Annotated in this window: 52 protein-coding genes and 1 tRNA gene (2 of these 53 only partly in view); 22 read left to right on the plus strand and 31 right to left on the minus strand. The window is 56.2% G+C overall.

Going from position 1 to position 57671, the window contains the following annotated elements; genetic code table 11:
- Positions 1-610 carry the beginning of a methyl-accepting chemotaxis protein gene (locus tag OR573_12495; GenBank protein ID XGA79311.1) on the minus strand. Its footprint begins 1139 nt before the window's first position, so 610 of the gene's 1749 nt are visible here — the first part of the coding sequence; the start codon lies at positions 608-610; its stop codon lies off the left edge, out of view.
- Between the two features lie 289 nt (positions 611-899).
- Complete coding sequence (locus OR573_12500; GenBank protein XGA79312.1) at positions 900-1457, minus strand: DUF1415 domain-containing protein; 558 nt, start codon at positions 1455-1457, stop codon at positions 900-902.
- Positions 1458-1622: 165 nt separating this feature from the next.
- Here OR573_12500 and OR573_12505 point away from each other — a divergent pair, with 165 nt between their 5' ends.
- From OR573_12505 to ltaE, 4 genes are all read left to right on the plus strand, one after another.
- Positions 1623-3464: an ABC transporter ATP-binding protein gene (locus tag OR573_12505; GenBank protein ID XGA79313.1), complete on the plus strand. Its 1842-nt coding sequence runs from the start codon at positions 1623-1625 to the stop codon at positions 3462-3464.
- Positions 3465-3579: 115 nt separating this feature from the next.
- Positions 3580-5151, plus strand: a complete 1572-nt coding sequence (locus OR573_12510; GenBank protein ID XGA79314.1) for a Re/Si-specific NAD(P)(+) transhydrogenase subunit alpha — start codon at positions 3580-3582, stop codon at positions 5149-5151.
- Between the two features lie 16 nt (positions 5152-5167).
- Entirely contained in the window at positions 5168-6664 is a 1497-nt protein-coding gene (locus OR573_12515) for an NAD(P)(+) transhydrogenase (Re/Si-specific) subunit beta (GenBank protein ID XGA79315.1), read from the plus strand.
- 515 nt (positions 6665-7179) lie between these two features.
- Positions 7180-8205, plus strand: a complete 1026-nt coding sequence (gene ltaE, locus OR573_12520) for a low-specificity L-threonine aldolase (GenBank protein XGA79316.1) — start codon at positions 7180-7182, stop codon at positions 8203-8205.
- Here the strand turns inward: ltaE and OR573_12525 are convergent, their stop codons facing one another.
- The gene (locus OR573_12525) at positions 8206-8820 is read right to left on the minus strand and encodes a LysE/ArgO family amino acid transporter (GenBank protein XGA79317.1); all 615 of its coding nucleotides are present in this window, start codon (positions 8818-8820) and stop codon (positions 8206-8208) included.
- A 124-nt stretch (positions 8821-8944) separates the two neighbouring features.
- On the opposite strand from OR573_12525, the gene OR573_12530 reads away from it, so the two are divergent.
- The gene (locus tag OR573_12530; GenBank protein ID XGA79318.1) at positions 8945-9814 is read left to right on the plus strand and encodes a LysR family transcriptional regulator ArgP; all 870 of its coding nucleotides are present in this window, start codon (positions 8945-8947) and stop codon (positions 9812-9814) included.
- A 24-nt stretch (positions 9815-9838) separates the two neighbouring features.
- Here the strand turns inward: OR573_12530 and OR573_12535 are convergent, their stop codons facing one another.
- Positions 9839-10396 carry a cytochrome b gene (locus tag OR573_12535; GenBank protein XGA79319.1) on the minus strand — a complete coding sequence of 186 codons (558 nt, stop codon included), beginning with the start codon at positions 10394-10396 and terminating at the stop codon, positions 9839-9841.
- A 334-nt stretch (positions 10397-10730) separates the two neighbouring features.
- Here OR573_12535 and OR573_12540 point away from each other — a divergent pair, with 334 nt between their 5' ends.
- Entirely contained in the window at positions 10731-11072 is a 342-nt protein-coding gene (locus OR573_12540; GenBank protein ID XGA81741.1) for a septal ring lytic transglycosylase RlpA family protein, read from the plus strand.
- 13 nt (positions 11073-11085) lie between these two features.
- Here OR573_12540 and OR573_12545 read toward each other — a convergent pair whose 3' ends face one another.
- The gene (locus OR573_12545) at positions 11086-11562 is read right to left on the minus strand and encodes a nucleoside deaminase (GenBank protein ID XGA79320.1); all 477 of its coding nucleotides are present in this window, start codon (positions 11560-11562) and stop codon (positions 11086-11088) included.
- A gap of 272 nt (positions 11563-11834) precedes the next feature.
- The gene (locus tag OR573_12550) at positions 11835-12359 is read right to left on the minus strand and encodes a nucleotidyl transferase AbiEii/AbiGii toxin family protein (GenBank protein XGA81742.1); all 525 of its coding nucleotides are present in this window, start codon (positions 12357-12359) and stop codon (positions 11835-11837) included.
- Between the two features lie 95 nt (positions 12360-12454).
- Between OR573_12550 and OR573_12555 the strand changes: the two genes are divergently transcribed.
- Positions 12455-13498, plus strand: a complete 1044-nt coding sequence (locus OR573_12555) for an IS110 family transposase (GenBank protein ID XGA79321.1) — start codon at positions 12455-12457, stop codon at positions 13496-13498.
- 203 nt (positions 13499-13701) lie between these two features.
- Here the strand turns inward: OR573_12555 and OR573_12560 are convergent, their stop codons facing one another.
- From OR573_12560 to OR573_12570, 3 genes are all read right to left on the minus strand, one after another.
- Positions 13702-14199, minus strand: coding sequence for a nucleotidyl transferase AbiEii/AbiGii toxin family protein (locus tag OR573_12560; GenBank protein XGA79322.1), 498 nt, complete (start codon positions 14197-14199; stop codon positions 13702-13704).
- Positions 14189-14965, minus strand: a complete 777-nt coding sequence (locus OR573_12565) for a type IV toxin-antitoxin system AbiEi family antitoxin domain-containing protein (GenBank protein XGA79323.1) — start codon at positions 14963-14965, stop codon at positions 14189-14191. The genes OR573_12560 and OR573_12565 overlap by 11 nt, the downstream gene beginning before the upstream one ends.
- A 371-nt stretch (positions 14966-15336) precedes the next feature.
- A tRNA-Ile gene (locus OR573_12570) sits at positions 15337-15413 on the minus strand.
- A 116-nt stretch (positions 15414-15529) separates the two neighbouring features.
- Between OR573_12570 and OR573_12575 the strand changes: the two genes are divergently transcribed.
- Entirely contained in the window at positions 15530-16105 is a 576-nt protein-coding gene (locus tag OR573_12575) for a hypothetical protein (GenBank protein ID XGA79324.1), read from the plus strand.
- Here OR573_12575 and OR573_12580 read toward each other — a convergent pair.
- Positions 16102-17940, minus strand: a complete 1839-nt coding sequence (locus OR573_12580; protein ID XGA79325.1) for an ABC transporter ATP-binding protein — start codon at positions 17938-17940, stop codon at positions 16102-16104. The genes OR573_12575 and OR573_12580 overlap by 4 nt on opposite strands.
- A 207-nt stretch (positions 17941-18147) precedes the next feature.
- On the opposite strand from OR573_12580, the gene OR573_12585 reads away from it, so the two are divergent.
- From OR573_12585 to OR573_12610, 6 genes are all read left to right on the plus strand, one after another.
- Positions 18148-20274, plus strand: a complete 2127-nt coding sequence (locus tag OR573_12585) for a TonB-dependent receptor (GenBank protein ID XGA79326.1) — start codon at positions 18148-18150, stop codon at positions 20272-20274.
- A gap of 101 nt (positions 20275-20375) precedes the next feature.
- The gene (locus OR573_12590) at positions 20376-21251 is read left to right on the plus strand and encodes an AEC family transporter (GenBank protein XGA79327.1); all 876 of its coding nucleotides are present in this window, start codon (positions 20376-20378) and stop codon (positions 21249-21251) included.
- Positions 21252-21398: 147 nt separating this feature from the next.
- Positions 21399-22541: a PQQ-dependent sugar dehydrogenase gene (locus OR573_12595; protein ID XGA81743.1), complete on the plus strand. Its 1143-nt coding sequence runs from the start codon at positions 21399-21401 to the stop codon at positions 22539-22541.
- Between the two features lie 341 nt (positions 22542-22882).
- The gene (locus OR573_12600) at positions 22883-23308 is read left to right on the plus strand and encodes a universal stress protein (GenBank protein ID XGA79328.1); all 426 of its coding nucleotides are present in this window, start codon (positions 22883-22885) and stop codon (positions 23306-23308) included.
- A gap of 70 nt (positions 23309-23378) precedes the next feature.
- Complete coding sequence (locus OR573_12605; protein ID XGA79329.1) at positions 23379-25034, plus strand: BCCT family transporter; 1656 nt, start codon at positions 23379-23381, stop codon at positions 25032-25034.
- A gap of 159 nt (positions 25035-25193) precedes the next feature.
- Positions 25194-26840: a BCCT family transporter gene (locus OR573_12610; GenBank protein XGA79330.1), complete on the plus strand. Its 1647-nt coding sequence runs from the start codon at positions 25194-25196 to the stop codon at positions 26838-26840.
- Positions 26841-26949: 109 nt separating this feature from the next.
- Here the strand turns inward: OR573_12610 and OR573_12615 are convergent, their stop codons facing one another.
- From OR573_12615 to OR573_12625, 3 genes are all read right to left on the minus strand, one after another.
- Positions 26950-27675: a 3'-5' exonuclease gene (locus OR573_12615; protein XGA79331.1), complete on the minus strand. Its 726-nt coding sequence runs from the start codon at positions 27673-27675 to the stop codon at positions 26950-26952.
- A complete protein-coding gene (locus OR573_12620) occupies positions 27675-29588 on the minus strand; it encodes a DUF294 nucleotidyltransferase-like domain-containing protein (GenBank protein XGA79332.1) in 1914 nt (637 codons plus the stop codon). Before OR573_12620 ends, OR573_12615 begins: the two co-directional genes overlap by 1 nt.
- A 258-nt stretch (positions 29589-29846) precedes the next feature.
- Positions 29847-30236: a DUF4168 domain-containing protein gene (locus OR573_12625; protein XGA79333.1), complete on the minus strand. Its 390-nt coding sequence runs from the start codon at positions 30234-30236 to the stop codon at positions 29847-29849.
- 237 nt (positions 30237-30473) lie between these two features.
- On the opposite strand from OR573_12625, the gene OR573_12630 reads away from it, so the two are divergent.
- On the plus strand, positions 30474-31349 hold the full coding sequence (locus tag OR573_12630; GenBank protein XGA81744.1) for a DMT family transporter: 876 nt from the start codon (positions 30474-30476) through the stop codon (positions 31347-31349).
- A gap of 29 nt (positions 31350-31378) precedes the next feature.
- On the opposite strand, the gene mtgA is transcribed toward OR573_12630, so the two are convergent.
- The 6 genes from mtgA to rpsU all read right to left on the minus strand — a co-directional run bounded on the left by mtgA (position 31379) and on the right by rpsU (position 38715).
- Entirely contained in the window at positions 31379-32110 is a 732-nt protein-coding gene (mtgA, locus tag OR573_12635; protein XGA79334.1) for a monofunctional biosynthetic peptidoglycan transglycosylase, read from the minus strand.
- A 9-nt stretch (positions 32111-32119) separates the two neighbouring features.
- Positions 32120-32974, minus strand: coding sequence for an S-formylglutathione hydrolase (fghA, locus tag OR573_12640; protein XGA79335.1), 855 nt, complete (start codon positions 32972-32974; stop codon positions 32120-32122).
- A gap of 111 nt (positions 32975-33085) precedes the next feature.
- Positions 33086-34195, minus strand: coding sequence for an S-(hydroxymethyl)glutathione dehydrogenase/class III alcohol dehydrogenase (locus OR573_12645; protein XGA79336.1), 1110 nt, complete (start codon positions 34193-34195; stop codon positions 33086-33088).
- 195 nt (positions 34196-34390) lie between these two features.
- Positions 34391-36241 (minus strand): RNA polymerase sigma factor RpoD, encoded by a 1851-nt coding sequence (rpoD, locus tag OR573_12650; GenBank protein ID XGA79337.1) that lies wholly within the window; start codon positions 36239-36241, stop codon positions 34391-34393.
- 218 nt (positions 36242-36459) lie between these two features.
- Positions 36460-38292: a DNA primase gene (dnaG, locus tag OR573_12655; protein XGA79338.1), complete on the minus strand. Its 1833-nt coding sequence runs from the start codon at positions 38290-38292 to the stop codon at positions 36460-36462.
- 207 nt (positions 38293-38499) lie between these two features.
- Complete coding sequence (gene rpsU / locus OR573_12660) at positions 38500-38715, minus strand: 30S ribosomal protein S21 (GenBank protein XGA79339.1); 216 nt, start codon at positions 38713-38715, stop codon at positions 38500-38502.
- 298 nt (positions 38716-39013) lie between these two features.
- Here rpsU and tsaD point away from each other — a divergent pair, with 298 nt between their 5' ends.
- From tsaD to folK, 3 genes are all read left to right on the plus strand, one after another.
- Positions 39014-40069, plus strand: coding sequence for a tRNA (adenosine(37)-N6)-threonylcarbamoyltransferase complex transferase subunit TsaD (gene tsaD / locus OR573_12665; protein ID XGA79340.1), 1056 nt, complete (start codon positions 39014-39016; stop codon positions 40067-40069).
- 91 nt (positions 40070-40160) lie between these two features.
- Positions 40161-40514, plus strand: coding sequence for a dihydroneopterin aldolase (gene folB, locus OR573_12670; protein ID XGA79341.1), 354 nt, complete (start codon positions 40161-40163; stop codon positions 40512-40514).
- Positions 40515-40516: 2 nt separating this feature from the next.
- Positions 40517-41062 carry a 2-amino-4-hydroxy-6-hydroxymethyldihydropteridine diphosphokinase gene (folK, locus tag OR573_12675; GenBank protein ID XGA79342.1) on the plus strand — a complete coding sequence of 182 codons (546 nt, stop codon included), beginning with the start codon at positions 40517-40519 and terminating at the stop codon, positions 41060-41062.
- A gap of 17 nt (positions 41063-41079) precedes the next feature.
- Here folK and OR573_12680 read toward each other — a convergent pair whose 3' ends face one another.
- Genes OR573_12680 through OR573_12710 form a run of 7 tightly spaced genes read right to left on the minus strand, consistent with a single transcriptional unit; the run spans position 41080 to position 48977 of the window.
- Positions 41080-42243 (minus strand): polynucleotide adenylyltransferase, encoded by a 1164-nt coding sequence (locus OR573_12680; GenBank protein ID XGA79343.1) that lies wholly within the window; start codon positions 42241-42243, stop codon positions 41080-41082.
- Positions 42240-43058 (minus strand): symmetrical bis(5'-nucleosyl)-tetraphosphatase, encoded by an 819-nt coding sequence (locus tag OR573_12685; GenBank protein XGA79344.1) that lies wholly within the window; start codon positions 43056-43058, stop codon positions 42240-42242. The genes OR573_12680 and OR573_12685 overlap by 4 nt, the downstream gene beginning before the upstream one ends.
- Positions 43059-43118: 60 nt before the next feature.
- On the minus strand, positions 43119-43496 hold the full coding sequence (apaG, locus tag OR573_12690; GenBank protein XGA79345.1) for a Co2+/Mg2+ efflux protein ApaG: 378 nt from the start codon (positions 43494-43496) through the stop codon (positions 43119-43121).
- A complete protein-coding gene (gene rsmA, locus OR573_12695; protein ID XGA79346.1) occupies positions 43493-44311 on the minus strand; it encodes a 16S rRNA (adenine(1518)-N(6)/adenine(1519)-N(6))-dimethyltransferase RsmA in 819 nt (272 codons plus the stop codon). The genes apaG and rsmA overlap by 4 nt, the downstream gene beginning before the upstream one ends.
- Positions 44312-44366: 55 nt before the next feature.
- Entirely contained in the window at positions 44367-45446 is a 1080-nt protein-coding gene (gene pdxA / locus OR573_12700) for a 4-hydroxythreonine-4-phosphate dehydrogenase PdxA (GenBank protein XGA79347.1), read from the minus strand.
- Positions 45446-46504 carry a peptidylprolyl isomerase gene (locus tag OR573_12705; GenBank protein ID XGA79348.1) on the minus strand — a complete coding sequence of 353 codons (1059 nt, stop codon included), beginning with the start codon at positions 46502-46504 and terminating at the stop codon, positions 45446-45448. Before OR573_12705 ends, pdxA begins: the two co-directional genes overlap by 1 nt.
- A 31-nt stretch (positions 46505-46535) precedes the next feature.
- Positions 46536-48977, minus strand: a complete 2442-nt coding sequence (locus OR573_12710; protein XGA79349.1) for an LPS-assembly protein LptD — start codon at positions 48975-48977, stop codon at positions 46536-46538.
- Positions 48978-49047: 70 nt separating this feature from the next.
- Here OR573_12710 and OR573_12715 point away from each other — a divergent pair, with 70 nt between their 5' ends.
- The 4 genes from OR573_12715 (at position 49048) to speD (ending at position 52194) form a co-directional block, all read left to right on the plus strand.
- Positions 49048-50070: a phosphotransferase gene (locus tag OR573_12715; protein XGA79350.1), complete on the plus strand. Its 1023-nt coding sequence runs from the start codon at positions 49048-49050 to the stop codon at positions 50068-50070.
- Positions 50067-50729, plus strand: coding sequence for a nucleotidyltransferase family protein (locus tag OR573_12720; protein ID XGA79351.1), 663 nt, complete (start codon positions 50067-50069; stop codon positions 50727-50729). Before OR573_12715 ends, OR573_12720 begins: the two co-directional genes overlap by 4 nt.
- 89 nt (positions 50730-50818) lie before the next feature.
- On the plus strand, positions 50819-51238 hold the full coding sequence (locus tag OR573_12725) for an OsmC family protein (protein XGA79352.1): 420 nt from the start codon (positions 50819-50821) through the stop codon (positions 51236-51238).
- A gap of 161 nt (positions 51239-51399) precedes the next feature.
- Positions 51400-52194 (plus strand): adenosylmethionine decarboxylase, encoded by a 795-nt coding sequence (speD, locus tag OR573_12730; GenBank protein ID XGA79353.1) that lies wholly within the window; start codon positions 51400-51402, stop codon positions 52192-52194.
- A 130-nt stretch (positions 52195-52324) separates the two neighbouring features.
- On the opposite strand, the gene lpxL is transcribed toward speD, so the two are convergent.
- The 5 genes from lpxL to OR573_12755 form a co-directional block, all read right to left on the minus strand.
- Positions 52325-53239 carry an LpxL/LpxP family Kdo(2)-lipid IV(A) lauroyl/palmitoleoyl acyltransferase gene (gene lpxL / locus OR573_12735; GenBank protein ID XGA79354.1) on the minus strand — a complete coding sequence of 305 codons (915 nt, stop codon included), beginning with the start codon at positions 53237-53239 and terminating at the stop codon, positions 52325-52327.
- Between the two features lie 6 nt (positions 53240-53245).
- Complete coding sequence (gene alr, locus OR573_12740; GenBank protein XGA79355.1) at positions 53246-54364, minus strand: alanine racemase; 1119 nt, start codon at positions 54362-54364, stop codon at positions 53246-53248.
- Positions 54365-54543: 179 nt separating this feature from the next.
- Positions 54544-55521 carry an RNA polymerase sigma factor RpoS gene (gene rpoS / locus OR573_12745; GenBank protein XGA79356.1) on the minus strand — a complete coding sequence of 326 codons (978 nt, stop codon included), beginning with the start codon at positions 55519-55521 and terminating at the stop codon, positions 54544-54546.
- A gap of 194 nt (positions 55522-55715) precedes the next feature.
- Positions 55716-56720 (minus strand): peptidoglycan DD-metalloendopeptidase family protein, encoded by a 1005-nt coding sequence (locus OR573_12750; protein XGA79357.1) that lies wholly within the window; start codon positions 56718-56720, stop codon positions 55716-55718.
- Between the two features lie 8 nt (positions 56721-56728).
- Positions 56729-57671, minus strand: the 3' portion of a protein-coding gene (locus tag OR573_12755) for a DUF368 domain-containing protein (GenBank protein ID XGA79358.1). It continues 26 nt past the right edge of the window; 943 of the gene's 969 nt are visible here — the last part of the coding sequence; its start codon lies beyond the right edge, outside the window; it ends in the stop codon at positions 56729-56731.

Genomic DNA, 57671 nt, shown 5'->3' on the forward strand with positions numbered 1-57671 from the left:
CTTCCACTTTCGCCAATCCGGCATCAATATCACTCAGGTAAATACCTGTGCCAATCATCCAGTCCCATTCTGGAACCGCCACTGCCATGGAATGCTTGGCCTCGGTTTCGCCCGTGGCAGGATTGATCCATTGATAATCATAGAACTGCTGATTGCCGCTACGCGCCCGTTCAATCAGGTCATCCACAAAAGCATTGCCCTCGCTGTCGGTCATACCCGACATGCTCGTTCCGACCCGGTCAGGCGCTGCCGCCAAGGCGATGGCCGTCCCATCAAACTCAAAGGCAAAAACATAGTTTTCATCGCCAAAGCGAAAGTTCTGCAAAATCTGCTGGGCACGCTGCTTGGCGACCCGTTCGCTCAAGCGGGTATCTTTTACCAGCGGCAAGATGGCATTGCGCGCCGATTCGATCAGGTAACGTACCGTTTGCTCACGCTCCTTGACGAGCAGTTCACGCTGCTCATCCAGTGTTTCCTGAATACGCCCAGCAGAGTTTCTGGCTTCCAGCACTGACAGCACACAGGCTAATACCAGCATGGGAAACAACACCAGAAAAACGATTTTGGTCTGCAGGCTGAACGCAAACCGAGAGTTATTTTGAACCGACATCCTATTGACTCCACCCCTTGGAAACTGGCGTTATTCAGCGTGTTACCTGCTTGAGGTTCGCTGTTTATCATTGGCCGCCCGACACGCCCGTACGGCGACAGGCCTATTAAGCACGCCACACTTTATGAACAAATGTTTCAAAAAACAATCGGATATCGTTTTATACGCTAAGACATAGGTAATAAGCGAAAGTAAATTGACAAGGAGAAAAGTACAGCTGGCCCAGCAGAAGTGGGCCAGGCAAGAGGCTGCAAGCAACATCTAGGGGCGGTTTGAACTGATGATCTAATTACGGCAGATTGTCAAAGCAGGCAGCCAGGCGGCGCTGGGCTTCGGCGACGCCAATCTCATTCATTTTGGCAATATTATTTTCTGGAATCTGCTGGGTATCGCCATAGTGCTCAATTGCCTGAGTCAGGCTTGCCTCACGCAGCAAATGCACCATCGGGTAAGGAGAGCGATTGGTATAGTTAGAAGCATCATCCGGGTCGGCATCCGCAAAGCAGTAATCCGGGTGAAAGCTGGCAAGCTGGTAGGTGCCTTCATAGCCCTGATCCACCAACAGGCTGTCCGCCAACTCGACAAAATCCAGATAGAGCTCAAAATCCTTGAACAGAGTCGGAAACACCAACAGGGTGGTTTCCGTTGCCGGATGCTCATCCAGCCACTGAACTTCCTTCATCAATTCTTCAAGCGCCAGTGCCAGCTTTTTAACCCGGGACACTGCTACCCTGATGCTGTCTCGGGCAAGTTCCCGCCTGGCAAACGGGCAAATATTCATGGCCACAATGACATCACTGACCCAATGACCGGTGTGGCGAATCACATCTTCATCGCTGCTTTGCATAACTACCTCTTTCTGGGAAAACGCTGACTGAATATCCCTGATCGCTATATTCCTGGACGCTATATTCCCAAACAACAGGCCGTGATTTGGCTGTCGTCGCTGGTACTCATGGCGTATCTCACGCATCATACTGTTTTAACGCTTCAATAGGCAGCTTCCCTCGCCATGTCACCCAACCTGATACCTGCTCCCCCGCGCCCCTTCCAAGGGTTTTTCGGCGTTTTCCGCTACAGCAGCAGAGCGCTCTCTCTGGTATGGCAAACCTCGCCGAAAATGATGATTGGCCTTGCCGTGTGCACGCTGGTGGCGGGGGTGCTGCCTGCTGTCGCCACCTGGATCGGGCAGCTGATTGTGGATGGCGTGGTCGCTGCCATGGACACCTATCAGGCCAGCAGTTCATTGATGGAGGTGATAACGCCGGTGCTCTGGCTGGTAGCTTTGGAGGGCGCCATCATTGCGCTGATCACCCTCGCCCAACGCGGGCTTAGTGCCCAGCAGTCGCTGCTGCGGGCAATGCTGGGCCAGAAAGTCAACGTCATGATCCTTGAAAAAGCCGGTACGCTGTCGCTCAGCCAGTTTGAGGATTCCGAGCTTTACGATAAGCTTACCCGCGCCCGTCGCGAAGCGTCGACCCGCCCTTTGGGGCTGGTCAATAAAACCTTCAGCCTGCTGCAGAATGCCATTTCGCTGGTCAGCTTCGGGGTGTTGCTGGTGCAGTTTTCTCCCTGGGCGCTATTGATCCTGATAGCGGGCGCCCTGCCGGTTTTTCTCTCTGAGGCCAAGTTTTCCGGCGATGCCTTTCGTCTGTTTCGCTGGCGTTCGCCCCAGTCACGCATGCAGATGTACCTGGAGACGGTGCTGGCCCGGGAAGACAGCATCAAAGAGGTCAAACTGTTTGGCCTGGAATCGCTTTTTCTGCAGCGCTATCGCGACATTTTCACTCGCCTGTTCAAAGAGGAAAGGCTGCTTACCCTGCGCCGCGAAGCCTGGGGGTTCGGGCTAGGCCTGATCGGCACCCTGGCCTTTTATATGGCTTATGGCTGGGTAGTGCTTGAAACAGTGATGGGCGCCTTGACCCTCGGGCAGATGACCATGTACCTGATGGTGTTCAAACAAGGGCAAAGCGCGCTGTCAGCCTGCCTGACCTCGATCAGCGGCATGTACGAGGACAACCTCTACCTGTCCAACCTGTATGAATATCTTGAGCAGCCCACCGAGCAGGAGAACGGCGAGGTCACCGTCGGCGCCATCCCCGGCGATGGCCTGCGCTTTGAGCAGGTCAGCTTTGCCTATCCGGGCGGCGGCGAAGTCCTGCACGATATTTCCCTGCACTTGAAACCCGGCGAAAGCCTTGCTCTGGTGGGTGAAAACGGCTCCGGCAAGACCACCCTGATCAAATTGTTGACCCGCCTTTATCACCCAACTCAAGGGCGCGTCCTGCTGGATGGCAGCGACTTGCGCGACTGGGAAACCGGCGCACTGCGACGGCGCATCGGGGTAATCTTTCAGGATTTCGAGCGCTACCAGCTACAGGTAGGTGAAAACCTGGGTGTCGGCGATACCCAGGCGTTCAGCGATGAACAGCGCTGGGCGCGTGCGGCGCATCACGGCTTGGCCGATGACTTTATCAACCGCATGGACAACGGCTATCATACCCAGCTTGGCCGCTGGTTCAAAAACGGCCAGGAGCTCTCCGGTGGCCAATGGCAGAAAGTCGCGCTCTCCAGAGCCTACATGCGCGAGAATGCCGACATCCTGGTCCTTGATGAGCCGACAGCCGCGATGGATGCCGCTGCAGAGGCCGCCGTCTTTGCGCGCTTTCGGGAGCATAGCCGCGACAAAATGACTATCCTGATTTCACATCGCTTTTCGACAGTAAGAAGCGCCGAACAGATTATCGTGATTGACCAGGGCCGCATCATTGAGCGCGGTACGCATCAAGCACTTCTGGCCAGCAATGGCCGCTATGCGTCACTGTTCCGTCTGCAGGCAAAAGGCTACCAATAAACAGGGAGCCAGCAGGCAGATTGTTGCACTGGCCAGTTGTGCCGAATCCCAATGTCAGGTATAGCTATTAACTACATTTGTAACTCACCAATAACAGCCATTAGGGAGATCCAACGTGAAGATTGGTGCACCCAAGGAGATTGCTCCCGGTGAAGCGCGCGTTGCGCTGACGCCGGATAGCGCTCTGCAACTCCAAAAGCTTGGACACGACTGCTTCATCGAAGCCGGTGCCGGCAAAGCCGCCGGCTTCGATGATGCGGCCTATCGCGACGCCGGCGTTAACGTCATTGATGGCGCTAAAGCGCTCTGGGATGCGGTTGACACCGTCATCAAGGTGCGTGAGCCTTCTGAAGAGGAAGCTCATTACCTGCGCGAAGGGCAAACCCTGATCAGCTTTTTCTGGCCCGCCCAGAATGAAGCGATGCTGGAAACCTGCAAAGGCCAGGGCGCCAGCGTTATCGCCATGGATATGGTGCCGCGGATTTCCCGCGCCCAGAAGATGGATGCCCTGTCATCCATGGCCAATATCGCCGGTTATCGCGCGGTGATCGAAGCGGGTAATAACTTTGGGCGCTTCTTTACCGGTCAGGTAACGGCGGCCGGTAAGGTTCCACCCGCCAAGGTGCTGGTTATTGGTGCTGGCGTTGCGGGGCTTGCGGCCATCGGTACTGCAACTAGTCTGGGCGCCGTGGTGCGCGCCTTTGATGTGCGCCCGGAAGTCTCCGAGCAGATCGAATCCATGGGCGCCGAGTTTCTGTTCCTCGACTTCGACGAAAGCCAGGACGGTTCCGAAACCGGTGGCTATGCAGCGCCTTCAAGCCCTGAGTTCCGTGAGAAGCAGCTGGAATGTTTCCGCGCCCAGGCGCCGGATGTCGATATCGTGATCACTACGGCACTGATCCCCGGCCGCCCCGCTCCCAAGCTGTGGCTTGAGGATATGGTTCAGGCCATGAAGCCGGGCTCCGTCATCATCGACCTGGCCGCAGAGAAAGGCGGTAACTGTGATCTGACCAAACCCGATGAGCGGGTTGTCTCCGACAACGGCGTTATCGTGGTCGGCTATACTGACTTCCCGTCGCGCATGGCCACCCAGTCATCACTGCTGTATGCCACTAACATCCGTCACATGGTGGCAGATCTGACGCCGGAGAAAGACGGCGTAGTGGTTCACAACATGGAAGACGATGTTATCCGTGGCGCCACGGTGACGCATCAGGGCGAAGTGACGTTCCCACCGCCGCCACCCAAGGTCAAGGCGATTGCCGCCGCCAAGCCCAAGCCCAAGGAGAAAGAGCCCACGCCGGAAGAGAAAAAAGCGGCTGAACTTGCTGCCTTCAAGGCCCAGACCAAGCAGCAGGTCACCCTTATTGCCGTGGCAGCGGCCCTGTTGCTGGCCGTCGGCCTGGTGGCGCCTGCCAGCTTCATGCAGCATTTCATCGTCTTCGTACTGTCGGTCTTCATTGGCTTCCAGGTGATCTGGAAAGTCGCACATTCGCTGCATACGCCGCTTATGTCCGTGACCAACGCCATTTCGTCCATCGTTATCCTGGGTGCGCTGATCCAGATTGGTTCATCCAGCATGCTGATTACCGTTCTGGCGGCGGCTGGCATCTTTATGGCGTCGATCAATATTTTCGGCGGTTTCCTCGTGACACGGCGCATGCTCGCCATGTTCCAGAAATCGTAAAGCGGGGGATAACAGTATGATATACGGATTCACGATTGCGACCTATGTGGTCGCGGCAGTTCTTTTTATCCTCTCGCTGGGTGGTCTGTCCGGGCAGGAAAGCGCTAAGCGCGCGGTCTGGTACGGCGCCGCTGGCATGGCAATCGCCGTCATCGGCACGCTGATCGGACCGGGTCAAGGGCTTTGGCCAGCGTCCCTCGTGCTGATCGCCTTGGGCGCAGCCGTCGGCTATCAACTGGCCAATAGGGTGCAGATGACCCAAATGCCCGAACTGGTGGCGATCATGCACAGCCTGGTCGGGTTGGCGGCGATTATTGTCGGCTTCAATGCCGATATCATGATCAACACCATTGCGGATATCTACACAGCCAATAACCTGGTCTTTGGCGCGGTTGGTGCGGATGGGTACACTGCCATCGGTCTGCCGCAGGGAATTAGCGATGGCCTGTCATCTTTCGGTCAGCTTATCGCCAAGAAATCCTCGGTCGAAATTACCATTCTACGGGTCGAACTGGTGCTGGGCATCTGGATCGGTGCTGTCACCTTTACTGGGTCGATCATTGCCTATGGCAAGCTCGCAGGCAAAGTAGATACCGCTGCCAAGAAGTTGCCGGGCGGGCATATGCTGAACGCAGCGGCGGCCATCGGTTCTCTAGTACTGATGTTTGCTTATCTGGGCGGCGCTGGCAGTTGGACCCTGGTCTTGCTGACGCTGCTGGCGCTGTTCATTGGCTACCACCTGATCATGGGTATCGGCGGTGCCGACATGCCGGTTGTGGTGTCCATGCTGAACAGCTATTCCGGTTGGGCAGCAGCGGCCATCGGCTTCAGCCTTGGCAATGACCTACTGATTGTGGTGGGCGCGCTGGTGGGCAGCTCTGGTGCAATCCTGAGCTACATTATGTGCAAGGCTATGAACCGCAGTTTCATCAGCGTCATCCTTGGTGGTTTTGGTGGCCCCAGCGGCCCGGCGGCGGAAATCGAAGGCGAGCAGATTGCTATCGATGCCAATGGAGTGGCGGCGGCCCTTAACGATGCTGACAGCGTGGTTATCGTGCCAGGTTACGGGATGGCGGTGGCTCAGGCCCAGAATGCAGTGAATGAACTGACCCGCAAGCTGCGCGCAGCTGGCAAGGAAGTACGCTTTGGCATTCACCCCGTCGCAGGGCGTCTGCCGGGGCATATGAACGTACTGCTGGCAGAAGCCAAGGTGCCTTACGATATCGTGCTGGAAATGGACGAAATCAATGATGACCTCTCCTCTACCGATGTGGTGATCGTGATTGGCTCTAACGATATCGTTAACCCTGCCGCCCAGGACGACCCGAACAGCCCGATTGCGGGTATGCCGGTTCTCGAAGTCTGGAACGCCAAGCAGGTGTTTGTGTGCAAGCGCGGCCAGGGCACCGGCTACTCGGGCATCGAGAATCCGCTGTTCTTCAAGGAGAACACACGCATGTTCTATGGCGATGCCAAGTCCACCATTGAATCACTGCTACCGCAGATTGATTAATAGCGAGCTGATCAGCAGGACATTCAAAGCCTTGTGCGATCAACGTTAGTAACAGGAACGCCCCTTCGGGGGCGTTTTTTTATGGGCGTTTGTCACAATAATTTTCTATTACGGCAAAATATTAGATAGCTGACATGCTGCATTGCAACAAATAAGGTCTATACTGGTCAGGACACCCTTAAAGGAGTTACCTCATGACAACCCTGATCAGCTGCCCAACGTTCGATACCGAAGTTTTACGCGCCTGGTTACGTCAGGCTGAATGTCAGACAGCGCTGACCAATGCCTGGATACGCCATTTCGACGCATAATGACGTTTCTTTCCAGATAATGCCCACGCCGGACACCTGTCCGGCGTTTCAGTTGTGTAATGGCAGGTTTTTACTGACCGGGTGATTCTCAAGCAGGCATTTCTCAAGTACATTTTCCAATCAGTTTTCGCATGGCTGCCCATCGTCTATTGTCAGTCGTGTTTTCAATATGAACCATGTACGCCATGACGTTCAGGAGCCAGGATGATTGACCTGCGTAGTGACACCGTTACCCGACCCACCCCCGCCATGTATGCTGCCATGCAAAATGCGCCGGTGGGCGACGATGTATGGGGTGATGATCCAACCGTTAACGCCTTTCAGCAGCGTCTTGCGCAAGAGACAGGCAAGGAGGCGGCGCTGCTGTTCCCTACCGGCACCCAAAGCAATCTGGTAGCCCTGATGGCTCACTGCGAGCGCGGTGACGAATATATTGTCGGTCAATCGGCTCACACCTACCGCTACGAAGCCGGCGGCGCAGCGGTACTAGGCAGTATCCAGCCACAGCCCATTGATAATGCCGCCGATGGCAGCCTGCCGCTGGAGAAGATCAGCGCAGCGGTAAAAGCAGATGATTTTCATTTTGCCCGCACGCGCTTGCTGGCACTTGAGAACACCATCAGCGGCAAGATCCTGCCCGCTGATTACGTCCACAAGGCCACCGATCTGGCTCGCCAGCATGGCCTCTCGACACATCTCGACGGTGCTCGCCTGTTCAATGCCGCCGTGGCCAGCCAGACGCCCATCCAACAGCTTTGCCAGCCATTTGATAGCGTTTCGCTGTGTTTTTCCAAGGGGCTGGGGGCACCTATCGGTTCAGCGCTGGTAGGCTCTGAATCCTTGATTGATCGCGCCCGTCGCTGGCGTAAGATGGTTGGCGGCGGCATGCGCCAGTCTGGGGTGGTGGCCGCCGCCTGCCTGCATGCGCTTGAGCATCATGTTGACTCACTATCTGAGGACCATCGTCGGGCCACGGCGCTGGCCGATGCATTGGGTGAACTACCTGAGGTCAGCATAGCGTCACAGGCCACCAATATGCTGTTTGTGCGCTTCCCTGCTGATCATCTGGTTGCCCTGACCGCATGGTTCAAACAACACGCTATTCTGATCGAACCCCTTTACAGCAAGGATACGACCCGACTGGTTACTCATCGGGATATCAGCGACGAAGATATCAACACCGTCGTCGCGGTTACCAAGGCTTACTTCGAACGCGTCCCAACGCCTTGATCAGTTCAGAAAGGCACTGCCCAGCGCCAGCTGAATGGCGACAGCCGCCATCATGGCGCCTATCAGACCATCGATAATGCGCCACACTCTGGGGCGTGACAGCCAGGGCGACAGCCTGGCGCCTCCCCAGGCCAACAGGCTGAACCAGCCCACCGAAGCGGTTGCAGCCCCTGCCACAAAGGTGGAGGCACTGCTTTGCTGAGCGCCAATGGCAGGGATCAGCAGCAGGGTATCCAGATAAACCTGAGGGTTAAGCACCGTGACCGCCAGTGTCGCCAACAACACCTGAGCCAGGCTGCGACTTTTTTCCGCTTCGGCATTCAAGCCCTGGCGCCCCGTGGCCGTACGTATAAAGGCCATGGCCGCCAGATAGCTCAAGAACACCACGCCGACCCAGCGCAGGGCTTCCATGGCACTGGGCATGGTCAGTAAGACCGCGCTGACACCGAACATACCCGCCGTCAGCAGCACGATATCCGCGCTGATACACATGCCTGCTGACCACCAATGATGTTCACGGCGAATGGCTAACCCCAACACATAGGCATTCTGGGCACCAATCGCCATAATGATGCCACCGCAAACGAACAGCCCTGTCAGATAACTTTCCCACATGGTACGCCTCGCTCCTGTGCTATTGATTCAAGTTGACAGCAGCATAGCGGCTGGCCTTCATATTAAAAAATCATCATGCTAATGCTGCATTAATTTTTCTAATAACAGCCTTGCGAGGCACATCATGCTGGATTACAAGCTACTCCAAGCACTGGCAAGCGTGGTTGAGTGCGGTGGTTTTGAACGGGCTGGAGACTTGATTGGCCTGTCTCAGTCGGCCATTTCCCAGCGCATCAAGGCGCTTGAAGTGCGTATTGGCCAGCCAGTATTGGTGCGGCATCCGCATCTCGCACCCACGCCCGCTGGCCAACGCCTGCTGACGCATTATCAGCAGGTGCAGCTACTCGAGCGCGACCTGCGCGGCGCCTTGCCCACCCTGGATGATGCAGCACCGCGTCTGCGCATTGCCATCAACGCCGACAGTCTGGCTACCTGGTGGGCGAAAGCAATAGCCGCCAGCTGTCAGCAGCACGGTGTGCTGGTTGACCTTGTCGTCGAAGATCAGGATGTGGGGTTAAAGCGTTTGCGCGATGGGGATGTTGCCGCCTGCCTGTGCGCCACGCCAACCCCCATTGCTGGGGCTCGCTGCCAGCCGTTAGGTAACATGCACTACCACCCGCTGGCCACGCCCGGCTACCAGCAGCGTTACTTTCCAGAAGGGGTAACGCCTGACGCACTGGCTCAGGCACCTGCCATTGTCTATGGTCCGAATGATCAGTTACAGCACCGCTTCATGGCACAGTGCGGCTATCAGGGTTATTTTCCTCACCACCTGTGCCCTTCTTCAGAGGGCTTTGTTCAGCTTGCTGCAGCGGGTATGGGGTACGGTATGATCCCATTCATGCAGGCAAGACCACTGATCGAAAACGGGGAATTGGCCAGCATTACCCCCTCGCAAACGCTCAAGGTGCCCCTTTACTGGCACTACTGGCGCCACAGTGGTGAACTTATCCAGCACCTCTCTCAGGCGCTTGGAAATGTCACTCTGCAATAAACCTGCTGGCATCGCGCCTTGTCGTTACTCAAAAAGGCTCATACGCTTCATCACGTTATCGCGCTTGATTCGCCAGTGATAAAGTGCCCCCGTGATGTGCAATACCGTCAAGGCCAGAATGGCCCAGCCCAGGCGCCCGTGCCAGATAAACAGGGTTTCCGAAAGAGCCTTGTCTTCAGCAAAGATGGGCGGCAGCGTCCATTGGAAAAACTGTACCGGAAAACCACCCGTCGCCGTTGCCCACCAGCCCAACAGCGGCATGGCAACCAGCGCCAGATACAGCAGATGGTGCACACTGGTACTGACCACACGCTCAAACGCATTCAGCGGTGGCTCATGGTCTGGCACAACAAAGGCCAGGCGCGTGATAATCCGCAGGGTCATCAATAACAAAAGCCCCACACCCAGGGTTTTATGCGCCGTGTAGAGTGCGTTGGTAACCTCCTGCCCCGCAAGTGCCACTGCACGTTCAAAGCCCAGCGTTCCCAATGTGGCGCCGCTGGCCAGCGACAGCACGATGACAGCGGCTACCAGCCAGTGAAGTACCCGATGTGGATAAATATAGTGGTCAAGTTCGTGCATTGGCAATTCTCCAGGAGTTTTAATTGGCAAAATCATTAGCTTCCCGCCATTTTGTAATCAGTTTCAGCGGCTGATCGTCCAGAAAATCCGCTAGAAACTGTAAGCAAATCAACCACTGTTAGCTTGAGAAGCAACTACAAGCATTACACCAAGTTCACAGTTCGGCCAGAAAAAGCGCATAAAATCGGTTAAACTTGCCTAAAACCAGCACAAAAGATATTATCAGGAAAATTTAATATTCATTTGATACATTTCTAGCTAACCGTAAAATCCAATGCCACGAGGTCATTTTATGCCAACTATCAAGCGTGTAGTGCCGCTCCTATGTTTTATCATGGTGTTGTTGGGCACATCCAGCACCTTGCAGGCCAGCACGGATAACAGCGTTATTCAAAAAGGCTTTGCCTCTTATTACAGCGATTACTTTCAAGGTAAAACCACAGCCAGTGGAGAAAGCTTCGACCAGCAGGAACTGACCGCGGCACATAAAAGTCTGCCTTTTGGTACTCGGGTTAAAGTTGTGCGTACCGATACAGGCCAGGCGGTCGAAGTGGTTATCAATGACAGAGGGCCCTTCATCAAAGGTCGCGTTATTGATCTCTCCAAACGCGCCGCTCAGAAGCTTGACATGCTGGATCGCGGCGTTGCCCCGGTGTTGATTACCCAGGCAGACTGAACATCAACCGCTTTCAGGCATGATGACAGCGCCAATGTAGTGTCTGCATTGTGCTTTCCATTTCAAGCCAGGGGCCATCGACCTGCAACCCCGGCACCACTTGCTGGATAGGCAAGGTAGCTACCGGTGGTGGCGCCACGCCCCACTCGCTGAGCCAATTGCCTAACTGTGCTGAAGAGCTGACATACACAATGCGCCCCAAGCCGACCCAGCCATGGGCGGCTGCACACATCGGGCAATGCTCACCTGAGGTGTAAACACAGGCTACCTGACGCTCTTCTGGCGTCAGATGATTAGCGGCCCAACGAGCCAAGGCAAACTCAGGGTGACGGGTCGAGTCACCCCCCGCAATCCGGTTGCGGTCTTCCGCCAGCACTTCTCCATTCGCCCCCACCAGCACGCTACCAAAGGGCTCATCACCAGCAGCCAGGGCTTCTTCAGCCAGCTCAATACAGCGTTGTAGGTGAATCTTGTCTGTGGCGCTAATCATAGCAGGCTCCGTAATGAGGGGTTTGATCTCACCATAGCGCCTGAATATGAGCGCGCACAAGGTGCGCATTCAACAAGCGGAATCAAAGTAAAGCCCTACCAGCCTTCCGGCTATGGGCGGTCATGGTTCCGATGATATCCCACTGAAACTGAGCTTCCCTGCTGTTCGCCATGTTATACCCTGCGCCTGGCGTAATTATGCGTAACAGCTTAGCTCTTAAAAGATATAAGGAGAAGTCGACTTAGGCCATTACGCCGCTAGGGCACGCAGCATCATTGGCGAAGCTTGTCCAAGGCCTGCTCCAACAGCTCCAGTGATTGACGATGCTTGTCTGGGTGCATCTTATGAATGTTGGCGAGCTTCCAGCGCACGGCTGGCAGCCGATCCACGCCCTGCAGCGGAAGTAGCGCCCAGTAAGGCGCCCCCTGCTTGAAAGAGAGAAGAAAGCGAACATCCTCGTCCGTCATCAGCTGCCCCAGCCGCGACAGTAGCTCATCGCGGGCGCCCTCCAGCTCCTGCAGTGGAAGGTCAATCCTGGCCATCCCGACAAACTCCTGTCGGTAGACGTCACCCAACGGTTTCAATTGCGGGTTGATCACTTCGTTTAAGGGCCTTGGATGCCCCAGCAGATAGACCAGGAAGCCTTCGAATACGCTTCGATCCAGGCCGCCCTGATTTAGAAGCAGCTTCACATCGAAGAGGTCCCGGGGGTGCTGGCGATCCAGCGCGGCGCAGATCTTGCCGCCATACAGGTCCGGCAGTGACACCACCTGCACCGCCGCGAAGCCGTAACCAATGGGATGGACTCCTCCTCACCTAACCGGCATCTACGTGCCAAAATGAAAATGGTAGGTGAAACCATCAATCATCATGAAGATGAGGAGAAGCCCAGATGAACATTATCCGCGTCGGTGTTGATATTGCAAAGTCGGTTTTTCATGTCCACGGCGTAGATCGTCATGACCAGGTTCAGTGGCGTGGTAAATATGCTCGGAGCAAGTGGTTGGACGCCATCGTCAAGCGTGTACCCACCGGTGCAACGATTGGCATGGAAGCTTGTGCTTCATCTCATCATTGGGCACGGGAGCTTCAGAAACGGGGTTACAACGTCCGGTTGATTGCCGCTCAGTTCGTCAAACCGTATGTGAAAAGCAATAAGAATGATCGGGTGGATGCAGAGGCCATCTGCGAAGCGATGAGCCGCCCCAATATGCGCTTTGTTGCTCCCAAGACTGTTGCCCAGCAAGATGTTCAGGCAGCACATCGCATCCGTGAAGAGTTGGTAGGGCAACGCACCGCTAAAGCCAACCAGATTCGGGGACTGGTAGGTGAATATGGGATTATCGCGCCTGTTGGCATTCAGCAACTGCGCCGAGCATTACCTCGATGGCTGGAAGATGCAGAGAACGGCCTAACTGATAGCTTTCGCATTTTGCTTAACGGTTTGGCTGACGACCTTCGGCACTTGGATGACCGCATCACAGCACTCGACGAGAGCATTGTTGAAAGCGTGAAACAAGATCCCGTCGCACGGCGTTTAATGACATTGCGAGGGGTTGGGCCACTCACGGCCAGTGCGCTATCCGGTGCGCTGGGAGACGGCCAGGCATTCAAGAAAGGGCGTGATTTTGCCGCCTCTCTAGGATTGACACCTCGACAACACAGCACGGGCGGACGAGACCGTCTTTTAGGCATCAGCAAACGCGGTGACAGCTATCTACGCAAACTGCTCGTCCACGGAGCACGCGCCGTGTTGCGACAGGTAGATCGCAGGGACGACGGCCTGAGTCATTGGCTTAAAGGTCTGACGTCTCGAAAACATATTAATGTCGCAACGGTAGCCCTGGCCAATAAAACGGCTCGGATTGCCTGGGCGCTGGTACGTAATGAAACAGCTTATGACGAAAATCTTGCTGCGGCGAGTGTCGGCGTTTAAGTGAGTTAGTTGAAGATAGACACGTCTTCGAAATAGTCGGTATCGAAAATTTTGTTGGAGATCTTCCACACCGCGATTGCATGGCATTTTGATTGATGGCGAACAGGTCGAACCGGCACGGGGAAACCCCTAAAGGACATGGAGCCACGAGCTCGTGTAAACGATTGGGAACCAGTGCGCGGATAGCCCATTAGGGTCTGATGCTAAAAAACGGCATCATTAGAGAGACCGAATACACGTAGGCAGTCGTACCTTAGTCGCGACCAAACAAAGTGCTTGCAATAGAGGAGGAGTCCATACACGTCCTCCACGGCTTCAACGACATCGCGCTCGTGAGGCGGGTGCAGGGTGCCACGCAGTACCGGCGATACCTCCACCTTTACCTGACTACGCCCCCGGCGCACCAGAATCCTCAGCTCATCTCGGCGATTATCCTGAAGCTCGGCACGCACGCCTGGCAGTCTGACACTGAAAGTCTCTGCCAGTCGCTGCAGCGCCTTGCGACAGCGTCGCAGTGCCTCGTCACGGGGCTCCAGCGGCAGATAGGCAAGGTCGATATCGACCGATAGGCGAGGTAATTGCTGCATGAAGAGATTGATGGCAGTGCCACCCTTGAGAGCGAAGCACGGCTCGTCATTGAGGAATGGCAGCAACGAGACCAGCAGACTGACCTGTTCGTGGTAGCGAGCTTCAAACGGCATGCAGGAACGCCTCCGGCACCGTCACGTGATATTCTCTATCCAGCTTGCCGCCCTGACAGAGCTGCCGCTTGCCTTTGCCGAGATCCAGTCGACGTGGTTCCAGGCGACCGTACCAGGCATGCCCGGCGTGGCGAGCCAGCACCAAGAAGGCACGCTTGGTTCTCACCGAACGGCACCCTTCCAGCAATGCCTGCAGCCGGCGCGGGCGCAGCGTGTTAAGCCCGCCGAAAGTGTCCACCAGCTCACTACTGAACAGCAGCTCATTCGGCGTCACAGCGATCCACTCTAGGACTGCTCGCTCGGGTGTCGATACCTGGAAGCTGAAGGCCCTGCCATCCGGCGCGTACTCCGTGAAGCTGCCGGGAAGTTGCACCGGCAGGCCCTTTTCGGAGTGGAGCACCATCCGCCCTACCCACTCGGCATCACTCAACCACCGGGGCAGCCGAACGGCTTCCCTACCATAGAGGTGCGTCGTGCTTTCCCCCATGGGCAGATAGTGAACAAAACCATGCAGTGCCAGAGCCGTCTGGCCACCCGGCCAAAGCGGTGGCAACCCCGTGTCGTCGCTCGCCTGCAAAGCGAAAACAGCGCTCTCCCAGGTAAGAGGCTCCCGCGCTTGGCAGTAGGCGCCGTGCCCCACGCGTTGCAGCCAGCCACTGCTGGCCAGCTTACGCGCCTGATCCGAGGTAACGCCGTGTGATGCCAACCAAGAGGTCGTAACGACGGCGCCATACGGGATTTTGTGCAGCAGCTGGTTTATTTTCACGTTAAAAAGCGGCCTTAAATTCCGTCTTCAGAGTGAAGAATAAACCACATTGGTTTATTATCAAGCATAGAATCGCCATTTTAGGCCGCTTTTAACGCAGCCTTTAAACCGACAGCTGCATCCCTACTTCTGCTTGAGCCAAAGAGTAGCCCCACCACAACGGTTGCAAGATCAGCTCAGTCGTTAGGAGCGCCTATAATAATGATCGCAAGAACGAAAGAATCAATCTCACGGCTCAAGGAGAAGTGACAATTGAGGCGCAACAAAATGCCAAACACGTCGTGCGCTTAAACATGCGTGGACGCTTTGTTGACACTTTCGGAGAAAAATACAGCGAGGAGGAAAGAAAACGCGGATAAATAATTGAAAAATGGTGGGCCCAGTAGGACTTGAACCTACGACCAAGGGATTATGAGTCCCCTGCTCTAACCAACTGAGCTATAGGCCCGTAAAGCGCGCATATCATAGCGAAAGTTGTTCGCTGGGGCTAGCCCTTTCCATTCGGCACGGGGCACTTTTATGCTTGCTTCGAGTCTATGGGGGTAACGCATTTGGAGATGACTTATGAAAGGCTTGTTTGCCGTGGTGTTTTTACCTCTGGCGCTGGCAGTGCAGGCGGATTGGCAACTCGACCCCCAGCATTCGAAGCTGACCGCTTCACTTACCCAGAACGAGGGTGAGGCAGCCAGAACCGAGCAGTATGAAGTGCGCCAGCTACGCGGTGATATCAGCCCGGAAGGTATGCTGCGTTTACCGCTAAGCCTTGATCAGACAGATGTTTTTACTCGCCTTGGCAATCTGCCTGCCTGGGTCAGCCTGCTGGCCAGCCAGCCTCTGGTGACGCTTGAAGCGCAGATGGCACCTGAGCGACTGGACCAACTGGATCTTGGTGAATCAATGATTGAAACGCTGACATTTCGTATACAGACGGATCTGATCAATCAGGAAGAGGCCATTCCGCTGCGCTTTACCCGTGAAGGGCTGAATGACATCCGTGTCACTCCTGCCGCGCCGATGGCACTGGATGGCAATGCGCTGATGGCCAACCCGACAGTACGCACTCTGCTGGCGCTGTTAGGCTATCAGCAGCTTGATCCCCATGTGCCAGTGAATCTGTCCGCCCGGCTGATCAATCGCTAGTCGGCCAGGGTATCCCTATCGCCTGCCCGGGCAGCCCCGGTCTGTACCCGCCATTGGGCGGCATAATGGCCGTTGGCTGCCAGTAGGCTTGAGTGGTTACCTCGCTCAGCGACCTGCCCTTTTTCGATCACCACAATTTCATCAGCATCAACTATGGTGGACAGCCGGTGTGCAATCATGATGACGGTACGCCCGCGGGCAATGCGTTCAAGGGAGCGCTGAATCGCCGCCTCGGTTTCGTTATCAACCGCGCTGGTAGCTTCATCCAGCACCAATATTGGCGGGTCTTTAAGTAGCGCTCTGGCCAGGGAGAGTCGCTGACGCTGCCCACCCGACAGCCGCACACCCCGTTCGCCCACCGGGGTTTCCAGGCCCTGGGGCAATGTTTCAATAAAGCTCCAGGCTTCGGCGGTTTTCGCTGCGTCAATAATTTCGGCTTCTGGAGCATCGGGTTTGCCATATGCAATGTTGTCACGGATGCTGCCTTCAAACAGGTAGACATCCTGGCTGACCAAGCCAATCGCCTGGCGTAACGAGTGCATGCTGACCGCGTTGATCGGCTGGCCATCCACCAGCACTCGGCCGCTGGTGGGGTCATAGAAACGCAGCAGCAGCTTGATCAGGGTGGATTTACCTGAGCCAGTCGCCCCGACCAGCGCCAGTGTCGTCCCGGCTGGCACGTGCAGGTCGATGCCCGTCACCCCGACTTGGCTTGATGCATACTGGAAACTCACGACATCAAAGCGCACCTCACCCTTGACGGGGTCCGCCAGGGGCGTGGCGCTGTCGTCTTTAACGGTAATCGGCACTTCCAGCAGGTCGAGAATCCGTTTGGTGCTGGCCATGGCACGCTCGAACAGGTCAATCACCTGAGCAAGCCCCGTCAGCGGCCAGAGCAGGCGCTGGGTAAGGAAAACCAGCACACCGTAGGCACCAACGTTAAGATTACCGTTAAGCGCCATCATGCCACCCACTGTAAAGGTCGCCAGAAAGCCCGCCAGAATCGCCATCCGAATCACGGGAATAAACGCAGAGCTGACCTGAATTGCCCGGCGATTGGCCTCTACATAGGCTTCACTGGCCTCGCGTAGACGCTCGGCTTCACGCGCTTCACTGGTAAAGCTTTTGATGGTGGCAATGCCGCTCAGGTTATTTGACAGGCGGCTGCCCAGATCGCCGACCTTTTCCCGCACATCGCTGTACAGTGGCCCGGCTTTGCGCTGAAAGAAGAAAGCGCCCCAGATGATCAGCGGAATCGGGGTAAACGCCAACAGCGCAATCAGCGGCGAAAGTACAAAAAATACCGCGCCCACCGCGACGACCGTAACGCCGACCTGAATCAGGGCATTGGCGCCACCATCCAGAAAACGCTCCAGCTGATTGACATCGTCGTTCATGGTGGCCACTAGCTGGCCAGAGCTTCTCGACTCAAAAAACGCCATATCTAACCGCTGGGCATGTTCATAGGTGTCCTGACGCATATCAGCCTGTAATCGCTGAGCCAGATTGCGCCATAGCACCTGAAAAAGGTATTCAAACAGCGATTCGCCTGCCCAGATAAAGAAGGTCAGCACAGCCAGTATGGTGATCTGCTCCTGAGGGGATTCAAACCCCAGTCGGGCAACAAAGCTTTTCTCCTGGTTGACGACCACATCAATCGCTACACCAATCAGGATTTCCGGGGCGATATCAAACAGCTTATTGATAATCGAGCAGGCGCTGGCCGCCACTATGCGCCGCCGGTAGCCCTTGGCATAGCGCAACAGCCGGATAAGCGCTTGAAAGCTTTGGCTTGAAGATGAATGAGGTTGCGTTGAGGGCGAAGAAGTCGTCACGTCGTTTCCTTGGTTGTCGGGATTTTTCTAGCCTAAAGGACACAGCATATTAGACGCTAGGCGCTGGATTTACAGCTCTCAAGGGGAAGAAACAAAAATCAGTCGCAAATAGGAATATATTGCATTAGACTCCATGCAGCAGATGATAACAATAAACATTAAAAAATCAGTGCTATTTGTTAATTAATATCATTAAAGGAGATCATAATGCCACGCTTCCCTCGCACGGCCTTGGCCGTCACCATCAGCGTTACCACGACGATGGTTCACGCCCAGGAGTCTGAATCACTGGATAATATTGTCGTCTCGGCCAGTGGTTTTGAGCAGGCGATGGTCGATGCCCCGGCGAGTATCTCGGTCATTTCCCGACAGGAACTCCAGCGCCAGCGGGTTACCAGCGTGGCAGAGGCCCTGCGTGATGTAGAAGGCGTCGATGTAGGCGGGCAAGTGGGCAAAACCGGCGGTCGAACTATCAGCCTGCGTGGCATGCCTAGCGACTACACCCTGATCCTGATTGACGGGCGGCGCCAGAATGCGGCTGGCAGCGTCACGCCAAACGGCTTTGGCGCAACGGCTACCAGTTTTTTTCCGCCGGTTTCCAGCATTGAGCGTATCGAAGTGATCCGCGGGCCAATGTCGACCCTCTATGGCTCTGATGCCATGGGCGGTGTGATCAACATCATCACACGCCGAGTGGATCGCGAATGGGTCGGCTCGCTGGGCATTGAAAACACGATTAATCAGGATCGTGACTTTGGTGACCGCCGCGAGGTCAACCTGTACGCCAGTGGCCCCCTGATTGAGGATACCTTGGGTGTTCAGCTACGTGGGCGTTTCTATGAACGCGATGCATCAGCACTCACTTACACCGACGCCAGCGGTAACCCCGTTGAGGTCAGCCAGCGTGGCCCCAGCCCGGTGGAAGGCGACACCTATAACCTGGGTGGCAAGCTGACCTGGACACCTTCCGATAACCATGATCTGTGGCTGGATGGCGAAGTGAATCGCCAGCGCTATACCAATGACGAATGCCAATTAGGCACCCTGGATGGCCGTACCCGCAGCTGTGCACCCAGCCCGGGCGTCGCCAATGGCTATTCAGACGAATTGCGCTTCGAGCGCGAGCAGCTGGCGATCGGCCACACCGGGTACTTTGCGGCGGGGACGCTTGAGTCCAGCCTGATGCGCAACACCACACAAACCAAAGGGCGCACCATTCCAGGTGAAGAAGGGGTGGCCTATGAAGGCTTCCCAGGTATTGTGGGCGGCGCACCCCGCGAGCTTAAAACCACCAATAGCGTTCTGGATAGCAAGTTTACGCTACCGCTTGGCGAGCATATGACCACCCTCGGGCTGCAGTGGTGGGATGCCGAACTGGATGACGGCCTGGCTAATGAAACCTTCGCCCAGACGACCTGGTCGCTGTTTGCTGAAGACGAATGGCTGCTGCGCGATGATCTCGCCCTGACCCTGGGTGGCCGCTACGATCACCACGACGCCTTTGGCAGCCAGTTCAGCCCGCGTGGCTACCTGGTGTGGAATACCACTGCCCACTGGACGCTGAAAGGCGGTATCAGCCGAGGCTACAAAACGCCCACCCTGAACGCGCTTCACTCAGGCATCAACGGGGTCACCGGTCAGGGCACCATTCTGACCATCGGCAACCCGGATCTTGAGCCGGAAACCAGCACCAGCAGCGAACTGGGCGCCCATTACGATAACCAGGCAGGGTTCTCTGCCAGTGCGACGCTCTTCTACAACGAGTTCGACGATAAGATTGCCAGCGGTGACGACATCCTGGTCGAGAATGATCCTCTGGTACCGGATGGCATCTACAGCCAGCAGGTTAATATTGATGAGGCCGTGACCCAGGGGGTCGAGCTTTCAGCCCGCTATCAATTCACGCCTGCATGGCAGTTGAGCGGTAACTACACCTATACCGATAGCGAACAGAAAAGCGGCAACAACCGTGGTGAGCCGCTGACCGATACGCCTGAACACGCTCTCAATACTACCTTGCGCTGGCAAGCCACAGCGAAACTGGATACTTGGCTCTCAGCTGAATACCGCAGCGAACGTTACCGCAACCGGGAAAGCGTCAGGGGGGCACCGTCTTTTGATGACCTGGGTGACTTCAAAGCCTACTCGCTGTTCCATCTGGGGGCTAACTATGCGGTCACCGATAATCTGAACCTTAGCGCTACTCTCTACAATCTGTTGGACAAGGACTTTGTTGATTACCGCGCTTACGGCGATGGCACCCGCTTTGGCAATGTGTACGCCAACAGCGAAGAAGGTCGTCGACTGTGGTTATCAGCACGCTATGCGTTTTAACCCCGTGCCAGGTAATTAGCCATTCATTCTCGGTCATTCACCTTGCCAGTTAGCGGCCTAATTAACGACAATAAGGGCTGGATAATCATCAAGGAATGTTAATGCTTGCCGAGCTTTTTGCCGTCATGGCCCCTGTCCTTGCGGGCGCGGGCCTGGGATACACCTGGGTACGCCAGGGGCACCCCTACCCCGTCGACTTTGTGACCCGCCTGGTGTTTAACATCGGCACGCCTGCTCTGGTGCTGGCATCACTTAGCGGCGCGGATATTGATGCCACTACCTTCGGGCGCACCATGCTGGCAACCTCGCTGGTGATGATCGCCATGGCAGCCGCCACCTTTGCGGTGGCCAAACTGCTGGCCCGGGACTGGCGTGTGCTACTGGCCCCGATGATGTACCCCAATACCGGCAACATGGGGCTGCCCGTGGTGCTTTACGCCTTCGGCAGCGCGGGGTTTGCCTACGGCATTACCGTCATGGTGACGGTATCACTGTTTCAGTTTACCCTGGGTAGCCTGCTCGGTAGCCAGGGTAACCCACTGAAGACCTTGGCCAAAACTCCGACGGTCTATGCCATTGTCATCGCGATGACGCTGCTTTTGACAGATACGTCGCTGCCACTCTGGCTAGCCAACAGTGTCGATTTGATGTCTGGTTTCACCGTACCTCTGATGCTGATCACGCTGGGAGTGTCGCTGGCCAGCATTCAGGTTAAGAGTCTGCGCTCCGGTGTTCGCTTCAGCCTGATACGTATACCTCTAGCGGCGGTGATCGCCTGGGCCATCGGTTACCTGCTCCAGCTGCCCACCCTGGCACACAGCATCTTGATTCTGCAGATGAGCATGCCAGTCGCAGTGTTTAATTACCTGTTTGCCCAACGCGCCAAACGTGAGCCTGGGTACGTGGCAAGCCTGGTATTCTGCTCAACCCTGATGGCGTTACTCTACCTGCCGATTCTGCTGGCTTTATTGATGTAGTGACAACAGCCGTTGAAGCCATCCTGTCTATCCCTGCTAGGCTATAAAGACTGTTCTGGAGGGAGAATCAACGTGGCCATTTTTCATTGCTTGCCTTTGGGCAGGCGTATAACCAGCATCCTTCTTGCCCTCATAGGCGCCCTGGCCATTAATGCGGCGGCCTATGCCCAATCCTCGCTCAGCGTTACCACCCAGCATTTTACGCTGAACATTGAGCGCGTGGCCCATGGGTTGAATCACCCCTGGTCGCTCGCCTTCCTGCCGGATGGCCGCTATCTGGTCAGCCAACGCTCAGGGGAGCTTGTGCTGATTGATCAACAAGGCAACCAGCAAACCCTGACAGGCATGCCCAACGTAAGCACCCAGGGCCAGGGCGGCTTGCTGGATATTACCCTTCACTCAAGCTTTGGGCAGGCGGATGGCCAAAACGACTGGATCTACTTCACCTGGAGTAAACCTGAGGGCAACCAGAGCCGAACAGCCCTCTCTCGAGCCAAGTGGCAGGGGGATTCAATTGGGGCCGTTGAACATCTTTTTGAACAGGATCGTGCCTCTGCGCCCGGACGCCATTACGGTTCTCGCCTGGCCTGGCTTGAAGATGGCACCCTCTTGATGAGCATTGGCGATCGCGGACGTGACCCGAGCCGCGCTCAGGCCCGAGATGATCATGCTGGCTCAACCCTGCGCCTGACCGATACCGGTGGCGTACCTGACGATAATCCCTTCATTGACGACCCCAGTACGCTGGATGAAATCTATACCCTGGGCAACCGCAACATCCAAGGCTTAACGGTTCTCAGCAACGGCGACCCCTGGGCAACCGAACATGGCCCACGCACCGGTGACGAACTCAATCAATTGCTGGCAGGTGAAAATTACGGCTGGCCAAGGGTCAGCCGAGGCAACGACTACACCACCAATCAACCCATTGGTGAGGACTCACTTCCCGGTATGCGCAACCCTGTGCATGTTTTTCAGGGCCGTTTCGCGCCATCAGGGTTAACGCAAGTGACGTCTGATACTTTCTCGGAATGGCAGGGCCAGTTGCTTGCCGGGGGGCTAGCCAGCCAGCAGCTTATTCGCCTGGCACTGGCCAATGGTGAACAAAGCCATTCTGAGAACCAAGGTGACATCACTGATAACAACGCAGAAATTATCGCCCGCGAAGTCGTTTTAAACGGGGAACTGGGTCGCCTTCGTGACATTCGCCAGGCCCCCGACGGTGCACTCTATTTGTTGACAGATGCCCCGCAGGGAAGCTTGTACCGTTTAAATAGACAGCAGCCCTAAACTGTTAATCACCGTAAAAAGTACGTAGGGTTTCGGTCAGATGTTGTTGAACAACCTCTGTAATCTGACATCGACACCTCATCCATGTATAATTGCACGTGATAGAAATTACGCTTTTATCCATTTTTTAATTAATAATAGCTCTTGAGCAAGCACTATTTGCACACAGCAAGCCTTGAAAAGTATTACCTGTATTCAACATTTTTCACCGCAGGCTTGATAGCGATCACACCACATCAACACGGCAGTACGCTTTACACAGCTGATCGCCAGGCCAGTCAAGCTGATTGGCGTTGATATTTCGCCATGATATTTGTCATTGACAAAAGAAGGAGTCTCGCATGTTCAAGCACATCATGGTTCCCGTCGACCTCGCCCACATCGAGGTACTTGAACCCTCGCTGAAAGTCGTGGCCGATACGGCCAAACACTACGATGCTTCCATCACTTACGTTGGGGTCACTTCCACGGCGCCTAACAGCGTGGCAAGAACGCCAGACGAGTATCAGCAAAAGCTTGAAGCTTTCGCTCAAAAACGTCATAGCGTTCACGGTCAGCCGGTCACTGCCAAGGTGTATAGCTCCACTGACCCAGTCGCAAATGTGGATGACATTCTGGTGAAATCCATTGATGAACTCGGTATTGATCTTGTCATCATGGCAACGCACCTTCCGCGCCACCTGGATGCTGTCATGCCTTCCCACGGTGGCAAGGTGGCAACCCATACCGATGCGTCTGTTTTCCTGGTACGCCCGACTGAATCGTGAGCCCGTTTTTCAACGCCTCCTTGTGATGCGCAAAACTGGCCAGCCACAATAACCTTGACGGAGATGTCCAATGGACAATAACTCTCAGCGTCCGGATGACTATACGCCGGCACCTTCGGAGGGCATTCCCGCTCCGGAAGGTGCGGCGAATCTGATTGATACCGATTACGTGATCGGTCAGGACAACATCACCGCCTCGCCGATGGGCTTTAATATTGACCTGCACGGCAAGGTATTCACTATCTCATCTTTGTTGATAGTACTGTTCGTGGTGTTGACCCTGGCACTTCAGGAACAGATTGCCCCGATATATGATGCGGTCTTCAACTTCTTGACCGGCAACCTGGCCTGGTTCTTTATTCTAGCGGCCAATATCTTTGTTATTCTCTGCCTTTTCCTGGTTGTCTCGCCATTAGGTAAAATCCGCATTGGCGGCGCGGCTGCCAAGCCGGACTTTACCTATATGGGCTGGTTTTCCATGCTGTTTGCTGCCGGCATGGGTATCGGCCTGATGTTCTATGGGGTCAGCGAGCCATTGACGCATTTTGGTACTGCGTTCGACGGCAGTGACTGGGCACCACTCGGCGGCGCCGTGGGTGACTTTGAAGGCAACGAAGCAGGCTCAGTTGCAGTGGGCATGGCGGCCACCATCTTCCACTGGGGCTTACACCCCTGGGCAATCTATTCCGTTGTTGCGCTGTCGCTGGCGCTGTTTGCCTTCAATAAAGGTCTGCCACTTTCCATGCGTTCGGTGTTCTATCCGATTCTGGGCGAGCGCGTCTGGGGCTGGCCAGGACATATCATCGATATTCTGGCAGTGTTTGCCACCCTGTTTGGCCTGGCAACTTCACTGGGGATAGGCGCTTCACAGGCCGCAGCAGGCCTCACCTATCTGTTTGGCGCGCCAGAAAGCGATATCACCATGATATTGCTGATTATCGGGATCACCATTATCGCTATCGCCTCCATCCTTGCCGGGGTGGATAAAGGTGTACAGCTGCTCTCAAAAATCAATATCGGCTTGGCGGCTGCCCTGCTGTTCTTTGTGATTGGCGTAGGGCCTACCCTGATCATCGCCACCGGGTTCTTCGAAAACCTGATGAGCTATGTGGTGAATCTGCCAGCACTCTCTAACCCCTTCGGCCGTGAAGATGCCAACTTCAGCCAAGGCTGGACAGCCTTCTACTGGGCCTGGTGGATTTCCTGGTCTCCGTACGTTGGCATGTTTATCGCCCGGGTATCCCGTGGCCGTACCGTGCGTGAGTTCATCATCTCAGTGCTCCTGGTACCTTCCACCGTGTCGATTCTGTGGATGACCGCCTTTGGTGGCACCGCCATTGATCAGTATCTGTCTCAAGGTATTGAGGCCGTGCGCGATGCCGGTCTGGAGCTGCAACTATTTGTCATGCTGGAACAGCTGCCGCTGTCGAACATCACTTCCTTTATTGCCATTGTATTGGTAATTGTCTTCTTTGTGACCTCGTCGGATTCCGGTTCGCTGGTTATCGATTCAATCACCGCAGGCGGTAAGGTCGACGCTCCCAAACCACAGCGTGTGTTCTGGGCGATCATCGAAGGCACTATCGCCATTGCCCTACTGCTGGGTGGCGGCTTGACTGCCCTGCAGACGATGGCGGTCTCTACTGGCTTCCCGTTCACGATCATTCTTTTGGTGGCTTGTTACGCCATTATCAAAGGCTTGATGAGTGAACCCAAAGCCGTCTGATCAAGCGGACAGCACTATAAGAGTGGGAGCAGCCTCAGGGCTGCTCTTCTTTTTTGGTGCTTTCACCTAGTTTTCTATCGTTTACGGTAGAAATTCGCGAGTGCTGTATTATCCAAGTTGCAACGCTCATTCATTACCCACCTATGACGGAGACGTCCTGTGGACTCAAACTCTCAACGTCCGGACGATAAAAATTCGGAGGGTGTTCCTGCCCCCGATGGCCCTGCCAATCTCATCGATACCGATTATGTGATCGGCCAGGATAACCTGACAGCCTCGCCAATGGGGTTCAATATTGACCTGCATGGCAAGGTATTCACCATCTCATCCTTGGTGATTGTTCTTTTTGTCGTGCTTACCCTGGCATTACAGGATCAGATTTCACCCATTTATGATGTGGTTTTCAATTATCTGACCACCAATCTTGCCTGGTTCTTCATTTTTGCAGCCAACATCTTTGTTCTGCTCTGCCTGTTTCTGATTGTCTCGCCGTTCGGTAAAATCCGCATTGGTGGCGCGAACGCCAAGCCGGACTTTACCTATGCAGGCTGGTTTTCCATGCTGTTTGCTGCGGGTATGGGCATTGGCCTGATGTTTTTCGGCGTCAACGAGCCGCTTGCCCACTTTGGCACCTCCTTTGATGGCAGCAACTGGGCGCCGCTGGGTGGCGCAACGGGCGAGTTTGAAGGCGATGCGGCAGGTTCAGCGGCACTTGGCATGGCGGCCACCATCTTCCACTGGGGCCTACATCCCTGGGCGATCTACGCGGTTGTCGCCTTGTCCCTGGCCTTGTTTGCTTTCAACAAAGGCCTGCCGCTGTCCATGCGCTCGGTGTTTTACCCGATTCTGGGTGAGCGTGTTTGGGGCTGGCCGGGGCATATCATTGATATCCTTGCCGTATTTGCGACGCTCTTTGGTCTGGCAACCTCTCTTGGCCTGGGCGCCACCCAGGCAGCAGCGGGTCTGACCTACCTGTTCGACGCTCCCGAAGGTGATGTCACCATGATATTGCTGATCATCGGGATTACCATTATCGCCATTGCCTCCATCCTTGCCGGGGTAGAGAAAGGCGTTCAGCTGTTATCAAAAATCAACATCGTCATGGCAGCGGGCCTGCTGTTCTTTGTTATCGCCGTAGGGCCGACACTACTGATTGTCACAGGTTTTTTCGATAACCTGCTGAACTATGTGGTTCATCTGCCTGCCCTTTCCAACCCCTTTGGCCGTGAAGATGCCAACTTTAGCCAGGGCTGGACAGCCTTCTACTGGGCATGGTGGATTTCCTGGTCTCCGTATGTCGGCATGTTTATCGCTCGGGTATCTCGTGGACGCACCGTACGTGAATTCCTGGTTGCGGTTCTTCTAGTGCCATCGATTGTATCCGTACTGTGGATGACCACCTTTGGTGGGACAGCTATCGATCAATACCTGTCTCAAGGTATTGAGGCGGTGCGTGACGCTGGCGTCGACCTTCAGTTGTTTATCATGCTTGAACAACTGCCGCTGTCGAACATCACCTCATTTCTTGCCATCGTGCTGGTCATTGTCTTCTTCGTCACCTCGTCGGATTCCGGCTCGCTGGTGATTGACTCAATTACCGCAGGCGGTAAGGTCGATGCTCCCAAACCACAGCGTGTGTTCTGGGCCATCATTGAAGGCACCATTGCTATTGCCCTGTTGTTGGGTGGCGGTTTGACGGCTTTGCAGACCATGTCGGTCTCTACCGGCTTCCCGTTCACTATCATTCTGCTGGTGGCCTGTTATGCAATCATCAAAGGCTTGATGAGCGAACCCAAGCCAGCCTGATAGATACCCCTATCAGCATGTTAAAGGGCAGCCCTCGGGCTGCCCTTTTTATTGGAATAGCGTTACTTATTGGAATCGCGTTACCAGTGCCTTGGCCAAGATTAACCGGTCAGGTCCAGAGATCGCGCAGCGGCGTTTCCGGTTGGTAATGGTGGGCAATCTGTGCCTGTAACAGTTCCGCTGTGGCCAACGCATCCACCAGCGCATGATGCCCTTGATAGGCGGGCAGGCCGTAACGTTGGCGGCTGGCATTCAGGCGAATGGACACCGGTGGACGACCCAGCCAGCGGCGAAAGCGCGCCCACAGTGACTGACGATGCAAACGCGCTTCCAGCGACATGGTATCAATCATTGGGAAAAGCACGCTTTCTCCGCGACGTGCCTTGACGGCCGCATCCAGAAATGGTCGCTCGATATGACGAAAATGGACAACGACCAGACGGCCCGCCAGGGCATCCAAGAGGTCATTCAGCACCTCGTTGAGATCCGGTGCGTGAGCAATTTCCGAATGGGTAATATGATGAAAGGCAATCGACTCTTCTGCCAGTGGGCGCGGTGGCTTGATCACCCAGTAACGGCGCTTAGCCAGCAGAATCCTGTTCATGTCAAAGGGTACAATGCCAATACTGACAATCGCGTGTCGGCGCTCATCCAGACCGGTGGTTTCCATATCCAGTGCCACCATGGGCACCTGAGCAATCGGCGTATCGCCGCTGGGCATAGGAGTCTGAAAAAAACGCTGAATGGCAGGATCACGAACCTGCTGGCCACGCTGGTTTAGGTAGGCACTCCAATCCGACTGAACGATCTTCTTGCGTGGACGTATCATCACCATTAGCTGCGTCCCTGCCTGTGAGCTGGCATCGGGTAGCGGAATTTCAGAAACTTCTGGGCATTACTCAACACCTGAAAAGCATCTTTCAGTGTATGCCGCTCGTTACTGGCGACGTTTTCCGGCTCGATATTATTATCCGGTGTGCGCTCCTCCTGCAGATCAATCACCTGATGGCGAATACGCGACATGCATAGAAACTCCAGCGCATAGCGCAGTTTGTCGGTCACCCCATTGGCCAGCAGCTGCGTCTTGGCAATATCGTCAAGCCGCTCAAAGGAATTCTGGGCTTTTGAACCACAGGCCAGCGCATGAATCCGGATAAGGTCTACCATGGGCGCGGTGCCACGCCGCTTCAGGTTGATGGAATTATTATGCTTGCCATCTTTTTCCATCACAAAAGTACGGAAGAACCCCAGAGGCGGCGTGCGGTTGAGTGCATTTCGAGCCATGGCCGCCAAAAATAGCGGTGACTTGGCCGCCTCACTTGCCACCAGATCCTGCAAGGTCTCGATATAGACTTCTTCACCATAGGCGCTGTCAAGGTCGAAGAAAATCGAACTGTGCAGGAGCTTTTCAGGCGACGGATTATTGATCCAGTCACGGAAATACTCTTTCCAGACCCGCAGCGGTTGCCGCCACTGTGGGTTGGTCGCCATGACATCACCTTTACAGTAGGTATAGCCGCAGGCATCCAGCCCATCACTGACATACTTTGCCAGTTGATAGAAGTAGTCATCGTGCTGTACGGGATCAAAAGCATCGTCAATCACCAACGCATTATCCTGATCCGTCACTATGGTCTGTTCGTTACGCGCCATGGAACCATTGACCATAAAACTATAGGGCACGGGTGGTGGCCCAAGCTCTTCTTCCGCCATCTCCAGCAGGCGACGGGTAAAACTGCGGCCTATGGTTGACAGCGCACTGCCTACCATGTGCGAGTTGGCCTCTTCCTGAACCATACGCACAAAGGCTGCGCTGACATCCGGCGCCAAGCGGGCCAGCCCCTCAACGCTGGACTGACTGAAAATATTACTGACCAGATAAAGCCCGCTGTGGGTTTCATAGCGGATAATATCGGATAAATGCACCACTCCTACCGGGCGCTGGCGATACAGTACCGGTAAGTGATGCACATTGCTGCGCAACATGGTCAGCATGGCTTCGTAAACCGACACGTCAGACTGCACGGTAATCAGGTGGGGGCCAATCACATCGCCTACCGGCGTCTCAGGCGGCAGGCCTTGAGCGACAATGCTCTTGCGAAAATCGCTGTCGGTCAGGATGCCGCACATCTGCCAGGCAACGCCTTCGCTATCATTAAAGCTAAAGCGTGGGTTCTCTTTGCCACGCTTGAGTACCAGCAACGCAGAGGCCTGAGCATTGCTCATCTGTTGAGCCGCCGCCTGCACCGTAGTAGTGGTTTCAACCATGACCGGATAACGCGACAGCAGTTTACGTATCCGGGTGACCATCATGTCATTGGATTTTTTCTGCTCTTCCGCTACGCTTTCCAAGCGTGGCCTTTCGACTTCGATAAAATCCGCAAAGTGGTCGTCTTCATCACACAGCTGCTGGAACACAGCCCCGGGAATAAAGTAGATCAGGGTATCTTCAATCGCCTTGGCCGGATAGCGCACCCGGTGCCCGCGCAACAGGCTGAAGTGGCCGAAGATATCGCCTTCACCCAAGCGGTTATAAAGCTCGCCCTGGCGGCGATAGACCTCAACGGCCCCGCTGCGTATGTAACACAGCTCATTGACAGTTTCGTTAAGACGCAGAATCTCGCTACCTGTTTTGAAATAGCGAACCTCAACGCTTTCGGCAATACGATCAAGCAGCTCATCTGACAAACCGTCAAAGGGCGGATACTTGCCCATGTGCTGATGAATCTCCAGAAGCTCAACGTCCATGCACTTCTCCTAGTCGACGGGCTTTTTGCAGGCCCTTGATAACCAACCGTTACTGACAATATCTCGCCAGCGACTCGCCTTTTCGACATATTGCATACAGTGTGCAAGCATCAAGGCGCAAGATAAAGCAGAGAGCTATAAAAAGGCTCGGCACCATCACAGTGCCGAGCCTTATACTGATATGGTCAATATCTGATTTGACGCTGTTTAATGGGGTTTAATCAAAAAACCTAGCGCTGACCAGATGACATCGCCATATTACGACTGTGATGCCATTTCCTGTACGCGTTGCATCATTTCGGGGTTCTGCTGAATGGCCTGACCGATAGCATTAAAGGTTTCGACATTGAGACCGCTATCTTCCACGACTTCAATCATCTTGTCGTTGGCTTCAGCACGTACTTCCTGCTGGCTCTGCTCATCTTCAGCCTCTTGAAGGCGCTGGGTATAATCTTGGGAAATAACCGCGATTTCCTGAGAAGCATCAGCAAATTGTTGCAACTGTTGATCAGAAAAATCCTGCGCTGGCGCCTGCTGGGTGGCCATGGGATCTTGGGCAGGATCTTGTGTCTGCTGAGCATGAGCAGCAGTTGCTATCAGACCAGTGGCTAACAGAGCGGCAGAAAACAGTGCAGTTAAACGTTGCATAGAGAACCTCGATAACTTCTGAGGTGGATTTAAGGCGTACGTTAGTCAACGTACCCACTCTGACGCATGGCAGATAGACAGGTTCAATTTTTTGTGTAACTTACAGTAAAAAAATAAAATCAGTTAATTTCACCCATTCTCTTACCGGACAGGACAACCTATATGCCTAGCCGCTCGCTCAAAGATGTGATCTCGACCGCTCGCCACGCCACGCCGGGCGAACTGGGCCTGGCCGCCATGCCCGTCCTGTTTGTCCTGTTATGGAGTACCGGCTTTATCGGCGCCAAATTTGGCTTGCCTTACGCTGAACCCTTTACCTTTCTGTTTATCCGCATGATGCTGACGCTTTTGATCCTGATCCCGTTGGCACTTGTCATGCGCATTCCCTGGCCTTCCAAGGCCAGCCTGTGGGGGCACATAGCCGTCACCGGCTGTCTGGTTCACGGCGCTTACCTTGGGGGTGTTTTTTACGGCATCTACCACGGCATGCCCGCCGGACTCGCCGCACTTTTGGTCGGCTTACAACCACTACTGACGGCCGCCTGCGCGGGCCCTTTGCTAGGTGAAAAACTCAACCAGCGCCAATGGATCGGCTTGGTACTCGGCCTGGTGGGCATTAGCCTGGTGCTGGGTAGCAAACTCGATATTAGTGACACCTTGTTTGCTGGCTTTGGTTTACCGGCGCTTTTTAGCGTGATGGCGGCCTTGGCGGGTATCTCGATCGGCACACTTTACCAGAAGCGTTTTTGCACCAGCATGCATCTGATTTCAGGCACGGCGATTCAGTATCTGGCCGCAGGCGCCCTGTTTGGCGGTGGCGCACTCCTGTTAGAAACCCGCAGTGTAGACTGGACACCTACGTTTTTATTGACCCTTGGCTGGCTGGTACTGGTGCTGTCCATTGCCGCCATCATGCTGTTGATGGCGCTGATCAAAAAAGGCGAGGCTTCAAGAGTGGCCAGTCTTTTCTACCTGGTCCCCCCGGTAACCGCCCTGCAGGCCTGGTGGCTATTTGACGAACGCTTGCCCTGGCTGGGCCTGCTGGGGATGGCGATCACTATCCTGGGTGTTGTTATGGTGGTTAAATCATCCCAGGCGGGCACCAAGGCATAATGAAGGATGACGCCTCTGCTTATGAGGGTTCAGGTGGCGGGAGGTAACAACCGCTGAAGATAACGCGAGCCGCCCAGGTTGCGCATCTGCTGGCGAATCCACTGGCTGCGCTGTTCGACCTGGGGGCTTGGCACGGACGCACTGCGGGTCAGCGGGCTGGGTAGGATGGCGGCTAACAGGCTTGCCTGACGTTCACTCAACGCACTGGCCGATGCGCCAAAATAATGCTGAGAAGCGGCTTCCAGGCCGAAAACACCTTCATCCCATTCGGCGACGTTCAGATACACCTCAAGAATGCGCTGCTTGCCCCAGATCAGCTCAATCAAAACGGTAAACCAGGTCTCCAGCGCCTTACGCCCCCAGTTGCGCCCGCTCCACAAAAAGACATTCTTGGCGGTCTGCTGGCTAATGGTGCTGGCGCCGCGCAGGCGTCCACCGCTGATAGCAGTGGACAGCGCCTGGCGAATTTCAATCAGATCAAACCCGGAGTGAGAGGGAAAGCGCTGATCCTCGGCGGCCATCACCGCCAGCTTGGCCGCGTCCGCCATGGCTTCCCAATCCCGCCATTGATGGTCAATGGTGATCGGCTCATTGGCTAGCCAGCCCTGAACCTTACGCTCCAGCATCACCATGGAGCCCGGAGGTGGCACATAGCGAAAGAGCAGCACCAGAGCAATGGATAACAGCACAAAAACGAGCGCTACCCGCCAGAGAATTCGCCAGACAAAACCGGCCACATGCGCGAGCGCTCGTTTCAACATCAGGTATCCTTACCGCTTATATAAATGCTCAGCATGATAGCGCAGATGATCTTCAATAAAGGTGGCAATAAAGAAGTAGGAATGATCATAGCCCGGTTGGCGCCTGAGCGTCAGCGGATGGTCATGCTTCTCGCAGACGGCTTCCAGATGATCAGGCTTGAGCTGTTCTTCAAGGAATTGGTCAGCCTCACCCTGATCAATAAACAGCCGCTGGCGTGAAGCGCCGTTAGCCACCAGTTCGCAGGCATCGTACTGACGCCAGCGGGTAATATCATCGCCAAGGTAATGGCTAAAGGCATTGCGACCCCAGGGGCACTCCATAGGGTTGACCACTGGGGAAAAGGCCGATACCGAGCGAAAGCGCCCTGGATGGCGCAAGGCCAGAATCAAAGCACCATGGCCGCCCATGGAATGACCGCTGATCGATTCGCGCCCATTGACCGGAAAATGCTGACGCACCACAGAGGGCAATTCTTCAGCCACATAATCGTACATACGGTAATGCGGCTTCCACGGGGCTTCAGTGGCGTTGACATAAAAGCCCGCGCCAGAACCCAGATCATAGCGTTCATGTTCACCGGGCAGGTCGGTGCCTCTCGGACTGGTATCCGGGCAGACAATGGCCACCCCAAGCTCGGCGGCAAGCCGGTGGGCACCGGCCTTCTGCATGAAGTTTTCATCGTTGCAGGTTAAACCTGACAGCCACCAGAGCAGTGGCACCCGTTCCTCTTCCGCCTGGGGCGGCAGATAAACGGCAAAGATCATATCGCAGTCCAGCGCCCGCGAATAATGACGATAGCGCTTGTGCCAGCCGCCAAAGCTACGGTTGGCCGATACCAGCTCTAGGGTTTCACTCATGCTCATAGGCACGCTCCTGACAACAGGCTCCGGGATCCTTGCCCGGCTGCAACCACCAAGGCCGCACCGGGCATCCTACGCCCTTACGGGCACCAAGTTATGATGTCACCATCATACTCAGTAATGCAGTACGGTACGAATGCTCTTGCCCGCGTGGAGCAGGTCAAAGGCTTCGTTGATCTGCTCAAACGGCATATCATGGGTAATGAAGTCATCAATATTGATCTCACCGTTCATGTAGCGTTCGACATATCCCGGCAATTCGCTGCGGCCTTTTACTCCACCGAACGCAGAGCCTTTCCAGACCCGCCCGGTCACCAGCTGGAAAGGCCGCGTGGCAATTTCTTCCCCGGCACCGGCTACTCCGATGATGATCGACTCTCCCCAGCCTTTATGGCAGCACTCAAGTGCCGAACGCATGACATTGACATTGCCGATACACTCAAAGGAGTAATCAACGCCGCCGTCAGTCAGGTCAACAATCACCTGCTGGATCGGGTCATTGTAGTCCTTGGGGTTAACAAAATCGGTCGCTCCGAACTGCTTGGCCAACTCAAACTTGTCCGGGTTGACGTCAATGGCAATAATCCGTGCAGCCTTGGCCATCATGGCGCCCTGAATCACCGCCAGACCAATCGCCCCCAAGCCAAACACAGCCACGGTTGAACCTGGCTCTACCTTGGCAGTATTGAGCACGGCACCAATGCCGGTGGTGACGCCACAACCCAGCAGGCAGATTTTGTCCATGGGCGCTTCCTTGGAGACCACGGCCAGAGACACTTCCGGCAGCACCGTATATTCACTGAAGGTAGAGGTGCCCATGTAGTGATGGAGCATCTTGCCTTCCAGCGAAAAACGCGAGGTGCCATCCGGCATGACCCCTTTGCCCTGGGTGGCGCGCACTGAACCACACAGGTTGGTCTTGCCCGAGAGGCAGAATTTGCACTGGCCACATTCTGCCGTATACAGCGGAATGACATGGTCACCGGGTTTGACACTGGTAACTCCAGGCCCCACTTCCTGAACAACGCCCGCGCCCTCATGACCCAGCACCGCCGGGAAGTTACCTTCCGGGTCTGCCCCTGAAAGCGTATAGGCATCGGTATGACAGACACTGGTGGCGGCCATTTTGACCAGCACTTCACCGGCTTTCGGGCCTTCCACATCAATTTCTACCAGCTCAAGTGGCTTGCCTGCTTCAAGCGCCACTGCCGCACGTGATTTCATGGTCATCGTCCTTACGTTGTAGGTAGTGTTAGATAGATGTTTATGTATTCAACAATATAAACAGCAACATCAATTCCCGCTTGTCTGAATGCGCCATCATAAACAGCCAAAAGCCCTTGTAGAAGGTTATCTACAAGGGCTTTGTCTTACCAGTACGCCTGGCGGTTTCGGCAACTCAACCACCGGCACATCACTTTACTCATCAAGGAATGAGCGGAGCGGCTCCGAGCGGCTCGGGTGGCGCAGCTTGCGTAGCGCCTTGGCTTCAATCTGGCGAATCCGTTCCCGGGTCACGTCAAACTGCTTACCCACCTCTTCCAGGGTGTGGTCGGTATTCATATCAATACCGAAGCGCATACGCAGCACCTTGGCTTCTCGTGCGGTCAGCCCGCCAAGGACGTTGCGAGTAGCTTCAACCAGCCCTTCGCCGGTGGCCATATCAATCGGCAACAGCATGGAGCTGTCTTCGATGAAATCACCCAGGTGTGAGTCGTCGTCATCACCGATCGGCGTTTCCATGGAGATCGGTTCCTTGGCGATCTTGAGCACCTTGCGAACCTTGTCTTCCGGCATTTCCAGACGCTCGCCCAGCTCTTCAGGTGTCGGCTCACGGCCCATTTCCTGCAGCATCTGGCGAGACACACGATTGAGCTTGTTGATGGTCTCAATCATGTGTACCGGAATACGGATTGTACGCGCCTGGTCGGCAATCGAGCGGGTAATCGCCTGACGGATCCACCAGGTCGCATAGGTCGAGAACTTGTAGCCTCGGCGATATTCGAACTTGTCGACGGCCTTCATCAAGCCAATGTTGCCTTCCTGGATCAGATCCAGGAACTGCAGGCCGCGATTGGTATACTTCTTGGCGATGGAAATCACCAGACGCAGGTTGGCCTCGACCATCTCCTTCTTGGCACGACGCGCCTTCGCTTCACCGATAGAAAGCTTGCGATTCACCTCTTTGAGTTCGCCCACGTTGAGCTGAACCATATTTTCTTCAAAGGCAATCTTGCGCTGGGAGCGGGCGATATCGGCGCGTAGCGGCTCCAGGCGATCGGCGTACTTGGGGAAAGCTTCCTGAAAATCATCCAGCCATGCCTTGCGTGATTCATGCCCCGGGAACGACTTGATAAACGTCTTGCGCGGCACCTTGGCTTTCTTCACGCATAGCTGCATGATGGTCTTTTCCTGGGCACGCACCTGCTCGACGCTGATACGCACCTGACCGACCAAACGCTCGAAATGCTTGGGCACCAGCTTGATCGGCGAGAACAGCTCCGCCAGACGCGCCTGCTCGGCTTTCAGCTCCGGGCTGCCACTGCCATGCTTGGCAAAAGCAGCTTCAACGGCGGCGTTCTGTTCACGAATCTGTTCAAAACGCGCTCGCGCTTCTTCAGGATCCGGGCCACCTTCATTGGCGGTCGAGTCTTCTTCATCGTCGTCAGTGTCGACATCGTCATCGCCAAGCTCGGTATCAATTTCCGGCTCTTCAATCACTTCAGCCTCGGCGACACCGGGAATACCTTCATCGGGGTCGATAAAGCCGGAAAACAGGTCGGAAAGACGCCCCGGCGCTTCCTCATCCTGGGTCGCATCATAGGCATCCAGAACGGATGCCACGGCACCAGGCAGATAGGCCAGTGCCGACATGACTTCACGGGTGCCTTCCTCAATACGCTTGGCAATCTCGATCTCGCCTTCACGGGTCAGAAGCTCAACCGTCCCCATTTCGCGCATGTACATACGCACTGGGTCAGTGGTTCGGCCAACATCGCTTTCCACTGCTGCCAGGGCTGCCACTGCTTCTTCAGCAGCGGACTCATCCGTGGAGTGATCCGACATCATCAAGGTGTCTTCATCTGGCGCTTCTTCAACGACACTGATTCCCATGTCGTTGATCATGCCGATGATGTCTTCCACTTGATCCGGATCAGCGATATCCTCGGGTAGATGGTCGTTGACCTCAGCGTAGGTCAGGAAGCCTTGCTCCTTACCCCGCGCGATCAACTCCTTCAGACGTGACTGCTGCTGCGCATTTCCAGCCATAGAAACCCTATCTCGACGAAGAAGAATGAAGCACCTGAAACGCTGGACGTCTTACGTCCAACAAGCCGAACAGTATAGCGTTAGCAATGGGTATTTTTCCAGCTTGGCATATTTGCGCGGTGTTTCAGGTGTGTTAGTTTGTCCTGTTCGGCCAGTGCCTTTCGACATAACCTTTATGTGGTGATGTTCCCGGAGAATTCAACCCCGCTTACCTTTCCCTAGCGCTGGGTCAACTCCCTGATCAACTGGGCAAGGCGCTGGCGCTGCTCGCCATCCAGCTTTTTTCCTGCCCGCTCCTGATCAATCAGCGCTGCATATTCCTGCTCCGGCGAACGCTTGCGCTGTGCCTGCTGCAAGTGCTCAATAATACCTTCCACTTCCGCTTTACGCGCTTCACGGGGTATCAATAGCTCCTGCTGTGCCAGCGAGGTCAACCACTGCCCCTGGGCGCTGCCCTGAAAGTGCGCCAACACGACCTGCGGGCTACGAAAGCGGCCGGCCCGCAAGAGCACAATCAGTTCCCTGCACAGACTGCCTTCTTCATTATCCGGCAACCATTCCAGCGATTCATCGACGACATCCACCAGCGTCGGCTCATGCAGCAATAGCTGAATCACCCGTTCAATGGATGACAGGACGCCTCGCCGCCGTGCACCTGACAAGGGCGCAGCTGACGTTTTTCCTGGCTCACTTTCAGGTGTAGCACTGGAGGCTGGCTGGCTCGCCGCAGGTAAACGACGCGCTTCCTGTTGCTGAAGCAAGGCGTTCAGCTGAGCTTCTTTTAGCCCACTACGCCGCGACAACTCTTCAAACAGCAGGGAGCGCAACATGCCTTCAGGCACCTTACTCAGCGCTACCAATACCTGACTGGCAAAACGCTCGCGCCCTTCAACGGCATTCAAATCACGTCCTTGGGCGGCCTGTTCAAACAGAAACTCTGACAGCGGCATGGCGCAGGTCACGCGATCCTTGAAGGCCTGTGCACCTTCGCGACGCACCAGATCATCCGGGTCGTCGCCTTCCGGCAGAAACAGAAACCGCGCCTCACGCCCATCAATCATCTGCGGCATCACCGTTTCCAGTGCACGGCTGGCCGCCTGGCGTCCGGCTCGGTCACCGTCAAAACAGAACACCACCCGGCTAACCATGCGAAACAGCCGCCGCAGATGATCTTCCGTTGTTGCCGTTCCCAGAGTCGCCACCGCATTGCGAATACCGAACTGGGCCAGCGCCACCACGTCCATATAGCCTTCCACCAGCACCAACTGTTCCAGCTTTTCCGGCGCCTGACGGGCCTCATAAAGGCCGTATAGCTCGCGCCCCTTGTGAAAGACCGGCGTTTCCGGCGAGTTCAGATACTTGGGTTTGGCATCGCCCAACACCCGGCCGCCAAAGGCAATGGTACGACCGCGCAGATCACGGATCGGAAACATCACCCGGTCGCGAAAGCGGTCATAGGTGCGCCCTGAATCCTCGTGATGAATCAGCAGACCGTACTCAATCTGCACAGCCTCACTGACACCCCGTTCGGACAAATGCTTCTTGAGCGCATCCCACCCCGCTGGAGCGTAGCCCACGCCATAGGTTTTCACCACATCTGGCGATAAACCGCGCTGACCCAGGTAGGCCTGAGCGGCCTGACCTTCCTGCATGGCCATCCGCTCCCGATAGAAGCGCGCCGCCAGCTCCAGCAGGTTGACGCCCTGATCACGTTTTTTCTCACGCTCCCTGGCTCTGGGGTCATCAACGCCTTCCCGCGGCACCTCCAGCCCAAGCCGCCCGGCCAATTGCTCAACCGCTTCTGGAAAGGGCAGCTTGTCGTACTCCATGAGAAAGCGCAGCGCACTGCCATGAGCACCACAGCCAAAACAATGATAGAACTGTTTGTCAGCGCTAACCGTAAAAGACGGTGACTTTTCCTGATGGAAAGGGCAAAGGCCAGAATAGTTACGTCCGGACTTTTTAAGCTGCACACGTTCGCCCACCACTTCGACCACGTCGACGCGGCTCAACAAATCATCGATAAAGCGCTGAGGAATCTGGCCTGCCATAGAAACGCGGATACTCGCTGGGTCGACGCACAGCTTCCGGGAAACTGGCCTGTTCAGCTGTCTGGGTAACACCCACCGTCATTATCTGTCTATCATGAAGGCGTTAACCAGACATCTGTCAAAACGAAAACAAGCGGCCACCACAGTGGTAGCCGCTTGGCATCCTTCTAGAAGAACTTTCTGAAAAGAAAGCGCTTCCGGTACGGATCAATAGAGACGTTCGAAACGCTTACGCTCACGCTGAAGCTTCTTCGCGTGACGCTTCACGGCAGCTGCCGCTTTGCGCTTACGTTCAGCAGTCGGCTTTTCGTAGTTCTCACGACGACGGACTTCAGAGAGAACACCGGCTTTTTCGCAAGAACGCTTGAAACGACGCAAGGCGACGTCAAACGGCTCGTTATCACGTACTTTTACAGAAGGCATTAAGCACTCACCTACCTTAAGGAGTCTTGAGTTCGGATAGCCCGTACGATAGCCAGACTGGCAATGCACATTGATTACCCTACCTAGCCTATACGGACCTGTATTTACAGCGCACAATAGTTTAGTGGTGAATCCAACGCTTTGCAAACAATCCCCACCCGAAAGCCTGACCGCCCGCATACAAAAACCTGCTCAGCTGGTATTATAGCGGCCATTTCAGGGCAAGCCGCCATCGCGTTTATGTCTGGTTTTCATGCCCTTATCTCTCATTTTATCCCGATAATGTCAGGAAACTCCCATGCGTGTACTCGGCATCGAAACATCCTGTGATGAAACCGGCGTGGCCATTTACGACACCGCCTATAGCGGTGGCAAAGGCTTGTTGGCCGACGCCCTCTATAGCCAGATGGACATGCACGCCGAGTATGGCGGCGTGGTGCCGGAACTGGCCTCCCGGGATCACACCCGTAAGCTTTTACCGCTGGTGGAAGAAGTACTGGCTGAGGCCAAACTAACCCGCCGGGAGCTTGACGGCATTGCCTACACCGCAGGGCCTGGCCTGGTGGGGGCGCTGATGGTCGGCGCGGCCACGGCTCACGGCATGGCCCGCGCGCTGGATATTCCCGTGCTGGGCGTTCATCACATGGAGGGCCACCTTCTCGCCCCCATGCTGGAAGACGACGCCCCCGCGTTTCCGTTTGTTGCCCTGCTGGTCTCCGGGGGCCACACCCAGCTAGTTAGTGTGGAAGGCATTGGCCGCTACCAGCTGCTGGGGGAATCCGTGGATGACGCCGCTGGCGAAGCCTTTGACAAGGCCGCCAAGATGCTCGGCCTGCCCTACCCCGGCGGCCCCCATGTCGCCAGACTCGCCGAACAGGGCGACCCCAAACGCATGCGCTTCCCGCGCCCGATGACCGACCGGCCTGGGCTTGATTTCAGCTTTTCCGGGCTGAAAACCCACACCCTGACCGCCATCCGCGACCTGCAATCAAAAGGTGCCCTGGATGAGCAGGCCCGCGCTGATGTGGCCCGCGCCTTTGAGGAAGCCGTGGCCGATACCCTGGTCATCAAATGCCGCCGTGCGCTGGACCAGACCGGCCTGAAGCGCATCGTCATGGCTGGCGGGGTCAGCGCCAACACCCGACTGCGCGAACGCCTGGCCGTGGAATGTGAAAAACGCAACGCCAAGGCCTACTACCCCCGTGGGCGCTTTTGCACCGACAACGGCGCCATGATTGCCTACGTCGGCGCGCAACGCCTGGCCGCCGGCGAACGCGATGCCCCTGGGCAAATGCAGGCCACCCCCCGCTGGCCGCTTGATCAGCTGCGTGAGCCCAGCACTCAGACTTCCTGAAAACGACGTCTGCGCGGCGTTTTCCGACCTGGGTGGCTGTTGTTTAATCAGTGGCTCAAGTACAATTCTGGCTCACTGCAGGGGGGAGTTTATGGACTGTATTTTTATTGAAGCGCTCAAGGTCGATACCATCATTGGCGTATATGACTGGGAGCGTACCCTTCATCAGTCATTGAGCCTGGATCTGGAAATGTCCACGGATATCCGCCCGGCAGCGGCCAATGACGATGTCAGCCTGACCCTGGATTACGCGGCCATTTCCCAGCGCATCCAGCACTTTGCCGACGAGCATCAGTTCGCCCTGATTGAAACCTTTGCCGAACAGCTGCTCGACACCCTGCGCCATGAATTTCCGATCGGCCGTGTCAAACTAACGGTACGCAAGCCGGGAGCCGTGGCGGCGGCGCAAAGTGTCGGGCTGACCATCATCCGCGGTGAGGCCTGACGATGGCATTGATTACCCTGAGCCTGGGCAGCAATATCGCCCCCATCGAGCATATCCGCCTGTGCCTGGATGCGCTGCATGACACCTTCGGCGGTCTGCAGGTATCCCGAGTGTTTGAAAGTGAACCGGTAGGTTTCAAGGATACCCGCAACTTTTACAATCTGGTGGTCGCTTTAAACAGCGACTGGTCACCGGGTGAGCTTCAGGCCTGGGCCAAAGCGCTGGAAACCCGCCACGGACGACGCCCGGACACCCCCAAGTTCAGCCCCCGCGCCCTGGATATTGACCTGCTGACGGTAGGCAGCCTGCACGGAACGGTGGATGGCATTCTACTGCCCAGAGCAGAAGTGACCCATAACGCCTTTGTGCTTCAGCCTCTGGCGGAACTGCTGCCCGAACAGCGCCATCCGAACTGTGGCACGCCTTACGCCGAGCTATGGGCGCAATTTGATCTGGGTGAGCAGCGCCTGTGGGCGGTAGACTTTACCTGGCAAGGTCAGCTGATCTCTCAGGCTGACCGGCCCCTTGCCTACGCAGCAGCCCGCTAAGCTTACCCAGTCACCCGCTAGACGCCTGCATCAGCCAGACAGTCGGCAATCGCTTGCTGGCGTTGGGTTTCCAGCGCTCGACCAATCTGAGCGCCTTTAAGCCCCTGCTCTACCAGCGCTTTGGGGTTGATGGCAGCGGCGTCTTTCCAGGCCTGACGCAGCACCGTCGCCAAACGCTCCGATGCCAGCTGCATCACCAGCGCCAGCTGGCCTTCCACCTGTTCAGGCTTGCGCCAGGCATCCAGCTGGTTTAGCCAGGCCAGCACCGACTCTGCAGTGGGAGAAGATGGCTGCCAACAACCCAGGTACCTCTGGGTCAGCGCCACCTGAGCGGCTAGCCGGGCCACTGCCTTGGGCAGTTTGAGCCGTTCGGCCAAAGCGTCACGCTGCTGATCCGTCAAACCCGACACCAGCCGCGCATAGCGCCAATGGGCCAGACTAGCATTCGTATCCACCCCGTCCGTTTCTGGCACTGTTGCCATGGCAGCTAGCCCTTGTGCCAGAGGGTCACCATCAAGCTCAGGCCACCAGACAGGCAGGGCCTTGCACTGTTCAAGAGCCTCGAAATACGCCTGCGGTGACGGCTCGCCCAGCGCTTTCTCGGTTTCCACCCAGACGCGCTCCGCCGCCAGGTGAGTTAGCTCACCGCTTTCGCTAACGCTTGTCATCAGCTCAAGCGTCGGTGCGGCAATCTGAAAACCACGGCTTGCATAGCGGGCCAGAAAACGCGCGGTGCGCAGCACTCGCAATGGGTCTTCACTGAACGCTGCCGAGACATGGCGTAACTGGCGGGCTACCAGACCCTGCTGGCCATTGAAGGGGTCAAAAATCTGGCCGTCAGAGGCTTCAGCCATGGCATTGATCGTCAGGTCGCGGCGACCCAGATCCTCTTCCAGGGTCACCTTCGGGCTGGCATGTACTTCAAAACCACTATAGCCGTGGCCGGACTTGCGCTCTGTTCGCGCCAGGGCGTATTCCTCTGCCGTATCCGGATGCAGAAAGACCGGGAAATCCCGCCCGACCGGCTTGAACCCACGGCGCTGCATTTCCTCAGGCGTCGTGCCGACCACCACCCAGTCGTTGTCATACACTGGCCAGCCTAGCAGCGCATCGCGCACCGCGCCGCCCACTCGATAAACCTCCAGCCCGGCCAGGCGCTTGTCGCAACGAAACCCCTTCATGGCCGGACAACATTATGGTTGGCCACAGCGATACGTTCACCGCTTTCCAGGTTCAATGCCGTCAGGCTGCCCCCCCAGGCGCAGCCGGTGTCCAGCGCATCCACCTGGATACGTGCGCCAGGAGTACGCCCTTCCAGCGCTGCCCAGTGGCCAAACAGCAGGTGGGCGTTGTCCTCACGGGGGTACTGGAACCAGGGGGCATAGCCTTCCGGTGCGCTGTCCAGGCCCTGCTTGGCAGCAAAATCCAGATACCCCTGGGGTGAGATAAAGCGCATTCGGGTAAACACATTAACAATGCAGCGCAGGCGATCCATGCCTTCCAGATCATCCTGCCAGCGGTCAGGCTGATCGCCAAACAGCTCAGCCAGAAAGGCGCCTGAATGCTCACTGCGTAGCGCCGTTTGCACTTCCTTACCTAGCATCTCAGCCTGGGCAAGTGACCACTGCGGCAGAATACCGGCATGGGCCATCAGGGTCGCGTCTTTTCTGACGCTTAGCGATTGCTGCTGCAGCCAGTCCAGCAGTGGCTCACGGTCCGGAGCATCGAGAATTGCCTCCAGAGTATCCTTTTTGCGCAGCTTGCCGTTGCCGCGCGCTACCACCAGCAAGTGAAAATCATGATTGCCCAGCACACAGCTGACAGCACTCCCCAGTCGGCGCGCTTCACGCAGGCATTCCAGCGAACCCGGGCCGCGATTGACCAGATCCCCCACCAGCCACAGGCGGTCATGCGCCGGGTTGAAGGCAAGCTTGTCCAGCAAGGCGACAAACTCAGCATGACAGCCGTGAAGATCGCCGATCACATAAGTGCTCATCATGACTCCTTGTTGCTAGGGGTGTGAGTTGCTAGGGGTGTGAAAGGGCGCGATGGAGAATCAGTGAATCGCCAGCGGCGTTGCCAGCCGAAAGGGAGCGATTTCAACATCAAAAGAACGCTGGGTAGACGTATCCAGCAGGGTGTAGGCGCCTTCCATGGTACCGACTGGTGTCTGCAGAATCGCCCGGCTGGTGTAGCGAAAGCGCTGCCCCGGGCCAATCAGGGGCTGCTGGCCAACCACGCCCTTGCCACGTACTTCCTGATGCTCACCGCTACCCTGGGTGATCTTCCAATAGCGCGCCAGTAGCTGCACGCTGTGCGGGCTCTTATTATCCAGGGTGACACGGTAACTGAACACATAGCGCCCCTGGGCAGCATTCGATTCTTCCGCCAGGTAGTGGCTCACTACAGAGACATGGATATCAAGTACGCTCACGACTCACCGCCTTGGGCCACATCATCACACGCCACCCGGTTGGCAATCCGCACATATTCCTCGACGCTCAAGGTCTGCGGACGGCGCCCTGGGTCGATGCCAATATCCTCCAGAGTGTCGGCGCTGACCCGGCCCTTGAAGTTGTTACGCAGCGTTTTACGCCGCTGGCCAAAGGCCATCTTGACCAGCGCAAACAGCAGTTCGGTATCGTCCGCGGGATGAGGGATTTGCGCATGCGGTGTCAGGCGGACAATCGCAGAATCCACCTTGGGGCGCGGCACAAAGGCTTCCGGCGGGACGATAAACAGCTGCTCGACCTGACAGTAGTATTGCGCCATGACTGAAAGCCGCCCCCAGTCCGGGCCACCCGGCTCGGCGGCCAGGCGCTCAACCACTTCCTTTTGCAGCATGAAGTGCATATCTGCCACGGCGTTTTCCGCCTGCAGTAAATGCACAATCAGGGGCGTGGAGATGTTGTAGGGCAGGTTGCCCACCACCCGCAGCGCCGGGCCGTCGCCTTTCAGGGCAGCAAAATCAAACGCCAGGGCATCGCCTTCATGGATCTCGAACTGCGGGTAGTTGAAAAATTTCACTCGCAGGCCGGGAATCAGGTCGCGATCCAGCTCGATCACCTCAAGCTTGCCGGTCGCTTCCAGCAATGGCTCGGTAAGCGCACCCTGGCCAGGGCCGATTTCTACCAGGCGGTCCTGGTCACGCGGGCCAATTGCCCGGATGATGCGCCCGATAATACCGGGGTCGCGTAGAAAGTTCTGGCCAAAACGTTTGCGCGCGCGGTGCTGCGGGACTTGAGACATTAAACAGGGTTCCAGAGGTTGATCATGTTAAAGCGAAGCCGGGAGCATTTTAGCGTCAGGAAGGTGGCGATGCATGTCGGCTGGCTGACTGGGTATCCGCCAGCTGGCGGGCCAGACGAATGGCCACTTTCAGGCTATCCGGTGATGCTGTGCCCTGCCCAGCCAGATCAAGCGCCGTACCGTGATCCACTGAGGTACGCACCATCGGCAGGCCCAGGGTGATATTGGCCGCATTGCCAAAGCCTGCATATTTCAGCACGGCCAGACCCTGATCATGATACATGGCCAGTACCGCATCGACCTCAGCCAGGTGGCGCGGGGTAAACAGCGTATCGGCCGGAAAGGGCCCGCGCACATCCAGCCCTTCTGCCTGGAGTGCCGCCAGGGTGGGAATAATGATATCCAGCTCTTCGAGGCCTAGGTGGCCGTCCTCACCGGCATGGGGGTTCAGGCCACACACCGCGATTCTGGGCGCCGCAATACCGAACTGGCGGGTCAAGTCGGCAGCCAGAATGCGGCTGACCCGGCGGATGCGTTCGGCGCTGATGGCATCGGCCACCGCTCGCAGCGGTAAGTGAGTGGTCACCAGCGCTACCCGCAGACTGCCATCATGTTGCCAATCGCTAGCGCGGGTATGCAGGGCATCATCCGTGGCCAGCAGCATTACCACTTCTTCCACCTCACAGGCATCGCGCAACCATTCGGTGTGGCCAGTGAAGTCCGTATACCCCCCCTCAATGATCACCCCCTTATGCAGCGGTGCGGTGGTCATGGCTGCTGCATGGCCGTTACGGCAGGCGTCTACGGCCATCTGCAGGGTATCTATCACATAACCGGCATTGGCGGCGTCCAGCACCCCAGGCTGGCAAGGTGCTCTCAGGGTACAGTGCCAGACGGCCAATACGCGATCGCCTTCAGGCACTGGGTCTCCAGGCTGGCAGACTATCAGCGTGACGGCTAACCCTAGCGCGTCAGCCCGAGCGGCGAGTAAATCGCGATCACCAATCACCACGCAGTTACTCGGCAGCTGGTTATAGGCCGCCAGCATCAGCACCAGTTCAGGGCCGATGCCTGCTGGCTCACCGCTGGTAACCGCGACGGGTAGCGCTGTTGAAGGCGCTGTTTGATCAACCATCAGAGCCGCTTTTCCACAAATGCCTGTTCACGAATCTCACGCTTCCAGGTATCCACTTCCTGGTTGGCACGGCGCTGGAAAATCGCCTGACGAACCTGTTCACGCACGTTTTCATTACTGGCTGACGAGCGCCGACGATCCAGCACTTCAATAATGTGGTAGCCAAACTGCGAACGCACCGGGGAGGAGACCTGGCCCACTTCCAGTTCGTTCATGGCGTTATCAAACTCGGGCACTGTCTGCCCAGGGCTTAACCAGCCAAGATCACCGCCATTGACCGCGCTCCCCTGATCGTCGCTCATTTCACGCGCCACAGTGGCAAAGGATTCGCCCTGCTCCAGGCGTGTCATGGCCTGCTCGACAAAGGCCTGTGCCTGGGATTCACTGCGCCCGGAACCCACCCCGACCAGAATATGACGCGCCCGGGTCTCGGCCAGATTGACATCGCCCCCCTGCTCTTCAAGGAAGCGTTCGACATCACGGTTGCTGACCGATACTCGCTGCCCGACCTGGCGCTGCTGTACCTGGCGAGTGAGCATCTCCCGGCGGATTTCCTCGCGCACCTGGGCAAGGCTGGTGCCATCTGCTTCCAGTCGGTCGGCAAACGCCTGCAGCGTCATGCCATTGGATTCAGCAATGTTGCGCACCTGGCGGTTAAGATCGGTGTCATCAATACTCAGATTGGCATTGCGGGCCATTTGCAGCTGAATTTCTTCCAGCACCATCTGCTCCAGCACCTGCTGCTCTAGCTGACTGCTGCTGGGGGCGTCTTCACCCTGAGCGCTGATCTGGCTGATCACCTGATCCAGGCGCCTGTCCAGATCACTGCGCATGATGGCACCGTCGTTCACCACCGCCACAACGCGATCAAGCATTTGGCGTTCACCGCCTGAAAACGACTGGGCCGTCACGCTGGAGGACACCATCAGGGTGCCCGCCCCCACCAGCAGCGATAATGCACTGCCCCAGGCAAGGTGTGTCGCCTGGCGCAGCAGGCGCTTGCCACGCGGGCTGTTCAAAGAATGAGTGGATGTTGGCGTATTAGCATTGTGGATCATTTAAACGGTCTCTTTCTTGAGTCCTGAACGGTTAAAGCGCCGAGGGGCGATAGCCAGGAATGGTGCGTTCGAAGTAGCTGTCAGCGTCTTGCCCGACGCCGCCCAGGCCGTGAAGTACAAAGCGCAGGAACAGGCCACGGTCGTTAAAGTCATCGGCAACCCGTGCCGTGTCGTTATCATCTACCCAGTTTCGCCAGACCAGTTGCAGGCCATAGCAGCAGTCATTCCACTGTACGCCGGCGAGCTTTTCCAGCGCCCGGTCATTGGTCTGGTCGTGCAGGTAGCGGCCAATCAGGTCAAGGCCGGGGCTGGCCTTCCATGCAAAAGAGATATCCCACTCTTCGCGATTGTAGGCACGGAAATTATCGTCCACCGGGTCCAGCGCCGGGTCGAAGCCTTCAATTTCCCAGCGGTAGCCCAGGTTTACTACATGGCCACGGGAATGCCGGTATGCAATATCGACGCCTGTGCGCTCAGTGAGTTCACGTTGATCATCATAAAGCCATTCGGCGGATGTGCTCCAGCGTGGATTAATCTGCCATTCAAGCCGGGATACCAGGGGTGAGCGGTCTCGGGTGGCTTGATAAAAGCGCTCGGGGTTAACATCGGGATTAACGTCTGCCTGCTGTGGCAACGACTGATCATCGCCATCAATACCCACACGCCGGTCAGAAAAATACAGGCTCTGGCCAACGCCGACGCTCAAGTGCTCCTGGCTGTTGCTATCCTCGATCAGGCGGGATTCAAACCCTAGCGACAGACGATTAAGATCCCCCACCCGGTCGCTGCCGGAAAAGCGCTTGGGCGACCAAAGCTGATCCCACGAAAATGCCCGCTCACGGCTGTCAAACTCCGGCAAATCGACCTGATCCGTTCGCGGCACAAAAGCATAGTTGACGCGCGGCTCCAAAGTCTGACGGTAATCACGCCCGCCGAGGACCAATTCACGCTCAAAATTCAAACCGGCATCAACCGAGGTGATTGCCACGCTGCGGTCAGGCGATGTATCCCGGCTGGTCTGGCGATTGCCGTAATCCAACGCATAGGCGGTGTGCCAAAGCTCAGCGCGGGGTGCCAGATAACCCCAGGGCTTTTCATAGCGCCAGCCCAAGGCAGGAGCCAAGTGCACCCGGCTGCCATTGGCTGCTTCACGAACCGGCACCTGACGCTGATCCACATCCCGCCAGAAGTAGGTGGCATTACTGTTCCACTCTGCATACAGGCCATCATCTCGGATCCAGCTAGCCGCTGCGGTCAGGCTAGGCAGGCGGTAGAAGGGTTTGTCGCTGTCGCTAAGCGGGTCATCCAGGCGTTGATAGCCTTGCATGCGAGCATCCAGCCGCCAGCGTTCGCCCTGGTAATCCACCTGGGCCAGGCGCTCCATGCCGGAACGCTCGCTGGAGCCGAAGTTATCACTAAAATCGTTAAAATAGCGCCCATCGCTGGCCCCACCATAGCGTAGCTGATAGGCACTGGCGGCATTGATACGCCCGGCGTGCTGAACATCCAGGTACCAGCGATCCTGCCCTTTATAGCGGTTGGCATCGCCCCCGGAGCCACCGTCATCGCTGTTCAGCCAGGCGCCTTCCAGAGTGCCGCTACCGTAGTGCTCGGTCAGGTAGCGGTATTGGCCACCCAGCAGCAGCCCACGATCGCTCAGCCAGCGTGGGGTAATGGTGGCATCCTGATTGGGCGCGATATTCCAGTAAAACGGCTGGGTATAATCCAGTTGCTCACTGGAAAAACTGACCGATGGCGATAGCAGACCCGTCTGACGACGGTCATCAATCGGGAAACGTAGCCAGGGCCAGTAGAACACCGGCACCCCCTTGACCTCCAGCCGCGCATGGCGGGCAACCCCAAACCCTTCCGCCTGGTTGAGGCGGATATCGCTGCTGACCAGCTGCCAGCTATCCTGTCCGGGTTCACAAGTGGTAAAGCTGGCATCCCTCAGGCGATACAATTGTTCACCTAATTGTTCCAACCGGCGGGCTTCACCGCGCACGCGCTGTTCATACAGAACATACTCGCTGTTTTCAATTGAGCCGCGGTCCTGCTCAAGGTACAAGGTGGCCTCTTCCCCGCGCAGCAGCGCCTTGCCATCGCGCAACTCGAAATCCCCCTGAGCATCAACCCGTTCGCGATTGGCAGGTACAAAAAGCCTTTCTGCCTGCAGCTCCCTGTCACCCTGGCGCAGTACAACGTCTCCTCGTAGCATGGCTTCGCCATCGGCGGCATAGTCGGAAGCATTCGTTTCAATCCCGATTTCACGCAAGTCGCTACCTGCGGACAGCCGGTAACCGGGCATGACATAACGCCCACGGCATACCTGGCGACGCGCTTCTTCCTCCGCCCAGGGTTGCCAGTCAAGGCGTGCGCCCTCTGCCGACTGGGCAACCGCTGTCGTTGCAGTGACAGCCAACAGGCCGCTTGCAAGCGTCATTGGTATAGCGCGCAAAATTCGCTGGCCCATAATCATTATCCTTGGCATCGAGAATCGGTATTATACAGCTAGCATAATGCCCGACCAGCCAGGAGCTTGCATGTCTTCATTGCGGATGACCGCCCTTACCCGCTGGGTTGCCCAGCAGCACGGCCTTGATATGGATGAAATCAACCTGCAGGAGGCAGGGGGCGACGCCAGTTTTCGGCGTTATTATCGCCTGACCCTGCACGATGGCAGCACTCGGGTGGTCATGGATGCTCCGCCCGAGCAGGAAGACTCTACCCCTTTTGTTAACATCGCCCAACAGTGGCAGGCCGGTGGGCTTCCGGTTCCGCGTATTTTTACCAGCAATCTGGAAGAAGGTTTTCTGCTGCTTGAAGACCTCGGTGACACTCCCTTACAGCACTGCTTTAATGACCCGGCCAGCGTTCACCATCACATCCACAATGGCCTGACACTGATTGGCGAATTACAGAACCGTGCCTCCCCCGAGCCACTGCCACGCTATGATGCCGAACTGCTGGGCCGTGAACTTGATCTTTTCCCGACCTGGTGTCTTGAGCAATGGCTATCCATGCCGATTCCTGCCGAGTGGCCCTCACTACGCAACGCCCTGATTGAACAGGCACTGGCCCAGCCTTTTGTCAGCGTCCATCGGGATTTCGATGCCATGAACCTAATGGTGCATCGTGAAAAGCTGTATATGATTGATTTCCAGGATGCTGTGGCTGGCCCACTGAGCTACGATGTGATCTCCCTGCTGCGAGGGCGCTACTGGCGCTTCAGTGCCGAGGAATTTGCCGATGCCGTTCAGCGCTTCTACCAGCGCGCCCGCCAGGAAGGCCGTTTGACCTCAAGCATTGATGAAACCACCTTCCTGGGTCAGTGCCAGGCCATGGCCGCCCAGCGTTCCCTCAAGGTTCTGGGGATTTTCTGCCGTTTGACGCTACGTGATCACAAGTCGGGCTATCTGGCCCGATTACCGCATTTTCTTGATCATCTGGAAGACAGCCTTGGGGCGCTGCCAGAACATGCTGGCTTCGCCCAATGGGTTAGCGAGCAGCTGCGCCCGGCCATTCTTCAGCGCTGCGCCGAGACAGCTTCAACGGAGTCAACATGAAAGCCATGATTCTTGCGGCCGGACTGGGGAAACGGATGCGCCCGCTGACGGATACCTGCCCCAAGCCGCTGCTGCCTGTGGCTGGCAAACCGTTGATTGTGCATCATTTAGAACGCCTTAAGCAGGCAGGCATCAAGGAAGTGGTGATTAACGTCAGCCATCTGGCAGAGCAGATTATTGAGGCGCTGGGGGACGGAAGCCAATATGGCCTCATTTTGCAGTTCAGCCGTGAAACGACGCCACTGGAAACCGGGGGCGGCATTCGTCAAGCGTTGCCGCTTCTCGGCGAGGCGCCTTTTTTACTGGTTAACGGCGATGTATGGTGCGAAGCACTGCCCAAGCAGCGAGCCTTGCAGGGCGACGACCTTGCCCACTTGATGCTGGTGGATAACCCTGTGCATCATCCTGAAGGCGATTTCAGCCTGGATAATGGCCGCGTTCAAGTGGAAGGCCAGCCAAAGCTGACCTTTTCAGGGTTGAGCATTCTTGATCCTGCACTGCTGGCCCATCAACCGGAAGGCGCCTTTGCACTGGCCCCCTTGCTGAAAGCCGCCATGCAGCAAGGGCGTGTCAGCGGCGAGCACTTCAACGGGCAATGGGTTGATGTCGGCACCCCCCAACGGCTCACTGCCCTTGACCAGCAACTCAGCCGCAGTTAACGATTCACGGCCCAACTCACGATTCATTATTCACTATTCACGACTCACAACTCACGACTCACGACTCACCAACCGATGGAGCCTAACACGTGAAAGCACAAGTTAAATGGACAGATGGCCGCCAGTTTGTCGCCGAATCCGGCAGCGGGCACAGCGTAGTCATTGACGGCCCACCCGACCACGGCGGCCGTAACACCGGCCCGCGCCCGATGGAAATGCTGCTGATGGGCATGGGTAGCTGCACCGCCTTTGATGTGCTCAACATCCTCGACAAAGCCCGTGCAGATGTCACCGATTGTGTTGCCCAGCTGGAAGCCGAACGTGCCGACAGTACACCGTCGGTTTTCACCCGTATCCACGTGCATTTCGTGGTCACCGGCCACAACCTCAAGGAAAAACAGGTGCAGCGCGCGGTTGAACTTTCTGCCGAGAAATACTGCAGCGCCTCTATCATGCTGGTCAACGGGGGCGTTGATATCACGCATTCCTTTGAAATTGTCGCCGCCTGACAAGTTTTCAACGCAAAATATTGACTCGCTGGGTGCATCATGGCGTTCAGCTGGGCATAATACGCGCGCTTGTGTTTAACGGCGTTTAACCGCACAACAAGTGAACTGGTTCCGGCGCTGGCTCGTCGGGGTGTCTTCATCCGCCATAAGGAGGCTCGGACATGTCAGATAATCTCCGACTCCACGGGTTTAACAACCTGACAAGCTCTTTGAGCTTTAATATCTACGACATCTGTTATGCCAAGACCGAAGAACAGCGGTCTGCTTATATCGATTATATCGATGAGCTATATAACGCTGAACGCCTGACCCAGATTCTCAAGGATGTGACCAATATCATTGGCGCCCATGTGCTGAATATCGCCCGTCAGGACTATGAGCCCCACGGTGCCAGCGTCACCATTCTGATTGCAGAACATGAGCTGGAAGAATCAGCCCTGGAGCAGATTGAACCCGGCCCTGGGCCACTGCCAGAAACCGTGGTCGGTCATCTGGACAAAAGCCATGTTACGGTGCATAGCTACCCGGAATCCCACCCGGACAACGGCATCAGTACGTTTCGGCTGGATATTGATGTTTCCACCTGCGGCCATATCAGCCCGCTGAAAGCCCTGAATTACCTGATTCACAGTTTTGATTCCGATATTGTCACCATGGATTATCGGGTGCGCGGTTTTACCCGGGATGTAGACGGCAAAAAGCTGTTTATCGACCACGAGATCACCTCGATTCAGGACTACCTGGCCAATGATACCAAAGAGGCCTATCAGATGATTGATGTGAACGTGTACCAGGAAAACATGTTCCACACCAAGATGCTGCTCAAGGATTTTGACCTGGATAACTACCTGTTCGGCACCTCACGTCGTGATATCACGTTTGAGGAAGCCCGTGATATCGAAAGCCGCCTGCGCAAGGAAATGCTGGAAATTTTCTATTCCCGCAACATGTCCTAGCGCCTGCTTTATAGCGATATCAAGACCTGAAAAAGCCGGGCCGCCAAATATGGCGGCCCGGCTTTTCGCGTTGGCAATCGTGACACTGTTAATAGCTGTTCACATAATGGCTGTTCAAACACAATGCAACCTAGTAGATCTTCTCTTCGCCTTCCGGGCGTGTTTTGAAGCGGCGGTGCAGCCAGAGATACTGTTCGGGGTGTTTGCGAATGGCCTGTTCAATGATCGCATTGATGCGGGTAGCATCGGCCACTTCATCGCCGCTGGGGAAGTTTTTCAGCGCGGGGAGCCACTCGATGGTATAGGTGCGGTTATCGGGGTTGCGGTGGAACATCATCGGCACCACTGGCGCACCGGTCATACGGGCAATTTTGGCGGTCAGTTTGATGGTCGCTGCCTGGTTACCAAAAAACGGCGCAAACACACTGGCATTACGCCCGAAATCCTGATCCGGCGAATACCATACGATACGCCCAGCTTTAAGTTGACGCACCACGCCGCGCAGATCATGGCGGTGGATGGTGCGACCAAAGGTACGCGAGCGTGCCCGCGTCATGAAATGATCAAACAGCGGGTTGTTATGCGGCCGATAAACCGCATCCGCTGAGTAAAACAGTGAATGCAGGGCGCCGCCCAGATCCAGCGTCGAAAAGTGGATACCTATCACCAGAGCGCCCTGATTGCGAACCAGCGCCCTGGAAAGGTGATCCTGGTTAATCCGGCTCACCCGATGACGCAGATCTTCCGCATCCCGACACCAGGCCGTGGCCGTCTCGACCAGACCAATACCGTTAGCAATAAACGTATCCTTGACCAACTCACGCTGTTCAGCGGTGGTTTTGTCAGGGAAGCACAGGGCAATATTGGTTTCGGTAATCCGTCGGCGACGTTTTGCCAACCGCCAGGCCAATAGCCCAATGGCTTTCCCACCGCCTATCTTCACTGGCCAGGGCAGCCAGGCAGCCGTATACATGGCGGCTATCGCCAGCCAGGTGCTCCAGTAACGGGGATGAAAATATGCACGCGGAAAAGCTGATTTGGCCATGGCTGTTTACAATACAGTGGGTGAAGGCGACGAAGCACGCTGATAGCGACGCGGCACACGCGGCAGGATACCGGTAAGCAGCGTATAGCTGATGGTATCGCAGTAGCGGGCGACATCATCAACCGGCAATACCGCTCCATTGGCCGCCCGACCCCACAGCACCACTTCACTGCCAATGCGCGTATCAGGCAAATGGGTGATATCCACGGTCAACATATCCATGGATACCTTGCCTGCAATCCTGGCTGGCTGACCCTCTACCAGCACTGGGGTGCCATCCACGGCATGACGATCATAGCCATCGCCATAGCCGCCCGCGACCACGGCAATTCGCGCTCGCCCCGGCGTTCGCCAACGGCCGCCGTAGCCCACCGGCTCACCGGCTTCCAGCTCACGGATCGCCATTACTTCAGAGCGCAATGTCATCACAGGTGCCAGCTGGCGCGATATGGCATTTGGCACCTCCAGTGGATCGCTGCCATACAGCATGACGCCTGGGCGGTTCCAGCGACCATGGGCAACAGGATGGGCCAGGGTAGCGGGCGAGTTGGCCAGACACAGGGGGGCATTCAGCCGCTCTGCCAGCGCCTGCAGGGTCGTCATCTGCTGCTGCAGGTAGCCTGCATCCTCGGCGTCGGCAGAGGCAAAATGACTCATCAGATGCAGGTCTGTTACCTGAGGTGCCTGTGAGAGCACCTGCCATACCTGCTCGGCGCGTTGTGGAGAGAACCCCAAGCGATGCATGCCGGAATCAACTTTCAGCCATACCGGAATCGGTTGACGCGGCGTAAACGCCAGCAGTGCTTCCAACTGCCAGTCGGTGTGCACCGCCATCCATAGACGATGTTCATCCACCAGCGCCAGCTCTGAAGCCTCAAAAATACCTTCAAGCAGCACAATCGGCGCCTGGATACCTGCGTGACGTAAGGTGAGCGCCTCTTCAATACAGGCCACAGCAAGCGCCGGAGCCAGGCCTTCCAACGCGCGGGCACATTCAATCGCACCGTGGCCGTAGGCGTCCGCCTTGATCACAGCAACTGACTGGCTGTGGGGTGCGCACTCACAGGCCAAGCGGTAATTATGACGCAAGGCGTCAAGGTCGATTTTAGCCACTAAAGGGCGCATACGCTTTCTCACAGCAGGATTTTGACAACGCAGGATCGCAAGCCTGGCAGGCACTATTGCTGCCGCTGGCTTGTCCCTTGCTGCCATTATACACGCCACTACCCGCATGACAGCGGGTATCGGGCAGTAATTTAAACCAGCCAAAAGCGTCAAGCAGGGTAAAAACCACTAAACCAGAATCAACTTTCGAAAATAACATCCAACGAAAGCCCTTGTTTTTCCAGCGAGCGGCGCAGTTTCTTGAGCGCTTCCACCTGGATCTGGCGGACACGCTCACGGGTCAAGCCTATTTCCGCGCCGACGTCTTCAAGAGTAGCGGCTTCATGGCCACGCAGCCCGAAACGCCGAACCACCACTTCACACTGCTTTTCACTCAGCTCGCTGAGCCAATGATCGACGTGGGCTTTCACATCCCCATCCACCAGAAGCGCTTCAGGCCCGTGATCCTCATCATCTGTCAGCGTATCCAGCAGCGGCTTATCGCTATCACCGCCCATGGGGTAATCCACTGAGGAAACCCGCTCGTTGAGACCCAGCATCTTCTTGACGCTTTCCACCGGTTTATCCAGATGTTCGGCAATTTCTTCCGGCGTTGCCTCGTGATCCAGTTTCTGGGTCAGCTCACGGGCGGCGCGCAGATAGATATTGAGCTCTTTGACAACATGAATGGGCAGGCGGATGGTGCGCGTCTGATTCATCAAGGCACGTTCAATCGTCTGGCGAATCCACCAGGTGGCATAGGTCGAGAAACGAAAGCCACGCTCTGGATCGAACTTCTCGACTGCCCGAATCAACCCCAGGTTACCCTCTTCAATCAGATCCAGCAGGGTTAACCCACGGTTCAGATAGCGCCGAGCAATCTTGACCACCAGACGCAGGTTGGATTCGATCATCCGCGAACGCCCAAGCGGATCTCCCTTGCGCGCCAGACGGCCGTAATAAACTTCTTCTTCCGGTGTCAGTAATGGCGAAAAGCCGATTTCGTTGAGATAGATCTGTGTTGCATCCAGGCTCTGACGAGGCGCTTTACCCTCTCTGCCCAAGGCTTTCTCGAAGGCTTCTTCCTCAGCAGCAACCGCCTCGTCGTCTACTTCACCCAATGCTTCTTCCACGGCATTCAGGTCTATGTCCTGAAGATCCTGTTCCAGCATGCTCATCGCTCTCCCCCATCATCTCACCTTGTTTATGCCATCGGGCTTATCATTACAGAAATGAGCGTTGATATCCCGAAGATGCAAACTTCTACTTGACGCACGAACGTTTGAGGCTGGTTTTATAGTAATTGTTTTTGCTGTGTGCTGTGTGACACCAAGCCGAGTCTAAATGATGCACTGGGATGCTGACAGAATGATTACCGCCCAGGTAAATACGTCAAAGGATCTTCCGGCTGACCGTCCTTGCGGATTTCAAAATGCAGCCTTGCTTCTTCTTCTGCGCTGCTATTTCCCATGGTAGCAATGACTTCACCGCCTTCAATCACATCATTTTCTTTCACTCGCAGCGTATCATTGTGAGCGTACGCAGACAGATACTCGTCATTGTGCTTGATAAGAATAAGGTTGCCATAACCTCGCACACCACTACCCGCATACACGACAATCCCAGGCCCGGCTGCTTTTACAGATTGCCCCTTTTGCCCCGCGATATCAATCCCAGCGGTAATGCTTCCGCCTTCGCCAAAGGTACCAACAACCTCCCCATCTGCTGGCCACTGCCACTCAATATTCTCTGCCGGTGTATACGTCCGGTCGCTGCGATCCACTGACGCCTGCTGAGTGGAGGGGGCACTCGCCTGCGTTTCAGGTTCAGGCTGAGTCTCTGGCTCTTGCCTTTCAGAGGCGTCTGACTGCGATGCTTGTGATTCAGTCTCTTGCGGCTCTGGCTCTGCTTGTGCATCCAGCGCTTCATCATCCTGCGCTGTCTCTTCAGACGACGGCTCATCGGGCAACAGCCAATCGACTTGCTGGGCGTTAGCGGCAACCTGTACAGGCGTTTCGCCAATGCCTGTGGCCACCACGCCGGAAGGTTCACGTGCTTCGCTATCTGCTGGCGGCGGTTGCGATGCTTCAGTCCTCTCGCGGTCAACTTCGGCACCCGACGACTGCAGCACAAGCTGCTGGCCAGGGTAGATGTTATAGGGCGGCTCAATATCGTTGAGGGCTGCGAGCTCGCGGTAATCCAGGCCTTGCTGCCAGGCAATACCGTAAAGGGTATCGCCTTGTGCCACCGTGTACTGGCCATCGGCATTCAGGTGGCGCCTCACCTCGCTGATATCACGTACTTGCGGGACTCCCTGGTGATTTGCGCAACCGGCAACAGCAAAGGCAAGCGCCGATAAAAGAAACATTTTACGCATTGAGGTGACTACTCCTTGTTAGCGCCTGATTGATCGCTTGATAATGAAGACGGTGATTGATGCGCCTGATAGTTCAAGCCAACTACCAGAAGAGCGCCCACCAGCATCAACAGGATGACTGTTCCCAATTGGGACGAATCGCCGATCAGGACGGCATACTCGCTCGGCATCAGATAACGAAATGCCAGGGGAATCATTTGGCCTTCCGGGCCTAGCTGATAGCCTACCAGCTCTCGCCAGGGCCAAAGAATCGGCAACGAACCAATAATAAACCCTAATAGTAACTGCATGGTGGCATCGTGCTGACGTTTGAACAACCAGGCTAAAAGGCGTGAAAACAAGGCCAGCCCAATTAGACAGCCAACGCCAAACAGTCCGATCACCGCCAGATCAAAACCGCGAATCGCCTGCATGATGGTGCCATAAAGCCCCATGGTCAGAAGCAGAAAACTGCCTGACACGCCCGGCAACAGCATAGCGCTGATAGCAATGGCGCCGGCCACCATCACCACCAGGTTTTCATTACCCAGTAGCAACACCGTTGGCATTAAGCCAGGCAGTGCCTTGGCCAGCAGCAAGCCGGCTATTAGCGGCAAAAGATACCAGAACTTCCAACTTCTCATAGCGTTATGTACCACCAGCGCTGACGCCGCGACCAAGCCAAAAAAGAAGCCGTCCAACAGTAGGGGGTGAGCTTCCATCAGCCATAGCGCCAAGTGAGCGACGCTGACCAGACTCGCCGCCACGCCCGCCAGTAAAGGCAATAAGAACGCCAGGTTAAGATGCGCGTAGAGGCCCCTGACGCCACCCTCTCGCCAGGCTCCCCAGGCGCTTGGGCCAAACTGGCGGATAGTATAGATCAACTGCTCATAGATGCCGGTGACGAAGGCGATGGTTCCGCCTGATACGCCGGGCACTGCATCAGCAGCACCCATGCCGACCCCTTTCAGA

The sequence above is a fragment of the Halomonas sp. CH40 genome, assembly GCA_041875495.1.
In the GTDB taxonomy this organism is placed as follows: domain Bacteria; phylum Pseudomonadota; class Gammaproteobacteria; order Pseudomonadales; family Halomonadaceae; genus Vreelandella.

Coding starts and splice junctions, on each gene's coding strand:
- OR573_12590 (XGA79327.1), top strand. CDS start 20,376: ATGCTTGCCGAGCTTTTTGCCGTCATGGCCCCTGTCCTTGCGGGCGCG.
- folB (XGA79341.1), top strand. CDS start 40,161: ATGGACTGTATTTTTATTGAAGCGCTCAAGGTCGATACCATCATTGGC.
- OR573_12535 (XGA79319.1), bottom strand. CDS start 10,396: ATGCACGAACTTGACCACTATATTTATCCACATCGGGTACTTCACTGG.
- lpxL (XGA79354.1), bottom strand. CDS start 53,239: ATGGCCAAATCAGCTTTTCCGCGTGCATATTTTCATCCCCGTTACTGG.
- OR573_12600 (XGA79328.1), top strand. CDS start 22,883: ATGTTCAAGCACATCATGGTTCCCGTCGACCTCGCCCACATCGAGGTA.
- OR573_12685 (XGA79344.1), bottom strand. CDS start 43,058: ATGAGCACTTATGTGATCGGCGATCTTCACGGCTGTCATGCTGAGTTT.
- OR573_12620 (XGA79332.1), bottom strand. CDS start 29,588: ATGGACGTTGAGCTTCTGGAGATTCATCAGCACATGGGCAAGTATCCG.
- OR573_12705 (XGA79348.1), bottom strand. CDS start 46,504: ATGATCCACAATGCTAATACGCCAACATCCACTCATTCTTTGAACAGC.
- OR573_12505 (XGA79313.1), top strand. CDS start 1,623: ATGTCACCCAACCTGATACCTGCTCCCCCGCGCCCCTTCCAAGGGTTT.
- folK (XGA79342.1), top strand. CDS start 40,517: ATGGCATTGATTACCCTGAGCCTGGGCAGCAATATCGCCCCCATCGAG.
- OR573_12680 (XGA79343.1), bottom strand. CDS start 42,243: ATGAAGGGGTTTCGTTGCGACAAGCGCCTGGCCGGGCTGGAGGTTTAT.
- mtgA (XGA79334.1), bottom strand. CDS start 32,110: ATGTTGAAACGAGCGCTCGCGCATGTGGCCGGTTTTGTCTGGCGAATT.
- rpsU (XGA79339.1), bottom strand. CDS start 38,715: ATGCCTTCTGTAAAAGTACGTGATAACGAGCCGTTTGACGTCGCCTTG.
- ltaE (XGA79316.1), top strand. CDS start 7,180: ATGATTGACCTGCGTAGTGACACCGTTACCCGACCCACCCCCGCCATG.
- fghA (XGA79335.1), bottom strand. CDS start 32,974: ATGAGCATGAGTGAAACCCTAGAGCTGGTATCGGCCAACCGTAGCTTT.
- tsaD (XGA79340.1), top strand. CDS start 39,014: ATGCGTGTACTCGGCATCGAAACATCCTGTGATGAAACCGGCGTGGCC.
- OR573_12545 (XGA79320.1), bottom strand. CDS start 11,562: ATGATTAGCGCCACAGACAAGATTCACCTACAACGCTGTATTGAGCTG.
- OR573_12750 (XGA79357.1), bottom strand. CDS start 56,720: ATGCGTAAAATGTTTCTTTTATCGGCGCTTGCCTTTGCTGTTGCCGGT.
- OR573_12575 (XGA79324.1), top strand. CDS start 15,530: ATGAAAGGCTTGTTTGCCGTGGTGTTTTTACCTCTGGCGCTGGCAGTG.
- OR573_12560 (XGA79322.1), bottom strand. CDS start 14,199: ATGCCGTTTGAAGCTCGCTACCACGAACAGGTCAGTCTGCTGGTCTCG.
- rsmA (XGA79346.1), bottom strand. CDS start 44,311: ATGTCTCAAGTCCCGCAGCACCGCGCGCGCAAACGTTTTGGCCAGAAC.
- OR573_12500 (XGA79312.1), bottom strand. CDS start 1,457: ATGCAAAGCAGCGATGAAGATGTGATTCGCCACACCGGTCATTGGGTC.
- OR573_12615 (XGA79331.1), bottom strand. CDS start 27,675: ATGGTGATGATACGTCCACGCAAGAAGATCGTTCAGTCGGATTGGAGT.
- OR573_12625 (XGA79333.1), bottom strand. CDS start 30,236: ATGCAACGTTTAACTGCACTGTTTTCTGCCGCTCTGTTAGCCACTGGT.
- dnaG (XGA79338.1), bottom strand. CDS start 38,292: ATGGCAGGCCAGATTCCTCAGCGCTTTATCGATGATTTGTTGAGCCGC.
- OR573_12605 (XGA79329.1), top strand. CDS start 23,379: ATGGACAATAACTCTCAGCGTCCGGATGACTATACGCCGGCACCTTCG.
- OR573_12515 (XGA79315.1), top strand. CDS start 5,168: ATGATATACGGATTCACGATTGCGACCTATGTGGTCGCGGCAGTTCTT.
- speD (XGA79353.1), top strand. CDS start 51,400: ATGTCAGATAATCTCCGACTCCACGGGTTTAACAACCTGACAAGCTCT.
- OR573_12555 (XGA79321.1), top strand. CDS start 12,455: ATGAACATTATCCGCGTCGGTGTTGATATTGCAAAGTCGGTTTTTCAT.
- OR573_12715 (XGA79350.1), top strand. CDS start 49,048: ATGTCTTCATTGCGGATGACCGCCCTTACCCGCTGGGTTGCCCAGCAG.
- OR573_12530 (XGA79318.1), top strand. CDS start 8,945: ATGCTGGATTACAAGCTACTCCAAGCACTGGCAAGCGTGGTTGAGTGC.
- OR573_12525 (XGA79317.1), bottom strand. CDS start 8,820: ATGTGGGAAAGTTATCTGACAGGGCTGTTCGTTTGCGGTGGCATCATT.
- OR573_12585 (XGA79326.1), top strand. CDS start 18,148: ATGCCACGCTTCCCTCGCACGGCCTTGGCCGTCACCATCAGCGTTACC.
- OR573_12630 (XGA81744.1), top strand. CDS start 30,474: ATGCCCGTCCTGTTTGTCCTGTTATGGAGTACCGGCTTTATCGGCGCC.
- rpoD (XGA79337.1), bottom strand. CDS start 36,241: ATGGCTGGAAATGCGCAGCAGCAGTCACGTCTGAAGGAGTTGATCGCG.
- OR573_12720 (XGA79351.1), top strand. CDS start 50,067: ATGAAAGCCATGATTCTTGCGGCCGGACTGGGGAAACGGATGCGCCCG.
- OR573_12710 (XGA79349.1), bottom strand. CDS start 48,977: ATGGGCCAGCGAATTTTGCGCGCTATACCAATGACGCTTGCAAGCGGC.
- OR573_12645 (XGA79336.1), bottom strand. CDS start 34,195: ATGAAATCACGTGCGGCAGTGGCGCTTGAAGCAGGCAAGCCACTTGAG.
- rpoS (XGA79356.1), bottom strand. CDS start 55,521: ATGAGCATGCTGGAACAGGATCTTCAGGACATAGACCTGAATGCCGTG.
- alr (XGA79355.1), bottom strand. CDS start 54,364: ATGCGCCCTTTAGTGGCTAAAATCGACCTTGACGCCTTGCGTCATAAT.
- OR573_12540 (XGA81741.1), top strand. CDS start 10,731: ATGGTGTTGTTGGGCACATCCAGCACCTTGCAGGCCAGCACGGATAAC.
- pdxA (XGA79347.1), bottom strand. CDS start 45,446: ATGGTTGATCAAACAGCGCCTTCAACAGCGCTACCCGTCGCGGTTACC.